Genomic DNA, 57,671 nt, shown 5'->3' with positions numbered 1-57,671 from the left:
TCTCGGTGAACCACTCGATCCCCGACGCGCTCGCCGTGGCGATCCGCACCCCTGCGGGTCTCGTCCTGCACACCGGCGACTTCAAGATGGACCAGCTTCCGCTGGACGGGCGGCTGACCGACCTCGGCGCGTTCGCCCGGCTCGGGGCCGAGGGCGTCGACCTGCTGATGTCCGACTCCACCAACTCGGAGGTGCCGGGCTTCGTCACCAGTGAGCGGGAGATCGCGCCGGTCATCGACGACGTCTTCCGCAGCGCGTCCAAGCGGATCATCGTCGCGAGCTTCGCCTCGCACATCCACCGCGTCCAGCAGATCATGGACGCGGCCGAGAAGCACGGCCGCAAGGTCGCGCTCATCGGCAGGTCGATGGTCCGCAACATGGGCGTGGCACGCGAACTCGGCTACCTGAAGGTGCCCGGTGGCCTGCTCGTGGACTCCCGGGAGATCGAGGAGTGGCCGCCGGAGGACGTGGTGCTGATCTGCACCGGCTCCCAGGGCGAGCCGATGGCGGCGCTGTCGCGCATGGCCAACCGCGACCACCCGATCAGGATCGCCGAGGGCGACACCGTCCTGCTCGCCTCGTCGCTGGTGCCGGGCAACGAGACGGCCGTCAGCAAGGTCATCAACGGCCTCAACCGCTGGGGCGCGCGGGTGGTCCACAAGGGCAACGCGCGGGTGCACGTCTCGGGCCACGCCGCCGCGGGCGAGCTGCTGTACGTGCTCAACCTCACCAAGCCGTCCAACTTCATGCCCGTGCACGGGGAGTGGCGGCACCTGCGGGCGCACGCCGCGCTGGCCGAGCTGACCGGCGTCCCCCGGGAGAACATCGTGATCGCCGAGGACGGCGTGGTCGTCGACCTCGTCGACGGCCAGGCGAGGATCACCGGCGCGGTCCCGTGCGGGTACGTCTTCGTGGACGGCACCTCCGTGGGCGACATCACCGACGTGGCCCTCAAGGACCGGCGCATCCTGGGCGACGAGGGGTTCATCTCCATCGTCGTCGTCGTGGACTCCACCACCGGGAAGCTCACCGGCGGACCGCAGATCACCGCCCGGGGCTCGGGCATCGACCCCGACGCGTTCGACGCGGTCATCCCGCAGCTCGAGACCGCGCTGCAGGAGGTCGCGGCGGCGGGGGTGGCCGACGAGATGCAGATCCGCCGGACCATCCGGCGTACGGTGGGGCGCTGGGTCAGCGACACCTACCGCCGCCGCCCGATGATCATTCCGGTGGTCGTCGAGGTCTGACGGACAATCCCGTTGTACTCGGAGACGGGCGTGGCGTAGCGTCCCGCCCGTGTCCGAGGCGAGGATCATCTACCGCAAGTACGGCGGGTCGCTGCACTGGCACCAGCACGCGCGGGTGCTGGGCGAGGACGAGCACGGCGTCTGGACCGGCTGTCCCGCGGGCACCGTCGGCCGGCGGGGGAGCGAGCCGCCGGTGGTCTGGCCGGACCCTTTCGTGATGCTGTTCCCCCGCAACGCGTGGTGGACGGCCACGTTCAACGCCCGGCCGAACAGGTGCGCGATCTACTGTGACGTCACCACGGTGCCCGTCCGCGGCGACGGCCGGATCACCATGGCCGACCTCGACCTCGACGTGCTCCGGATGCGGGACGGCCGGCTCATCCTGGACGACGAGGACGAGTTCGCCGTCCACCAGGTGCGGTACGGCTACCCGGAGGAGATCGTCCGTCAGGCGGAGCGTTCGGCCGCCTGGCTGATGGAGGCCGTGGGCGCGCGCACCGGCCCCTTCGGCGGCGCCCACGACCGCTGGCTGTCCCAGGTGACCTGAGCAGGGGTCACTTGACCGGGACCGGCTCGTCCACCGATTCCTCCTGTGTGTCCGGGATCACCTTGGGCACGCCGCGCAGCGCGAACGGTACGGCGACCGCCAGGACGAGCAGGATCGCCGCGCCGGTCAGCACGGTGACGTGGATGCCCTCGACGAACGCCTGCCGCGCGGCCTGCGCGACGGCCCCCGCGGCGTCGCCCGGCAGCGCGGCGGCGGCCTTCAGCGCGCCCGCGAGCGTGTCGCGGGCCTCGGCCGCCGCGCCCTCGGGCAGCCCGGGCGGAAGCGCCAGGCCGTTTCGGTAGGCGCTGGTCAGCACGGTGCCGAGCACGGCGATGCCGAGCGCGCCGCCCATCTCGTGGGCGGTCTCGGAGATCGCGCTAGCCGCGCCGGCCCGCTCCTTGGGCACCGAGGCGAGCACCGTGTCACCGGTCACCGCGAACGTGAAGCCCATCCCGACGCCCTGGATGAGCATGGCGGCGAGCATGTAGAGATAGGGCGTCTCCATGCCGATCCGGCTGAACAGGATGAACCCGATCGCGGTCAGCACGAGCCCGAGGCCGACGACCGGCCCGCGTCCCCACCGGTGCACGAGCACCCCGGACAGCGCGCCGCCGACGCCTCCGGCCAGGCCGCCCGGCATGCCGGCGAGCCCGGCGGTCAGCGGCGACCAGCCCAGGACCAGCTGGAAGTACTGCGCGAAGACCACCGACATGGCGAGCATCGCGAAGACCGCGACCAGTTCGGCGCCGACCGTGGCCGCGAACGCGCGCCGCCGGAACAGCGCGATGTCGATCAGCGGCTCGGCCAGCCGGGTCTGCCGCCGGACGAACAGGACCAGCGCGGCGACCGCGATCACCGCGGCGGCGATCACGGAGGGCCGCGCGACGCCTCCGGTCGTGGCCTCCTTCATCGCGTAGATCAGGCCGAGCACGCCCACGGCGGACAGCGGGACGCTGACGAGGTCGAGCCTGCCGGGGCGGGGGTTGCGCGACTCGGGCAGCACGACGAGCCCGGCGGCCAGGACGGCCGCGACGACGGGCACGTTGATCAGGAAGACCGAGCCCCACCAGAAGTGGCCGAGCAGCAGGCCGCCGACGATGGGCCCGAGGGCGAACCCGACCGCCCCGACGCTGCTCCAGATGCCGACCGCGGTGGTCCGCTCCTTCGGATCGGCGAACACGTTGCGGACCAGCGACAGCGTCGACGGCATGATCGTCGCGCCGGCCACGCCGAGCAGCGCGCGGGCCGCGATCAGCAGGGGGGCGTTCGGCGCGTACGCCGTCAGCACCGAGGCCGCGCCGAAGGCGGCCAGTCCGGCGAGCAGCAGCCGCCTGCGCCCGATCCGGTCGCCGAGGTTGCCCATGGTGACGAGCAGCGCGGCCAGGGCGAAGCCGTAGATGTCGGCGATCCACAGCAGCTGGGTGGCCGAGGGGGCGAGGTCCTCGCCGAGCTTGGGCAGGGCGAGGTGCAGCACGGTGAGGTCGACGGACAGCAGGAGCATGGCCAGGCAGGCGATGACCAGCGTGCCCCACTTGCGGGAGGTGTCGTTCATGGCCGCAAGCGTGCGCCCGGATGCTGACCGTTCACCCACCGAGCGCTGACAGGTGCCCTTCGACGATGGTCAGCGCCGCGTCGTCCGTGCTCCCCGTGATGCCCCCCGCGACCGGCACCCGCTCCTGTGCGTAGACCATGCCCTGGGCGTACGCCCGGTCGAAGGCGTCACCGCCGAGGACGGTCCGGCAGCCCGCCTCGATCCGGGCGACGTCCGGGTCGCCGGCGGCGGGTGCGCCGCGCAGGGCGGCGGCCACGCCCAGCAGCCAGGCCGCCCGCCCGCGGTCTCCTTCCAGCAGCGCGACGCCGGCGACCCCCTCCGCGACCGCGGCGGTCATCCCGAGGCTGCGGGTGCCGGGCACGGTGGTGAGGGCGCGCCGGTGCCACGCCAGCGCCTCGGCGGCGGCGCCCGACATCTGCGCGGCCCAGCCCAGCGCCAGGTAGACGCGCGAGCGGGTCTCCTCCACGCTGAACCACGCGCTCGTGCACTCCGCCAGGGCCGCCTCGTAGCGGCGCCGGGCCCCGGTCACGTCGCCCGCCAGCCGGGCGAGCTCGCCGAGCCCGAGGAGCGCCGCCGCGAGGGTCTCCGGGGCGCCGGTCCGCCGCGACAGCTCGGCGCCGCGCTCGAAGTCGGATTTCGCGGCGTCCGCGAGTCCGGAGCGCATCCGCGCCCAGCCGCGCCGGCAGAGGGTCTCCGCGACGTCCGACGCGGCGCCCAGCCGCTCGGCCAGGTCGAGCGCCTCGTTGGTCAGCGCCTCGACCCGTTCGTGGTCCCCCCTCCGGTCGGCGACGTCCGCCATGGCGGACAGCACCAGCACCCGGAGCCAGATGTCCCCCACGGCGCGGGCCTGCCGCAGCGCACCGGTGAGCTCGTGCTCGGCCTCCGTGAGCCGGCCGTCGAACACCTTGAGATAGGAGAGGCTGAAGCGGCTCAGCGTCCGCGTCCACGGGTCGCGGTCGAACACGCGGAACAGGTCCTCCATCGTGTGGAGTTGCTCTCTCGTGGGAGGACCGCTGATCATCGCCTGCAGCACCAGCAGGAACGGCTGGCGGGGCGGCATGGGCAGGACGTAGGTCCGCCGGACGACCTCGGCCACGAGCCCGTCCACGGCGGGCCCGCCCGTCCCGCCCCAGGCCACGAGGCAGGCGCACACGACGTGCTCCTCCTCCAGCCCCTCGGGGGGCGTGCCGCCGATCCCGCCCAGCAGTTCGGCGGCCGGCCGGGCCGCCTCGCCGCGCAGCCCGCGCAGCAGCCAGTAGCCGGTCACCGCCGACAGCAGCCGCAGCGCGGGCGCCACGTCACCGGCGCGTACGGCGCGGCGCAGGGCGGCCTGCAGGTTGTCGCGCTCGCCGTCCAGCCTGCGCAGCCACTCGACCTGGTCCGGCCCGCGCAGGTGCGGGTCCGCCGTGGCGGCCAGGTCCAGGAAGTACGCGAGGTGAGCCCGCCGCGTGGACTCGCTCTCACCGGCCTCGGCCAGCCGTTCGGCGCAGAACGCGCGGATCGTCTCCAGCATCCGGTAGCGGTCGTCCACCACCTCGACGAGGGACTTGTCCACCAGCGAGGCGAGCACGCCGTCGGTGTCGGGCAGGCCGCACACCCGCTCGGCCGCCTCCAGCGTCGCGCCGCCCGCGAAGACCGTCAGCCGCCGCGCGAGCGCGCGTTCCGGCTCGTCGAGCAGCTCCCAGCTCCACTCGACGACCGCGCGCAGCGTCCGGTGGCGCGGCTGCGCCGTACGGCTGCCGCGCGACAGCAGCGCGAAGCGGGGAGCGCCGCCCTCCGGTCCGGGATCGTCGGTCCCGAGGCGGGCGGCGATCTGGGCCAGGGGGAGCGAGCGCAACCGGGCGGCGGCCAGTTCGAGCGCCAGCGGCAGCCCGTCGAGCGCCCGGCAGATCCGCAGCACGTGCCCGACGTCGCCGGGACCGAAGGCGATGCCGGGCCGTACGGCGGCCGCCCGCTCGGCGAACAGCCGTACGGCCGGATAGGCGAGGGCGTCCTCGGCGCCGTCCTCGCCGCCGGGCGGCGGGACCCGCAGTGGGGGGACGGGACACAGGCGCTCGCCGGTGATGCCCAGCGCCTCCCGGCCGGTGGCCAGAACGCGCAGGCCGGGGCACGCCGCGAGCAGCCGGTCGGCGAGCCGGGCCGCCTCGTCCACGACGTGCTCGCAGTTGTCGAGCACGAGCAGCACCGGCCGCAGGGTCAGGGCCGCCACCAGGCGGGCGAGGGGATCGGCCGGGCCCGGCCGGGTGCCGGGACCGGGGATGGGCACGGGGATGGGCACGGGGATGGGCACGGCGCTCTCCCGCAGCCCGAGCGCGCCGAGCACGGCCTGCGGCACGTCGGCGCCGTCGGTCAGCGGGGCGAGTTCCACGAGGCACACCTCGCCCGGCCACCGGGCGGCCGCCTCGATCGCCAGCCGGGTCTTCCCGGTGCCGCCCGGGCCGGTGAGCGTCACGAGCCGGGCCTCGGCGAGCAGCGCGCCGATGCGTTCGAGCTCGGCGTCGCGGCCCACGAGCGAGGTGAGCGGCACCGGCCGTACGGCGGGCGCGGCCGGGGCGAGCGCCGGGTCGGAGCGCAGCACCGCGAGGTGGATCGCCGACAACTCCGCCGACGGGTCGGCGCCCAGCTCGCCGGCGAGCACCCGCCGGGCGTCCTCGAAGACGGCCAGCGCCTCCGCCGGGCGGCCCGCGGCGTACAACGCGCGCATGAGCTGCCCGCGCGAGCGTTCCCGCAACGGCTGCGCGGCGACCCGTTCCTGCAGCTCGGGCAGCAGGTCGCGGTGCCGCCCGAGGGCCAGTCCCGCCTCGGCGAGGTCCTCGGCCGCCGACAGGCGCAGCTCCTCCAGCCGGGCCGCCTGGGCGGGCGCGAACGGCGCGTCGGGCACGTCGGCCAGCGCCGGCCCGCGCCAGAGGGCGAGCGCCTGGCCGAGCAGGCCGGCGGCCCGGGCGGGGTCGCCCGCGTCGAGCGCCCGCCGCCCCTCGGCCGCCAGCCGCTCGAAGCGGGACGCGTCCACGTCGTCCGGGTCCACCGCCAGCCGGTAGCCCGCCGGCTCCCGCACGATCAGGTCGCCGAGGTGCTGGCGGAGCCGCGACACCTGGGCCTGCAGCGCGTTCGTCGCCCCGGACGGCGGCTCCGCGCCGTAGAGGCCGTCGATCAGGCGGTCGGTGGTGACGACCTTCCCGGCGCCCAGCAGCAGCAGGCCGAGCAGCGCGCGCAGCCCGGGCCCGCCGACCGGCACCGGGCGGTCGCCGTCGGGCCGCGCCTCCGTCGGGCCGAGGATGCCGAACCGCATGGTCATGATTGTCCCGCATCGCCGGGCCGGGCGCGGTGGGGAGCGGCGCGGCTCAGCGGCGGACGGCCTCCGCGATCGCCTTCAGCCGGGCCGCGGAGGCGAGACCGCCGTGGTACCAGTGGATCTCGGCGGCGCCGGCCGCCGTGTAGGCCTCGGCCAGGAACGACAGCGCGGCGCCGTCCGCCGGGCGCGGCGGCAGGGCCAGCACGTACGCGCCCACGCGGGGGCCGAGCCCGCCCAGGGCGCGCAACCCGGCCTCGTCCACCTCGGGCGCGTTCCAGCAGTTGCCGACGAGCAGGTCGACGTCCACCCCCGGGGGGACGGTCGCGAACGGGCCGGTCGCCCACGGATCGGCGTTGGCGTGCAGGGCGATCCGCAGGTCCGGCCGGATCGCCCGGGCCTCCGCCAGCAGCAGGTCGCGCAGTTCGCCGGCCAGGCCCGTGCGCAGGTCGCGCACCGGGTCGGCGAGGTCGCCGAGCGCGTCCTCGACGGAGCCCGGCTCGCCGTCGACGCCCGCCCGCACCCGCGCGCGGACCTCGGCGACGTCCAGCCCGGCCGTCTCGTAGCGGCGCAGGCAGGCCGCGCAGAAGCACAGCGACAGCAGCGCGATCTGGGCGGGCGACCAGTCCGCGCCGTCGGTCTTCTCGTGGTGGCCGCCGTGACGGAAACCGAGGGCGCCGCACGCCTCCAGGATCAGCGCGTCGGGGTCGCCGACCTCGACGATCTCGTGGACCAGCGTGCGGCAGTAGTCGCGCACGTCGGCCGCCGCCGGGCACAGCGCGTACGGGTAGGTCTCACCGAAGGCGTTGACGACGACCAGGTCGGGGTTGGCCGAGCCGAGCAGCGTGTTGTGGGTCAGCACGGTCCACGCCTGGACCGGCAGGCCCACGGCGCGCAACGCGTCCCTGGCCTCCCCGAACGGGTCGTCCGAGTCCACCCACGACGGCGTTCCCGGCACCAGCCGGTTGCCCTTCCACGCCTCCTCGCGTACGGGGACGTAGCAGGCCGCGTGCCGGGCGTCGACCAGCCGGTGCGCCGGGTGGGCGGGGGTGGCGGCGCGGGTGGTGTGGTAGGACGCGGCGAGCGCCACCGCGTCGACGCCGAGCGCCTTGAGGCGCGCGGCGGCGCCGGGGTCGCCGACGATGTCCCAGGGGTAGGCGTAGATGACGTTCACCAGCGTGGCCTCCGTGCGGAGAAGGACGGGTCGACGGACCGCATGTACGTCGTGTCGTCGCGGGAGCGGACCCCGCACTTCTCATACTGCTCGTTCATGATTGCGAGGGCGTCGCGGTCGAGCTCCACCCCGAGCCCCGGGCCGTCCGGCACCGGGACCGCGCCGTCCACGAAGCGCAGCGCGCCGGGAGCCACCACGTCCTGGCCGTCCTGCCAGGGGGTGTGGGTGTCGCAGGCGTGGGTGACCGACGGGGTGGCGGCGGCCAGGTGCGTCATGGCGGCGAGGCTGATCCCGAGGTGGGAGTTGCTGTGCATGGACAGCTCGATGCCGAAGGTCTCGCACAGCGTGGCGATGTGCGCCGAGCGCACCAGACCGCCCCAGTAGTGGTGGTCGGTCAGCAGCACCCCGATCGCGCCCTGGCGTACGGCGGGCGGGATGTGCTCGGGGGTGACGACGCACATGTTCGTGGCGAGCGGCATCGGCACCTCGGCGGCGACCCGCGCCATGTTCTCGATGCCCTCGGTGGGGTCCTCCAGGTATTCGAGCACGCCGTCGAGCTCGCGGCCGACCCGGATGGAGGTCTCCACGCTCCAGACGGCGTTGGGGTCGAGGCGCAGCGGGTGCTCCGGGAACGCCGCACGCAGCGCGTGGACCGCCTCGACCTCCTGCTCGGGCGGGAACACGCCGCCCTTGAGCTTGATCGAGCCGAAGCCGTACCTGCCGATCAGCAGGCGGGCCTGCTCGACCACCCCCTCGGGGTCGAGGGCGGCGCCGAACCCGTCGTCCGGCGCGCCCGGATGACCGGCCCACTTGTAGAACAGGTACGCGCTGTACGGCACGGCGTCGCGCACCCGGCCGCCGAGCAGGTCCACGACGGGCCGGCCCGCCGCCTTGCCGCGGATGTCCAGGCAGGCGACCTCGAAGGGGGAGAAGATCCGGTCGACGGTCTTGGCCCGCGAGGAGGTGCCGGTCAGGCCGTGCAGGTCGGTGACGACGTCGGCTCCGACGAGGCCGGCCACGGTGGCGTACATCGCGTTACCGCCGTAGACGTCGTGGCCGATCAGCGCCTCGGCGGCGGCCCGCACGCGAACGAGGTGGTCGAGGTCGCCGTAGGTCTCCCCGAGACCGGTCAGCCCTTCGTCGGTGACGACCTCGACGATCGTGCGCAGCGCCCACGGCTCGTGGACGCCGGCGGCGTTCAGCAGCGGCGGGTCGCGGAAGGCGACCGGCGTGACGTGGATCTCGCGGATCCTCATCCCACCAGCTCCAGTCCGGTCGCGATGAGCTTGTCCAGCCGGGCGACGTGCTCGGGGGCCGCGTCGACGAGCGGTGGCCGGACCCGGCCCACGTCGAGGCCGCGCAGGGCGACGCCCGCCTTGACGAGCGAGACGGCGTAGCCGGGCACGAGGTCGCGCAGCTCGACCAGGGGCCGGTAGAAGCCGCCGAGCAGGCGTCGCACCATGTCGTCGTCCCCGGCGGTCACGGCCTTGTGAAAGGCCAGGGCCACCTCGGGCAGGAAGCAGAACACGGCGGAGGAGTACAGGCTGACGCCGATGCCCCGATAGGCGGCCACGGTCATCTCGGCGGTCGGCAGCCCGTTGAAGAACGTGAAGTCGCGGTCGGTCGCCTCCCGGACGGCGAGGACGATCCGCTGCATGGCGTCGATGTCGCCGAGACCGTCCTTGAACCCCGCGACGGTGGGGATCTCGGTCAGCGCCGCCGCGGCGGCGGCCGTGAAACGGGCGTTGGCCCGCTGGTAGACGATGATCGGCAGGTCGGTGGCGGCCGCGACCTCGCGGACGTAGCGCACCAGCCCTTCCGCGGGCGCGCTCACCAGGTACGGCGGCAGCAGCAGCAGGCCGTCCGCGCCCGCCTCCGCGGCCCTGCGCGCGCACTCGCGGGCGAACGGGAGCGAGCCGCCGGCGCCGGACAGGACGGGAACCCGTCCGGCCGCCGACTCGACGGCGATGCGCACCACCCGCGCGTACTCGTCGATGCCCAGCGCGTTGAACTCGCCGGTGCCGCAGGCGGCGAACACTCCGCCCGCACCCTCGGTGACACCGCGCGTCACGTGCGTGGCCAGCACGTCCTCGGCCAGCTCACCGTCCGGGCCGAACGGTGTGACCGGAAAGAAGAGAACGCCGTCGAGCTGCATCCGCCCACTCCCTTGATGTCCATATACATGGACAAAGTTCCTCAATATGTCCACGACGCTAGCTGTGCGATCTCGCGAAAGTCAACCGAGGTCACCCCTCGGCGGCTCGGTCGCCAGGTGGGGGCTCACCTGTTCACATGCTCGTACGGGCTCCGCAATTGCGGGTGCTGATGAGCAAGACGATAAAAATTGGCAACAGTTGCGTCAAGAATCGATCTCGGGTCAGATATGTGAATCATGCCCGTACTTGTGAACAGTCGGGAATTGCTGCGAGACTGGCGCCGTTCGCCATTGACACGGTCCGTACGCCGCGCGGACGATCACGGGGCGCCGCCGACGGCGCGGGCCCCCGGGCCGCGCACGCCGCAGGGCCGATCCGACAGGAGGCACATGCGAATTCTCATGACCGGCGCGGCGGGCGGCGTCGGCACCCTGCTGCGACCCCGGTTGGCCGGGGAAGGGCGCGTGCTGCGCCTGCTCGACGTCGTCCCGCTGGAGGCGGGGCCGGGTGAGGAGGCGGTGACCGCCGACATCACCGACCCGGAGGCGATGGACGCGGCGATGGACGGCGTGGACGCGGTGCTGCACCTGGGCGGCCACAGCCTCGAACAGCCGTGGGCGGACATCCTGCAGGTCAACATCAACGGCACCTACGTGGTGCTGGAGGCCGCGCGGCGGGCCGCGGTGCGCCACGTCGTGCTGGCCAGCAGCAACCACGCGGTCGGGTTCTTCCCGCGCGACGCGGGCGAGGCCCCCGACTACCTGTTCCCGCGCCCGGACACCTTCTACGGCGTGAGCAAGGTGACCAAGGAGGCGCTCGGCTCGCTCTACCACGACCGGTACGGCATGCACGTGACCTGCCTGCGGATCGGCTCGTGCTTCGAGCGGCCCAGGGACGTGCGCATGCTGTCGACCTGGCTGTCGCCGGACGACTGCGCGCGGCTGGCCGAGGCGTCGCTCGCGGCGGAGGGCTTCCACGTGGTGTGGGGGGTCTCGGCCAACACGCGCCGCTGGTGGTCACTCGAAGAGGGCCGGGCCATCGGCTACGAGCCCAAGGACGACGCGGAAATCTACGCCGATAAGCTCATCGCCGAGCACGGCGAGCCCGATCTCGGGGAGCTGCCGCACTCGCTGGTCGGGGGAGCCTTCTGCGGCCCCCGCTACGACGTCGAGAATCTCGCATCGGGGGGCTGAGGTGACTGACCAGGTGAACGACGCCGTCGAGTCGGCGGTGGAGCGGGCCGCCGCGGCGGGCGAGGCGTGGCGGGCGACGCCCCCGGCCGAGCGCGCCGCCGTGCTCGAGGGCGTCGCCGACGCCCTGCTGAAGCACGCCGAGGAGCTGTGGCCGGCCGCGGCGGAGGAGACCCGGCTGCCGGAGGCGCGGCTGCGCGGCGAGATCGCCCGTACGGCCGCGCAGTTCCGCCTGTTCGCCGAGGTCCTGCGGGACGGCGGGTGGGTGGAGGCGGTGATCGACCACCCCGACCCCGGCGCCACCCCGCCGCGTCCCGACGTGCGCCGGATGAACCACCCGCTCGGTGTCGTGGCCGTCTTCGCGGCCAGCAACTTCCCCTTCGCGTTCTCGGTGGCGGGCGGCGACACGGTGTCGGCGCTCGCGGCCGGCTGCCCGGTCGTGGTGAAGGCCCACGAGGGGCACCCCCGCACCTCCGACCTGACCGCCTCCGTCGTACGGCAGGCCCTGCCCGACCCCGGGCTGCTCGGGCTCGTGCACGGGTTCGAAACCGGGGCTCCGCTGGTGAAGCACCCGCTCGTCACGGCGGTCGGCTTCACCGGCTCGGTCGCGGGCGGGACGGCCATCCAGAAGCTGATCGACGAGCGCCCCGACCCCATCCCGTTCTACGGCGAGCTGGGCAGCGTCAACCCGGTCGTCGTGCTGCCCTCGGCCGACCCCGCCGAGGTGGCCTCGGGGTTCGCGGCGTCGCTGACGCTGGGGGTGGGGCAGTTCTGCACCAATCCCGGCCTGGTGTTCGTCCCCGCGGAGGGCGGCTTCGAGCAGGCCGTCGCCGAGGCGGTCGGCGCGACCGGCGGCGGGCCCATGCTCACCGACAAGATCCGCGAGGGCTACCTGCGGGCGTCCGGCCGGCTGGCCGAGCGGCTCACCGTGCTGGCCGGCGGAGGCACGGTGGACGGCATCACCCCGCAGGTCTTCGCCGCCGACCTGGAGGCGTTCGCGGACGGGCTGCCCGAGCTGGCGGAGGAGTGCTTCGGCCCGGCGGCGATCGTCGTCCGCTACCGCGCCCCCGGCGACCTGCCCGCCGTGCTGCGCCGGCTGCCCGGGTCGCTGACCGCGACCGTCCACGCGGCCGCGCCCGAGGAGGCCCGTGACCTCGTCCCGGCCCTCAACCGGCTGGCGGGGCGGCTCATCTGGAACGGCTGGCCCACGGGCGTCGCCGTCTGCTGGGCGATGCACCACGGCGGCCCCTGGCCCGCCTCCACCACCCCGGCGCACACCTCCGTCGGCGCGGCCTCGATCAGGCGCTGGACGACCCCCGTGGCGTACCAGGACTGGCCGGGGGATCTGCTGCCGCCGGAGCTGCGCGACGACAACCCCCTCGGTGTGCCGCAGCGCGTGGACGGCCGGCTGCGCGTCTGACGCCGTCGCACGCGTCTCCGCGCCGCTCCCGCACGTGTTCCCGCCGCTCACGCACGTGTTTCCCCGCTCACGCACGTGTTCCCGCCGCTCACGCACGTGTTTCCCCGCTCACGCTCGGGGGCGGCGCGGACGCCTATCCGGGATCGAGTCCGAGGAGCCGGCCGAGGAGGGCGACCTGGTCGGCGTAGTGCCGGACGAACTCGGGGGAGCGGGGATCGGCCCCGCAGACGCCTTCGACGACGTGCGGCAGCGTCGTGGTCGCCATCGCGGCGGCCATCAGCATGACGGTGAGACAGGCCGGGTCCACCTCGTCCGGCAGCAGGCCGGCCGCCTGCCGTGCGCGGACCTCGTCCACGTAGCCCCGCAGCCGCTCCGCGCGCGGCGCCTGGTCGGGGTCGGTCCGCGGCCCTTCGTACTCCAGGCCGCTCCACGCCAGCAGCCGGACACCGTCCGGGTCGTGCAGCACCTCCAGCGCGTACCGGCGGAGCTGCTCGGGCAGCGGCGTGCCGGGCGTCGCCAGCTCGCTCTGGCGCTCCCGCCAGCGTTCCCCGAGGGCCCGGTAGAGGCCTTCCTTGCCTTCGAAGTAGTACGAGATCAGCTGCTGGTTGACCCCTGCCCTTGCGGCGATCGCGCTCAGCCGGGCCCCCGCGTACCCGTGCGCGGCGAACTCCACCGTCGCGGCGTCCAGGATGAGCCGGCGGGTGCGGTCCGGGTCGCGCTGCCGTTCCTGGGGCTTGGGAGAGCGGCGTGGCTTCGTGGGCACGCCCCGATCGTATAGCCGGCGGCCACAATCAATCGGATGATTGACACAATTATAGATTCGATTGATTATCGGGGAGGCGGGGCTCGGCATCCCCGGACGACCCCCCGGGCACAGACGGGCATGGACGGGCACAGACGGGAGCCGCAGATGACCGGACCGTACGACCGCAGGACCGCCGTCCTCATCGTGGGAGGGGGCATCACCGGCCTGTCCGCCGCGCTCTTCCTCACCCGTCTGGGGGTCCGCCCGATGCTGGTCGAACGGCATCCGTCCACGGCGATCACGCCCCAGGCGCGCGCGTTCAACCCGCGCTCGATGGAGATCTACCGTGCCGCGGGCCTGGAGGAGGAGATCCGCGGGCGTCAGTCGATCCTGGCCGGCCTTCCGGAGATGATCGGCGCGGAGACGCTCGCCGGCCGGGAGCGTTTCCGCGTCGACCTGCTCGCGCACGTCCGGCCGCCCGCCGCGGTCGGCCCCGCCGACTGGGCGATGATCGACCAGGACGAGCTGGAGCGCATCGTGCGCGCCCATGCCGAAGCCGGCGGCGCGGAGATGTGCTTCGGCACCGAGCTGGTCTCCTTCGACGCCGGCGACGACGGCGTGACGGCCGTCGTCCGCGATCTCGGCACCGGGGCCGCACTCCGGGTCCGCGCCGACTACCTGGTCGCCGCCGACGGCCACCGCGCGGGCATCCGCGACCGGCTCGGCATCGGCGCGGACCGGTCCGGCCCCACGACCGACGTGTCGTATTTCGTCTTCGACGCCGATCTGTCCGCCGTGCTGCGGGGGCGGCGCTTCCTGCTGGCCTACCTCGACCGCCCGGTGCCGGGCACGGTCCTGGTGCCGCTGCGGACGTACGGACGGTGGATGCTCGGCGTGCCCTCGCAGCCGGAGCGGGGAGAGCCTCCCGGCGACCTCCCGGAGGAGCGTTGCGCCGAGCTGGCCCGCCTCGCGACCGGGGTGGCGGACCTCGGCGTCACCCTCGTGCCCCCGGTGCCCGGGCGGCCGGGGATGGTGTCCCGCAGCACGATCGGCGGCTGGGTCGCGCACCGGTTCCGGGCCGGGCGGGTGTTCTTCGCGGGCGACGCCGCCCATGTCGTGCCGCCCGCGGGTTCGTACGGCGCGAACACCGGCATCGCCGACGCCCACAACCTGGCGTGGAAGCTCGCCGCCGTGCTCGCGGGCCGGGCGGGACAGGCGCTGCTGGACACCTACGAGCGGGAACGCCGCCCGGTCGCGCGGCTGACGCTGGAGACCGCGACGCGGCATCTCACCGGCCGCCGCACGGGAGGGGACGTCACCGGGATCGACGACGTGACGATGATCTTCGGCTACCGGTACGACTCCGCGGCGATCGTGCCGGAGACGCCGGGCTTCGGGACACCGGACTTCGGGACACCGGACTTCGGGACGCCGGGTTTCGGGACGCCGGGTTTCGGGACGCCGGGTTTCGGGACGCCGGGCTTCGTGGCGCCGGCCGAGGACCCCCGCGCCCCCAGCGGGCGCCCGGGCCTGCGCGCACCGCACGTGTGGCTGGAGCGGGCGGGGACCAGGTTGTCCACGCTCGACCTGTTCACCGGCGCCTTCACGCTGCTGACCGGCCCGGACGGCGGGGAGTGGGCCGCCGCGGCCGCGCGGGAGGCCGGGCTGGCCGTCCATCGGATCGGCGCCGGCCTGCGCGACCCCGAGGACCGGTTCCTCGCCGCCTACGGCATCACGGCGACCGGCGCGACCCTCGTCCGGCCCGACGGCTTCGTCGCCTGGCGCGCACGCGAGCTGCCCGCGGGCCCGGGGCGCCGGTTGCGGGACGCGCTGACGCGCCTGCTCGGCCTGGACGGCGCGGCGCCCGATCGGCCGGTCCTCCCGGCCTGGCCCGGTCCGCCGCCGCCCCGATAACCTGGACTACCAGGTGCGAGGATCGGGGGTCTCGCCGTGGCCGACGTGGTGGACCGGTATTTCAGCGCGTACAACGCCCACGACCTGGACGCGGTGATGCGGTGCTACTGCGCCAAGCCCGTCGCGGTCGGCCCGGGCGGGCCGGCGGAAGGACGCTCGGAGGTGGCGTCCTACCACACCGGCATCTGGCAGGCATTCCCCGACGTCCACGCCACGGTCCTGCAGAAGGTCGCGGACGGCGGGATCACGGCGGTCGCCGCGGTGGGGACCGGCAGGCACACCGGGCCGTTCGCGATCACCACGGGCGAGGTGCTCGGGGCCACCGGGCGGTACGTCAGCGTACGGTGCTGCTGGTTCTTCGGCACCGAGGGCGGCCTTATCGTCGACCAGCAGGTCTTCTACGACCAGCTGGAGCTGTATCTCCAGCTGGGGCTGCCGCCGGGCCGCCCCGGCGCGTGACGCCGGGGGACGCCCGGCCCCTCCGGGCGGAGGGGCCGGACGCCGGCCGTCAGTGGATCTCGCCGGCCCCGGCGTGCCGGGAGACCTCCCTGCGCACGGTCGCGGCGGGGTCGACGGTCGTGTGGAGGGCCGGGGTCCAGCCCGCGTCGGAGCCGAGGTCGGGGTCGTTCTCGGCGTTGTAGACGGCGACCAGGTCGATCGGGGTCTCCTCGCCGCCGACCCGCAGCAGGTTGCCCTTGGCCGTCAGCGTCGTGCCGCCCCAGTTGTAGAGCAGGTCGGCGGGGTCGACGCTCCGGCTCAGCCGGAAATAGTTGTTCTCCGCGTAGATCTGGGACTCCACCCCGACGCCCAGGGCGTACTCGAAGGGCCCGGCGTCGGGCACCTGGTAGTAGTTGTTGTAGACGTGCACCTTGCCGAAGCGGACACGCGGCAGCCGCTGGAGGTTGCCGGAGAACTCGTTGTGGTGCACGGTGACGCTGAGCTTGCCCCGGTCGGTCGCGGGGTTGTTGGTCGAGCCGATCAGCATGGTCTTGTCGTGGTCGGTGAACCTGTTCCACGACACGGTCACGAAGTCGGACCCGGCCGTGATGTCGGCCTGGCCGTCGTGCACCTGGTACGGCCGGCCGAAGTAGACCGGCTGCGCCGAGTCGGGGTTGTCTCCGTCGCTGAACGTGTTGTGGTCGATCCAGACGTGGGTCGAGCCGGTGACCGAGATGTTGTCGTAGAGGGAGTTCCAGTTGCCCTCGGCGCCGTCCGTGGGGTCCCACTGGGGGAAGCAGTCGGCGGCGTCCTCGAACCGGATGTTGCGGATGATGACGTTGTCGGCCTTGTCCACGTGCAGGTTGACGCCCCGGATGGTCGCTCCCGGCAGGCCCACGATGGTCGTGTCCGACGGCACCTTGAGCTTGATGTACTTCGTCTGCGCCGCGGCGGAGGCGGCCCGCGCGTCCTCCATCGGCCCGGACGGCTCGGTGTCGCGGCCCCACACCGCGGGGTCGTACGCCGCGAGGTAGCCGGCCAGCGTGTAGCCGCCGGTGGCGAAGTCCGCGCAGGTCTTGTCGACCTCGACGACGCCCTTGACGTAGACGATGCGGGGGCCGGGGGAGGCGAGGGCCGCGGCCAGGCCCGCGCGGTCGGTGACCACGCGGACGCCTCCGGCGGGAGCCGCCGCGCCGCCGGTGGTGCCGGTGCCGGCCGAGGCCCAGCCGTCGCCCGCGGGCAGCGTCTGCCTGCCGAGGTCGGGCCGCGGGGCGGCCGCGGCGGGGCCCGGCCCGAGCAGGGGGACGGCGGCCGTGACCACGAGGGCGGCCGGCAGGAGTAGGGATCTTCCGGGCATGACTGTCTCCGTTCTGCGATCGCTCCCCCGAAACTCGTCGCCCGGCGCTCAGGCCGGATCGGGCGACCGCTCCAGTTCGTCGAGAAGGGCGAGACCGCGGTCGATCAGCGCGGCGAGCCTGTCGAGGTGCTCGGGGCTGGGATCGGACAGCGGCCGGCGGACGGGTCCCACGTCCAGACCACGCAGGCGTACGCCCGCCTTGATGAGCGAGACGGCGTATCCCGGGCCCTCGCCGCGCAGGTCGACCAGGGGCCGGTAGAAGCCCTCGATCAGGCGGTTCGCGACGTCGTCGCGACCGTCCCGCAGCGCCTCGTAGCAGGCGAGCGCGAGATCGGGGAGGAAGCAGAAGACGGCGGAGGAGTAGCGGACCACGCCGAGGTCCCGGTAGCCGGCCTGGGACAGCTCCGCCGTCGGCAGGCCGTTGAAATACAGCATGGAGGGCGGGGCGGCCTCGATGATCCGGCGCATGAGGCCGAGGTCGCCGTAGCCGTCCTTGAGCCCGATGACGCCCGGGTGCTCCCCGAGCGCCGCGACCGTCTCCGGCTCGAAGACGGCGTTGTCGCGCTGGTAGAGGATGACCGGCAGCCGGGTGCCGTCCGCGATCGCCTCGTAGTGGCGGCGCAGGCCGTGCTGGCCCGCCTGGACGAGGTACGGCGGCAGCGCGAGCAGGGCCGAGGCTCCGCCGTCCTCGGCCGCTCTGGCGAACTCCAGGGCCATCGCGGTGCCGTAGCCGGTCCCGGCGACCACGGGGACGCGCCCGGCGGCCTCCTCGACGGCCGCGGCCACGCAGGCGGTGTAGTCCCGCAGGCTGAGCGAGGGGAACTCACCGGTGCCGCAGCAGGCGAACACCGCGCCGCACCCCGCCTCGACGCCCTGCCGCACGTGCCGGCGGAACACCTCGAGGTCGAGCCGCTCCTCCTCGTCGCACGGCGTGACCGGGAAGAACAGCAGGCCGTCGAACGTCACCGGCATCCTCCGTCATCCTTCTGCGTCATCCATCTGAACTCGATTCATATTCATGAACACCGGGACCGTACGGCGCGCGGCGGCGCGTGGTCAAGACGCGCGCTCCAAGAGGGTGAATGTTTCGAAAAGGACACGGGTCCTTGACAGGACCGAGGCCCGAACATCACCGTTGATCCGTCCACGCTTGTGAACGAAGTTCAGGAATATGTCCTGACCGAGTTCGGAAAAGTCACAGAGGAGATGCGCCGGTGACGACGATGCGCCGCAGGGCCGTGCCGTACCTGCTGATCTCGCCGACGGTCGCGCTCATCGCCGCGTTCCTCGTCTATCCCATCGGCAGCGTCGCGTACTACAGCCTGCAACACCAGAACCTCACCAGGCCATGGGCCAACGGATTCGCCGGGCTGGACAACTTCCGGCGGATGCTGTTCGAGGACGAGCTGTTCTGGCAGAGCCTCGGTTTCACCGCCAAGTGGGTGATCGTCGAGGTCGGCCTGCAGTTGCTCCTCGGACTCGCGCTCGCCCTCATCGTCAATGAAAGTTTCATCGGCCGGGGGCTCGCCCGGTCGCTGGTCTTCTCCCCGTGGGCCGTCTCCGGGGTGCTGACGACGGGCATCTGGATCCTGCTCTACACCCCCAGCACCGGGGTGCTGCGGTTTCTCGGGCAGCCGGAGGCGGCGGTCCTCGGCAACCCCGACACGGTCTTCCCCGCCGTCGTGGTGACCGAGCTGTGGCGCGGCGTGCCGTTCTTCGCGATCCTGCTGCTCGCCGGCCTGCAGGGCATCCCGGGCGAGCTGTACGAGGCCGCGGCGGTGGACGGGGCGGGCCGGACGAGGCGCTTCTTCCACGTCACGCTGCCGCACCTGCGGGACGCGATCGTCCTGGCCACGCTGCTGCGCGGGGTCTGGGAGTTCAACAACGTCGACCTGCTCTACACGCTCACCGGCGGCGGTCCCGCGCAGGCGACGACCACGCTGCCGCTGTACGTGGCCCAGCGCGCCGTCGACTCCAAGGACTTCGGCTACGGCTCGGCGCTGACGATGGCGGGCTTCGTGATCCTGCTGTTCTGCTCCATCCTCTACCTCCGGCTGAACCGGTTCGGGGAGGACCGAGACCGATGAAGAGGCGAGGGTTTTCGCAATGAGCGCCGACGTCATGACCCGCCCCCGCAGCCGGGCGGCGGTGCCCGCGGGGGCACGCCGCCGTCGTTCGAAGAGGAAGGACCCCGGCCGCGTGCTGCGGCTCTACATCCCCCTCGGGCTGTACCTGGTCTTCACCCTCGTGCCGTTCTACTGGATGCTCGTGTTCGCCCTGCGGCCGGCGGGATCGACCGACCCCGTCCCCTGGCCGATCACGTTCGAGCACTTCGAGACCGTCTGGAACGACATCGGCTACGCGGTGTTCTTCAAGAACAGCGTGATCGTCGGGGTCTGGTCGCTGCTGTTCACCACGGTCATCGCGGTGATGGGCGGGTACGCGCTGGCGCGCTACCGGTTCCGCGGCCGGGGCCTGTTCATGGTCGTGCTGCTGTGCACCCAGTTCATCCCCGGCGCGATGATGCTGATCCCGCTGTTTTCGATCTTCAAGTCGCTCGGACTGATCAACAGCCTGGGGAGCCTCGTGCTCGCCGACACCGTGTTCAACCTGCCTCTGTCGATCATCCTCATGAGCGGTTTCATCTCGGCCGTGCCGTTCACGGTCGAGGAGGCCGCGATGGTCGACGGCTGCACGCGCTTGCGCGGCTTCCTCGCGATCGTGCTGCCGCAGCTGCGGCCCGGCCTGATCGCCGTGGGGTCGTTCGCGTTCATCCACACGTGGAACAACTTCCTGTTCGCGCTGATGTTCGTCAGCAAGCAGGACAGCTTCACGATCCCCGTCGGTCTCAGCTACACGATCGGGGAGTACAGCGCCGACTTCGGGGCTCTGGCGGCCGGGGGCGTCGTCGCCGCCCTGCCGGTGGTCTGCGTGTTCGCTGTGGTCCAGCGCTATCTCGTGCACGGCATCAGCGCCGGCGCGGTCAAGGGATAGCACCCCCCACCCATTCGGAAGACCAGCCTGTCGAGAGCAGGAGGACACAGATGAAAGTGAAAGTGGCCTGGGCGGCGCTCGCCGTTCTCGCCGTCACCGCCACCGGATGCGGGTCGGACTCGGGCTCGGGTTCCGGCGACGGGTCCGGCAAGACGACCATCACGTTCTGGGACAACAACGGGGGCACCCGCACCCCGATCTACCAGGAGCTGATCAAGCGGTTCGAGGCGGCCAACCCCTCGATCCACGTCGAGTACGTCGGCGTCCCGATCGCGTCCGTCCAGCAGAAGTACGACACCGCCATCGCGGGCGGGGACACCCCCGACGTCGGCGGCGTGACCACGTCGTACCTGGCCAACCTGACCGGCCAGCAGGCGCTGGAGCCGGCCGACGACTGGCTCGCCAAGAGCTCGGTGAACGGCAAGCTGGCCACGCCGATGCTCGACTCGGTCCGCAAGACCGTGCCCGACGGCAAGCTCTACCTCGTGCCCAACACCTCCAACATGGACGTGGTGTGGTACCTGAAGGACAAGCTCCAGCAGGCGCCGAACACCTGGGACGAGTTCTTCACGAGCGCCGACGAGCTGACCAAGAAGCCCGACGAGTACGGCTACACCATCCGCGGCGGCGCCGGCTCGATCTTCCAGATCCTCGCCGAGATGTACTCCTACTCGGGCGTGGGCGAGTTCTTCGACGCCTCGGGCAAGAGCACGGTCAACGACCCGAAGAACGTCGAGTTCCTCACCAAGATGGCCGGGCTGTACAAGAAGGACACCCCCGAGGCCGACGTCACCAACGACTTCCCGAAGATGGTCGCCGCGTTCGGCACCGGGAAGATCGCGATGATGCACCACAACCTGGGCTCCTACAACGACCACGTCAAGGCGCACGGCAAGGACAAGATCGCCGCCTTCGCGCTGCCGACCGGCCCGGGCGGCAAGCGCACCATCGTGGCCAACCCCGTGGACGGGTTCGCGGTGTTCAAGAACAGCGAGCACAAGGACGCCGCCTGGAAGTTCGTGGAGTTCCTGGTCTCCCACGACGGCAACAGCTACTGGAACCAGCAGACCGGCCAGATCCCGGCCAACACCGAGGCGCAGGGCGACTCCTGGCTGCAGGACCTCCAGCACGTGAAGACGGCCGTCGACACGCTGAACGACCCGGGCACCCAGGTCGTGTCCCCGCCCTACTACCTGCCGCAGTTCTCCTCCATCACCAAGGCCGACACCGAGCCCCTCTTCCAGAAGGTCCTGCTCGGCCAGATGAAGCCCCAGGAGTTCCTCGACACCCTGGCGCAGAAGCTGACCGACGCCCAGGCCGAATGGAAGAAGGCGACCGGCGGCTGATCGAGCCCGCCGGCATCCGGGACCGGGCCGGTGCGTCCCTGACCGCGCACCGGCCCTCCCCGAACTCACCTACGGAAAGGGAAGAGCCCATGGCGGTCGTCGAACGCGTCATCGTCACGGTCTTCACCACGGTCACCAAATCCGTGGTGGACGGGCACGGCCACCGGCATCCCGGGCCGCCCAGGGAGGTGCGGGAGGCGCTGCTGGCCGTCACCGACAGCGACGGCGCGACCGGGTACTGCCTGGCCGCGCCGGACACCCTCAGGGAGTCGGTGATCACCGGCCACATCGGCCCGGCGCTGATCGGCCAGGACAGCCTCGACCGGGAACGGCTGTGGCACCGCGTCGCCCGCAGGCAACGGGGCGCCCAGGGCAACCTGTCCGACCGCGCCCTCAGCGCCGCCGACCAGGCCCTGTGGGACCTCGCGGGGCGCAAGCTCGGCCTGCCGGTCTGGAAGCTCCTCGGCGGCGCCCGCTCCGAGGTGCCCGCCTACGCGAGCACCATGTGCGGCGACGACATCCCCGGCGGCCTGGCCACTCCCGAGGACTACGCCGCCTTCGCCAAGGAACTGGTGTCCCGCGGCTACCGCGGGATCAAGCTGCACACCTGGATGCCCCCCATGCCGTACGGCGTGGACCGCGACATCGAGGCGTGCGCCGCGGTCCGCGAGGCGGTCGGCCCGGACGTCGCGCTCATGCTCGACAGCAACCACTGGTACTCCCGCTCCGAGGCCCTGACCCTCGGCCGGGCCCTCGACGAGCTGAACTTCACCTGGTACGAGGAGCCCATGGAGGAGGCGTCGGTGCAGTCGTACCGATGGCTCGCCGACCAGCTGAAGACGCCGATCCTCGGGCCGGAGACCTCCTGGGGCAAGCACATGGCCCGGGCCGAGTGGGTCGCGGCGGGCGCCTGTGACATCCTCAGGGTGGGGGTGGTCGGTTCCGGCGGGATCATCCCCGCGATCAAGGCCGTCCACCTGGCCGAGTCGTTCGGCATGGACTGCGAGATCCACGGCAACGGCTCCGGCGCGCTGGCCGTGATCGGCGCCACGCTGTGCGGGCAGTGGTACGAGCGGGGGCTGCTGCACCCGCATTCGGACTACGACACACCCGCCCCGCACCTGCGGTCGATCGTCGACCCGCTCGTCGACGGCAGGGTGCGGATGCCGGACGCTCCCGGACTGGGGGATGATCTGGATATGGACTACATCGCCTCCCGGACGGTCGCCAGCTGGGGAACCGGCTCACAATAGGAGGCGGACAGGCGGGTCAGGGAGGTACACATGGCGGAACCCGTGCCGCACGTGAAATCGGCACTCCGGACGGTCGAGCTGCTCGACTTCTTCGCGCAGTATCCCGGACTGCACAGCCTCACCGACCTTCAGGGCAAGCTGGGCTATCCCAAGAGCAGCCTGCACGCCCTGCTGCGCACGCTGGTCGACCTCGGCTGGATCGAGACCGACGTCACCGGCACGCTCTATCGGATCGGCATGCGGGCTCTGCTGGTCGGGGCGACGTACATCGACGGAGACCCGGTGGTCCAGCTCGCGCACGACGCCCTGGACTGGCTGGCCGAGGTGACGGGGGAGACGGTGCACCTCGCCCGGCTCGACCACTTCGACATCGTGTATCTCGCCACGCGCGCCTCGCGGCACTACCTGCGGCCGTTCTCGCGGGTGGGCCGCCGGCTGCCGGCGAGCACCACGTCGCTCGGCAAGGCGATCCTGGCGAGCAGGGACGAGGACGAGGTACGCGCGATGCTGCCCGCCGAGCTGCCCTCGCTGACGGCCCACACGATCGTCGACGCCGAGGAGCTGCTGGTCGACCTGCGCCGGGTGCGCAAGCAGGGCTACGCGGTGGACCGCGAGGAGAACACCGAGGGGCTGCGGTGCTTCGGCGTCGCGCTGCACATCAGCGACCCGCCGCGCGACGCCATCAGCTGCTCGGTGCCGATCCCCCGGCTGACTCCCGAGCGGGAGAAGGAGATCGCCTCCTGCCTGCTCGAGGCGCGCGAGCGCATCGAGCGGTCCGCGATGCGCCAGCGCCGCGCCTACTGACCCCGTGGCGGGCCCCGCGGCGCCCGGGCCCGGCTCCGCAGGCGGATGACCGGAAACCACTCCGGCGCGCTCAAGATCGTGCTTACTCTGGTCCTGACGATCGGTCGTGGAGGAACGCGATTCCATGGGCAGGGCGCGCCGGAAGAAGCGCACATCTGGCGGCCGCGACGGCGCGGCCGAGCGGCGGGAGGAAGCCGAGGCCTCTGATCCCGCCCGGTCGAGAGGGCCGGCGGCGTGGCTGGCGGGCATCGCCAGCGCGGTGATCCTGGCCGCGTTCGGCGTCGTGTTCACCGACTGGTACAACGCCCACGGCTCCGACACGGTCGAGCGGGTACGCGGCGCCGCCCCGCTCACCGTGGGCCATGTGGCCGTCGACCACTCCGAGCGCGACACCGTCCTGCGTGACCCGGTGACCGCCCCCGGGGACCGGGCGGTCCTGCTGGCCGCCCACGCGGACGAGCAGCGTCAGGCGATGCTGGCGCGCCATCGGATGGCCCTCATCAACAGCATGGACGTCACCGTCGTGCTGACGGGGAACCGCAGCAGCCTGCGCATCGTGGACATCGAGCCGCGGGTCCTCTCCCGAATGCCGGTGTCGGACGGCGCCCGCCTGATCGCCATCACCGGCAGCGGAGAGGCGGGCACCGTCGTGATGGCCGCGAACCTCGACCGGCCCGCGCCCCGGTTCACGACCGACAAGGGCGCCGCGTACTTCCGGAAGAAGCAGATCGACCTGAAACGGGACGAGCCGGTCACGCTCAGCCTGAGCTTCACCGGCAAGAAGGCGTACTACGAGTTCGACCTGCTGGTCACGGTGCTCTCCGAAGGCCATGCGGAAAAGGTCGTGGTCAAAGGGCCGGACGGGGGGCCGTTCCGGTTGAGCGGCGAGGCCGCCCGCTACCGGTCCTACTACCGCGAGGCGTCGCAGGGAGGCTGGCGGCAGGTCTCGTGCCGGGGACGCCGGACGTGCTGATCACCCGGTGCCTCCGGGTCCTGGTGGCGCTCTCGATGGCCGCCGTGGTCGCGGCCGCCGACGACGGGCGGCCTCCGCCGGAACTCGTGGGGTGGCAGGAGGCGTGGTCGGTCCCCTCCGGGGAGGCCAGGCTCTCCCTCCTGTCCGGCGAGAACCTGGTCACGGCGACGCCGGAGGGGACCGTGACCGTACGCGATGCCGGCACCGGCGCGGTGCGCCGCACCATCCGCACGCCCGCCCCCTCCCTCGACGACATATGGGCCACGACCGGCACTCTCGTCCTCGCCGGGAGTCCGAGACAATCGCTGGACGAGACCCTGTACGGCTACGACCTGGTTTCCGGTGGCCCGCTGTGGCGGCACGCGCTGCCCCCGTCGGGGAAATGGGTGGACAATGCCCCGCAGACCGTGGTGTCCGAGCACGGCGTCGTCGTCTTCCAGCGGGAGTCCGGCCTGCTCTCGCTCGACCTGCGAACCGGCGGCGTCCGGGCGCGGGCCGCCGAGGCGGTGGGCTGCGCGGGACGGTCCGGCTCCACATCCCGGGCCGTGCTGCTCCTGACCCACTGCGGCCAGGGCCGCGTGCGGCTCGATTCCTTCGATCCGCGCACGCTACGAAGGAACTGGACGCGTCCGGTCACCACCGTGCACACCGCGGACGACGACATACCGCTCTGGTTCAGGAGAGCGTCGGCGGGCCTCGTCATCGCGGTGGTGGACCACGACGAGTTCCTCTTCACAGAGGACGGGACGCCCCTGCCCGGCTCCCGCCTGGACGGGGCCGCTTGGTGGCCGGCCGGCGGCGACGGCCGCTGGAGCCCGCCGCTGGAGGTCGGCGATCACCCCGACGCCGAGTCCCCCTCCGAATTCGACCAGAACGCCGCCTGGCCGCTGCCGGGCTTCCTCGTCTCGCGAAACCGGGACACCGGCCGTTTCGACGGGTTTCCCCTCGACCGGCCGCTTCCCCACAACGCCAGTCTCGTGGGCGCGACCTCGCACCTGGCGTTCGTCCACAGCGACGACCGGATCATCGCCTTCCGCCCGGTCTACGGACGTCCCAAGGGCCCCGTCGCGCTCGGCGGCGTCCCGCCGGGGGACTGGCCGGACGCGTGCTCCCTGCTCGCCACGCGCGACCTCGGCCGGGACGTCCGCCGTATCCCCGGAGACAAGTCCCTGGGCCGCCTCACGCTGCCCAAGCCCGTGACCTGCGACTGGGTGCCGCCCGAGGACCACGGCGACGTCGTCTCGCTCTCCGTGAGCTGGGTGTCCCCGGACGCCGGCGCGCTCTTCGCCGCCGCGGCCCGGCAGATCAAGGGGCAGGAGAGCTTCGACTACGACCCTGCCGATGAGAGAGACGGCGTCTTCTCCTACACGGTCCACGATGCCGGCGGGACCCACGGCGCGACGCTCGTCAACGTCGGGCCGGTCATCGTCCATCTCACGTCGCCGTCCCGCCTGCTCCAGCGCCTGGCCGCGGTCCGGGTGCGCGACAACCTGATGGCCCGCTACCGGCCGGGGGAGCGGGTTCCTCCGCCCCAACGGACAGGCGGCTGGACCTACCTCGCCGACGCGGGCGTCCGGGCCGGCCCCGTGGTGGACGGTGATGTCGTGTACGCCGGCGCCGACGACGGGCTGTACGCACTGGACGCCGTCACCGGGCGGGCTCTGTGGAGATCCTTGCCCGCCGCGCCCAGGCTGGTGGACGGCGTGCTCTACGGCACGGGCGGCGGAGTGGCGGCCATCGACGCCGCCACCGGACGGACCCGGTGGATCCGCCAGTTCGATGCCCGCGACGTCGTCATCCAGAAGGGCGGCGTGTACGCGGGCGTCAACGTGTACACCGGCGCCTGCTCCGCCCACGTCCTCGCGCTGGACGCCGCCACCGGCAAGCGGCGGTGGAGCTCCCGTGTCCCCGGCTCCCTGGACGACGTGGCCGTGGCCGCCGGCACCGTCCACGCGAGCAGCCGGGAAGGCCGGCCGGACAGGGAACAGGGCCTGCTGTCCGCCCTCGACGCCAAGACGGGCGCCCTTCGCTGGCGCTCCCGTCTGGGCGCCGCCGACTCCGTCCCGACCGGTTACCTCACCGTGACCGAGGAGGCCGTCTTCGCGGTCAGCGACGCGACGGTGACCGCGTTCGACCCCGCCACCGGGAAGGTGCGGTGGCGCGCGCGTTTCGGCTACCTGGTCGGGGAGCCCGTCCTGATCGGCGGCACCCTCTACCTCGGTGACCACGCCGGGCACACCTACGCGTTGGACGCCGCCTCCGGCCGGGAACGATGGCGGCTCACCACCGCGGGCGGCAGCGGCTGGTGGAGCGTGGCCGAGTCACGGGGGATCGTCTTTGTGGGGAGCCGGAAGCTGTACGCCCTCGACGCCGAAACCGGGCGAGAACGCTGGAGCAGGCCGATCACCGCCGTGGTGTCGGTCCACGGAGACACCGTCTTCGCCCAGGACCAGGGCGGCACGCTTCACGCTCTGGACGCGGCCACCGGCGCGCCCCGCTGGCGCTTCCAGACCGGCAGCGACCTCCAGACCCGGCCGGTCGTGGCGCACGGCCTCGTCTACGTCGGCGGCTCGAACGGCAACCTGTACGCGCTGCGCGCCACGGACGGGCTCCCGGGGCCGAACCCGTACGAGCTCGACGGGCACACCGGGTGAGGACGGGACCGCCGCCGGCTCACCCGACGCCGGCGGGCGCGGGGCAGCCCAGGGTCGCCAGCTCCGCGCGGCCCTCGGCGGCGCGGGCGGGCAGGAGCAGGAGCGTGCAGGCACGCTCGAACCTGGCGCCGACCCGCTCCCACCTCTCGACCGAGTCCTGCAGGGCGTCCGCGTCCCCGTGCAGCCGGCCGGCGGCGCGGGCGAGGCACGCGGCGGCCCAGTCGTTCTCGTTGCCCTCGGCGGCCACCGAGACGCGGCGGCCGGCGTCGGGGAGCCCGGAGGCCACGGCGAGCTCCGCTCCCGCCGCCCGTGCGTACGACTGGTACCGCCCCTGCGGGAAGTCGGTGAAGGCGAGCTCCACCAGGTGTTCCGCGTCGCCGTGCCACCCGAGGTGGACGGCGGCGCGGGCGTCGGCGAACGTCGCGAACGACGCGTGGTTGCGGGCCTGGCCCGCGACCTGGACGGCGCGGGCCCGCCAGAAGCGGAAACCGTGCTCGTCGCCGACCAGCGCGTGCGTGAGCGCGATGGCGGCGACGGCGGGGGACAGCCAGCCCGAGGTGGGGCTGCCGGCCCGCTGCCACCCGTCCCACACGGCGGCGGCGTGCCGCAGGGCCTCCGCGAACTCCCCGGCGAGCACCAGCGGGAGGATCAGGGTGGCCGCCGACAGATAGGAGTGGTGGCCGAGGAGATCGTCGTCCATGGCCGCCCGCGCGGTGCGCAGGGCGATGTCCAGGTTGCCGGTCGCGACCGCGTACGTCGAGGCCATGGTGAAGGTGTCGACGAGCTCCGGGGCCGCCCGGGGGTCGTGTCTGGGCATGGCGGCGAGCAGGGCGAAGCGCTCCTGGGTGACCCGGTGCGCCTCCCGCAGCCGCCCCGCCGTCGTCTCCGCGGCGCTCACGGCGTCGAGTGCCGCGCTGAGGAGCACGGGATCGCCCGTCGCGCGGGCCGCCCGCACCGCGTCGCGGGCGAGGACGGGATCCGGGTTCATCTTCTCCGCCCGTGCGTTCCAGGCCGCCGCGGCGGTGAGCACGGCCCGCACCGCGGGGTCGTCGTCGCCGCCCGCGTGGACCGCCTCGTCGAGCAGGTCGCACAGGTCCTCGTGCGGGATCTCGGCCGAGAAGCCCGCCGAGAACCTGTTCGCCGTGATCACGGCGGACGCCAGGGCGATGGCCCGGGCCGCGCCGTCGCCGCCCGCGCGGGCCCGCTCGGCCGAGGCGAGAAGCAGCTCGAAGGACTCGTGGCCCGAGGAGGCGACGGCGTGCGCCCCGTCGGCGGCGTTGCGCAGGTCGAGGGCGGCCTCGCGCGGTGCCGGAGCCCGGTCCGCGGCCTCCAGGTTGTGCCGCAGGGACTCGGTGAGGAACCGCCGCGCGTAGGTGAGATGCCCCAGCGCCCGGGCCAGCCGGTGCGCGGCCGCCCGGCCGGGAGGGGCGGCCGAGAGCGCCGCGCGCAGGTCGTCGGCGACGGCGTCGAAGTCGTCGCGCCATCCGCCGCCCTGCCACTCGCCGGCCAGCCGGCTCTCCAGGGCCGTGGCGGCCGCGGCGGCCCAGTCCAGATGCCGTCCGCGGATCTCCGCCTCCTCGCCGCTGTCGACGAGCCGGTCGGCGGCGAAGGCCCGTACGGTCTGCAGCAGCCGCCATCGGCTCGGCCGGCCCCTGCGGTGGACGACGAGGCTCTTGTCGACCAGCCGGCCCAGCACGTCGGCGACCGAACTCCGGTCGCCTCCGGGGGTCACGGCGACGGCGGCGTCCAGGTCGAAGCCGCCCGCGAACACGGCGAGCCGCCGGAAGAGCGCCCGCTCGTCGTCGCCGAGCAGGTCGTGGCTCCAGCCGATGACCGTGCGCAGCGAGCGGTGCCTCTCGTCGGAACCGCGCCCGCCGACGAGCAGCCGCAGCACGTCGTCCAGCGCCGCCAGCAGGCCGTCCGCGCCCAGTGACGCGCTGCGCGCGGCGGCGAGTTCGATGGCCAGGGGCATGCCGTCGAGCCGGGCGCACAACTCGGCGACCAGGGCGGGGTCGGCGCTGAAATCGGGATCGGCCGCGACGGCGCGCTCGAGGAAGAGCCGCTCGGCCTCGGGCGCCGCCGGCAGCGGGGTGACCGGGATCGTGCGCTCGCCGGGCACCCCGAGCCGGGCCCGGCTCGTCACGAGGATCCGGGTTCCCGGGCACAGGTCGAGCACCCGCTCGACGAAGCCGGCGACTTCGTCGAGAAGGTGCTCACAGTTGTCGAGCACCAGCAGTGACCGGCCCCGGCCGATGCGCTCGGCCAGGGCGTCGTCCAGCGGCTGCCGGGGACGCTCGGTGACGTCCAGTGCGGTGGCCACGGCCTGGGCGACGAAGCCTCCGCTCACCGGCACCAGGTCCACGAACGCGCCGCCCGAGGGGAACGACGCGGCCGCGGCCTCGGCCGTCACCGCCGCCAGCCGGGTCTTGCCGACCCCGCCGGGACCGAGCAGGGTCACCAGGCGCGAGGTCTCGAACGCCGCGAGCACCGACTCGCGCTCCCGCTCGCGTCCGACGAACGACGTCCGGGCCGCGGGCAGGCCGGTCAGCCGTCCGTCCGGCGGCCGCTCGGCGGAACCGGCCCGCTCCGCGAGCGCCGCGAGCGCACGCCGGTCGGCGACGCCGTACTTGCGGAGCAACGACGACACGTGGCTTTCCACCGTGCGCACCGAGATGTGCAGCCGGTGCGCGATCTGAGCGTTCGACATCCGTGCGGCGAGCGCCTCGAGCACCTCGGCCTCACGTGCGGACACCTCGCCCCGACCCGTCCACGTCACCGCAACATCTTCGCCCATACGCGGCGGCTCCGTGGACCTTGCGTGGTGAATCCGTGGTGACCACGGATGCCCCTGAGGCTCGCCCGCGCGAGCCTGAATCGGAGCCAGGAGCAGGGCGGCGGCCGACGGCCCGATCGCCGTGGACACGGGAACGAGGGAAGGTTGTTCAGATGAGCCAGCAGGTCCGGCGGCAGCCGTACGAGGCACGGGACGCCGCGCCCGGCGGCGAGGCGGCGGCGCGCCGCCTGCGCCGAGAGTTCGGCGGCGCGGTGCTCCTGCCGGACGAAGCCGGGTACGACGCGCTGCGGGAGGCGCCGTACTCGGACATCGATCCGAGGCCGGCGCTGATCGCCGAGGCGACGGGACCGGAGGACGTGCGGGCCGCGATCGTCACCGCCCGCGAGCACGACCTGCCCTTCGCGGTCCAGGCGACCGGCCACGGCACGCAGGTCGCGTGCGACGGCGGTCTCCTGCTCAGGACCGGCGGCATGGCGTCGGTGGCGGTGGACCCGGCCACGCGGACCGCCCGGGTCGCCCCCGGAGCCCAGTGGGGGCAGGTGCTCGCCGAGGCCGCGCGGTTCGGCCTGGCGCCGCTGGCCGGCCCGGTGCCGTCGGTCGGGGTGACCGGCTACACCCTGGGCGGCGGGCTCGGCTGGCTCGCCCGCAAGTACGGCTTCGCCGCCGACAGCGTGCTCCGTGCCGAGGTGGTGACGGCGGAGGGCAGGATCGCCACGGCGAGCGCCGACCGGCACGCGGACCTGTTCTGGGCGCTACGCGGCGGCGGCGGGAACTTCGGCGTCGTGACCTCGCTGGAGTTCCAGCTTTACCCCGTCTCCCGTGTGCAGGCGGGAACCGTCTTCTTCGCCGCCGACCGGGCCGCCGAGACGCTCGCGCTGTACCGGGACTGGATAACGGACTACGCGCCCGCCGAGCTGAGCACGGCGATCCTGCTCACCCGGATGCCGGACGAGCCCGGCCTGCCCGTGGACCTGCGCGGCAGACAGGTGATCGGCATCCAGGCGATGTACGCGGGCGAGGCGGAGGAGGCCCGCACGCTGCTGCGGCCCCTGTGGGAGGCCGCGGGCCCGGTGCTGCTGGACGGCATGCGGTCGACGCCGTTCGCGCAGGCCGACATGGGCGGCACCGCCCCCGTGCACGTCGAGTTGTTCGACACGCTGCCCGATCCGGTGATCGAGGCGCTGGTGCGGGCGGCCGGCCCCGGATCGCCGGTCACCACCGTGGAGATCCGCCACTGGGGCGGCGCCATCGCCGCGCCGGGACCGGACGCCGGGCCGGTGGGCCATCGCAGCGCGTCGCTGTCGGTGATCCTCGACGCGTACACCGAGGAGGCCGGCCAGGCGCTGCGCCCGTACGCCACCGGGCGGTCGTTCCTGAACTTCCTGCGCGACCCCGCCAGGACCGAGACCGCCTACACGCCGCAGGACCACCGGCGCCTGCGGGAGGTGAAGCGGGTCTACGACCCCGACAATTTCTTCCGCCTCAACCTCAACATCCCCCCGGCCGGCCCCGCCGGACGCTGACCCGCGCCGGGGCCTCCGATGAGCATCGTCACCTCCGCCGACGGAACCCCCATCGCCTTCGAGCGCACGGGCGGGGGGCCGCCGGTCGTCATCGTCGGCGGCGCGCTCCGCCACCGGTCGTGCGACCCACTGGCGGAGCGCCTGTCCGCGCTCCTGGCGCCGAGCCTGACGGTGGTCCGCTATGACCGGCGCGGGCGCGGCGCCAGCGGGGACACGGCCCCCTACGCGGTGGCCCGCGAGGTGGAGGACATCGAGGCCCTCGTCGCGGAGGCGGGCGGGGTGGCGTCGCTGTGCGGTCTGTCCTCCGGTGCCGTCCTCGCCCTCGAAGCCGCCCGCCATCTGCCCGGCGTCACGGGGCTGACGCTGGTCGAACCGCCGTTCGTCGTCGACGGCAGCCGTCCCCCGCTGCCGGGGGACTACCTTCCCCGGCTCGCCGAACTGCTGGCGGCGGGCAGACGGGGGGACGCGGTCGAGTTCTACCTGCGGCGCGCGGCGGGCGCCTCGGCGGAGTGCGTCGCGCTGAGTCGGCGCCTCCCGCAGTGGAGCGCGTTCGAGGCCGCCGCGCACACCCTCGTCTACGACGGCGCCGTCATGGGCGCGACCATGTCCGGCCTGCCGCTGCCGGCCCGCCGGTGGGCCGGTGTCACGGCGCCCGCGCTCGTCGCCTGCCGGGCGTACGGCCCGGCGTTCCTGCGCGGGGCGGCCCGGGCGCTGGTGGAGATCCTGCCGTCCGCGCGGCTGTGCCTGCTGGACGGTCCGGACCCCGGCGCCGCGGACGGCCGGCACGACGGCGCCGACGTCCGCGCGGCGGCACTCGCGCCCGTGCTCGCGCGCTTCTTGACCGCAGCCGCGGGGGGGAGCCGCGCCCGCGCCCGCGTCTGACGTCCGCGGTCGGAACCGCCGCGCGTCAGCAGGCGGTCAGCGGCCGAGTCCGTCGACCACGCGCAGGCCGCCCCGCAGGCCCGGCCGGGCGTTCTGGGTCCGGAACAGCTGCTCGCGTACGTGCTGCCCGGCGCGCGCGTCGATCCGGTCGGCGAGATCGAGCGTGCGGGCCATCGCGTCGTCGGCCTCGCCGTAGTACCCCGTCGCGTACAGCGCCTCGCTCAGCATGATCAGGGTCTGCGCCTCGTACAACGGCATCTGCATGCCGCGGAACAGAGAGGCGGCCCTGCGCAGGTGCGCCGCGGCCTGGTCCGGTTCGCCGAGGGCGTTGTGCAGCTCGCCCAGTCCGGCCAGCACCCGGGCCTCCGCCAGCCGATGACGGGAGTCCGTCGCGAGCTGCAGCGCGGTGCGCAGCGTCTCCTCGGCCTCGACGACCTTGCCCTGGCGCAGCCGGGCGATGCCGAGACCGTGCAGGGCCAGCGCCTCCCCGATGGAGTCACCGATGGCCCGCACGACCGTCAGCGCCTCCTCGAAGGCGCCGGCCGACAGGCCGAACTCGCCCGCCTGCAGGTGCGCCTGGCCCATCCGGTGCAGGACCTGCGCGGTCACCCGGCGGTCGCCCCCGGACTTGCTGCGCGTCAGCGCCTCGGCGAGCAGCGTCTTCGCGCCGTCGGGGTCGTCGCAGTCGAGCCGGAGCTGGGCGAGGCTGTGCAGGGTGTGGGCCGCCGAGACGTGGTCCCCGGCGCTGTGGAACACCTCGAGGGCCTTCTCGTAGTTGGCCACCGCCTCGGCGAACCTGCCGTTGATACGCTCCAGCACGGCGATGCTCCGGATCGCCAGGGCGATCCGGTGGTCGTCGCCGACCTCCTGGAACAGCCTGACCGCTGCCTCCAGCTCGTGCCGCGCCTCGTCGAACCGCTGCTCGCTGAAGGACAGCGAGCCGATGGTGTAGAGCATCTCGGCCTGACCGCGCCGGTCCCCGGCCTGCCGGGCCGCCTCCAGCGCGACCTCGTGGGTCTCGCGCCAGTCGTCCAGGTAGACCCGCGACTCGAAGAACATCGCGGCGTTGGCCGCCAGCCGCCAGCACAGCTCCGCGAAGCCGGCCTGAGCGGCCTGCCTGATGCCGCAGACGAGCAGGTAGCGCTCGCGCTCGAACCACGTCATCGGCTCCGCGACGAGCTGGTCGATCAGCTTCTCCGGCAGCGGCCGGGGGATCGTGATCTCGTCCCGGGCGAGCACGTCGGCGCCGAACTCGCGGATCCTCGCCGCGCCGATGAGGGCGAGCAGCGACCCGAGCACCCGGGACAGCGCGGCCTTGCGCTCCGCGACCGGCTCTTCGGCGGCCAGCCGCTCGCGCGCGAACACCCTGATCAGGTCGTGGATCCGGTACTGGGTGTGCGGGCCGCGGCCGCTGGTCACCTCGACGAGGTGGGCGTCGGCGAGGTCGTCGAGCAGGTCCTGGGCTTCGACGAGCGGCCGGTCCAGCAGGGCGGCGCCGGTCCAGACGGAGAAGATGTGGGAGTCGAGGATCGCCAGCCGCCGCAGCAGCCGCCGCGCCTCCTCGCTGATGCCCTCGTAGGTGAGCGAGATGCTGGCGCGAATGCCCATCTCACCGTGCATCAGCTCGTCGAGCCTGCGCGTCTCGTCCCGCAGCCGCTCCACCAGCTGGTCGACGCTCCAGTGCGGGCGGGCCGCGAGGCGGGCGCCGGCGATGCGCAGCGCCAGGGGCAGGTGGCCGCACAGCTCGGCGAGCACCTCCGCGGAGCTCTTCTCCGATTCCACCCGCTCCTGCCCCGCGACCTGGGAGAGCAGGTCCACCGACTGGGTGGTGTCGAACAGGTCGACGTCGACGTGCATCGCCCCGGCGAGTCCCACGAGGCGGCTGCGGCTGGTGACGATGACCCCGGAGGCGGGGTTGCCGGGCAGCAGCGGCAGGACCTGGCTCTCGTTGCTCACGTCGTCGAGCACGATCAGCATCTTCCGGTCCGCCAGGAGCGTGCGGTACGTCTCCGCCCGCTCCTCCAGGCCGTCGGGCAGCGAGTTGCCGGGCACGCCGAGCGCGCGCAGGAAGCGTTCGAGTACCTGCATCGGGCTGACCGGACGGGAGATGCCGCCGTGCATGTCGGCGAACAGCTGCCCGTCGGGGAAGGCGTCGGCGACGCTGTGCGCCGCGTGGACCGCGATGGTGGTCTTGCCGATGCCCGCCCTTCCGGCGATGGCGACGATCGGCACGGCGAAGCGGGCGGCGCCGTCGGAGACCCTCGTCAGCCGCTGCCGGATCTCCTCCACCTGCCCGTGGCGGCCGATGAAATCGGCGATCCCGGCGGGAAGCATGCCGGGAACGGCGACCGGAGCGGGCGGCGGGGGAGGCTCGGCGGCGACGCGTACCGTCTCGCGTGAAGGCGGGTCCAGGCTCTCGTCGGCGGTGAGTATCGCGTGTTCGAGCTGCTGCAGCCGTTCGTTCGGCTCGATCCCCAGCTCGTCGATCATCATGCGCCGGGCGTCGCGGTACACCTGCAGGGCCTCCGCCTGCCGGCCCGAGCGGTACAGCGCCGTCATGAGCTGACCGAGGAGCCGCTCGCGGAGCGGGTGCTCCTCCACGAGCCTGCGCAGCTCGCTCACCACTTCGTGGTGCCTGCCGAGATCCAGTTCGAGCTGCACGCAGTCCTCGTTCGCCGCCAGCCGCTCCTCGTCGAGCCAGCTCGCGGCGGACTGCACGATCCTGCTCTCGATGCCCTCGAGGGCGGGTCCCCGCCAGAGCGCGAGCGCGTCGCGGTAATGCCGGACGGCCTCCTCCAGCCCCCGGTTGTCACGGGCCTGCCGGGCCTTCAGCACCAGGCTCTCGAAGTGGTGGGTGTCGATCCGCTCGCTGTCGATCCGGAAGGCGTACCCCTGCGACCGGGTCACGATCATCTGCTCGCCGCCGTAGGCGCCGAACAGGCGCCGTAGTGCCGAGATGCAGATCTGCACCTGGGCGCGCGAGGTGGCCGGGGGGTCGTCCCCGTAGATGGCCTCCATGAGACGGTGCACCGGCACCGGCCGGTTGGCCTCCAACAGCAGGACGGCCAGAACCGTGTGTTGCCGCACGCCTCCGAGGTCAAGACGTTGCCCGTCCGCGGTGACTTCGAGCGCTCCCAGTAGGCGAAATTCCACCTACGTCTCCTTTGAAAACTGCTCACGCCGTGTACAGCGAGGATGTAACTGCTCACGCTGTGCAAAGTGATGAATGGAGGACCTCGATGGGTCGCTCGCGTGCTTCAGCAGTTTACGGAAAGCCTGTCAATGGGGGGGTGCCAACGCCCGGTCCGACCGGGAGTCAGGCGACGCCGCACCTATTCCGACGCATAGTCGACCGCCCGTCCTGTATCGGTATTGGTGTCAGGGATCGTACAGCGCATGGCGGTCCGTGGCTAGGCGAATGTTCGTCCGGTGGGTTAATTCCGGGGGGCGACAGACGGCATTAACAAGGCCGGAGCGGCCGGAGATCCGTGGATCTCCGGCCGCTCCGGGCCCTCCATCGCCGGTCCCGCCGGCGGCTTGAATCAGTCCCAGGGGTTCACGTGGGTGGTGGTCGGGGTGGGGGTGGGAGTCGAGGCCGGCGTCACGCCGCCGCTCGCGTGGGCCGGGGCCGCCGACACCGCCGAGGCGACCACGCCTACGGACGCCGCGGCCGTGAGCGAGATGAAGACGGAGACGGCGAGTCGCTTGACGATGCTGGTCCTGGCGGCCACTGGTTACCTCCACCTGTCGCGGCGCTCGTTGCGCCGATCGGCTGACGGGATCGACGTTCATCGACCACGCCATCCGGGCCTTATCGCCGTGCTGTCAGGCAGCCATCAGCGCAGGTGGAAGCGGTGGAAGCCGGGTTTCGCGGCGGCCGTGGGGGACGGCGGGCGGGCCGCTCGCCGTACGCCGCCGCCCGTCCGGCGCGAGACGGCCGCCGCGCCGGATGCCGAGGCGATAACCGGGCGATGCCGGGCCGATAGCGGGGCGCGGCAATCTGTGGAACAGCCCGGGCGGCGCCTGCGTGAGGCCGGCGGTGTCCGGGCCGACCAGGACCGACAAGACGACGGCGTGACGCCGGGCCGGCAAGGGCCCGGGATTGTGTGGCGAAGAGATGAACGTTGCTCTGCACGTGCTGGACGGCACATACGGCCGGCCGGCCGCGGGTGTTCGGGTGCGGCTCGAACGCATCGAGAACGGCCTCTGGCTGACGGAGGTCAAAGCGGAGACCGACCACGAGGGGCGAATCGCCGAATGGCGCGCTCACCGATTCGAGCGCGGATTGCACCGAATCGTGTTCGAGACCGACCCCTACTTCGTCGGACTGGGTCTCACCGCCGCGTACCCCGAGATCTCGGCCATGTTCCGGATGCACGACGATGCCGACACCTACCAGGTGCGGGTTCTGCTCTCGCCGTTTTCGTACTCCGTCTATTTCGGCTCGCACAGCTGAGGCGTATTCGCCCGCAGAAAAGGAATCGACTGTGAAGATCAGACGCTACAGCGGATCCGCGCGGGTTCCTCTCGACGGGCGCGCGTGGCCGGACGCGGTCGTCGAGGCGGCGCCGCGCTGGCTGTCCACCGACCTCCGCGACGGCAACCAGTCGCTGGCCGAGCCGATGACGCCCGCCCGGAAGCTCATGATGTTCGACCTCCTGGTGGACATGGGCTACAAGGAGATCGAGGTCGGCTTCCCCGCGGCCAGCAAGGACGACTACGACTTCGTCCGGATGCTCGTCGAGCGCGACCTGATTCCCGGCGACGTACGGATCTCCGTTCTCACGCAGGCCAGGGACGAGCTGATCGAGCGCACGGTCGCGAGCCTGGAGGGCGCGCCGCGCGCCACCGTCCACCTCTACGCCGCGACCTCGCCGCTGTTCCGCGGCCTGGTGTTCGGGATGAGCCGCGACGAGTGCAAGGACCTCGCGGTCCGGGGAACGCGGCTCGTGATGAAGTACGCCGAGCGGACGCTGGACGGTTGCGACCTCGGCTACCAGTTCTCGCCCGAGCACTTCAACGACACCGAGCCGGAATTCGCGCTGGAGGTCTGCGAGGCGGTCATGGACGTCTGGCAGCCGGAGGCCGGCCGCGAGATCATCCTGAACTTCCCCACGACCGTCGAGCGCGCGACGCCGAACGTCTTCGCCGACCAGATCGAGTGGATGCACCGCAACCTCTCCCGGCGCGAGCACGTGTGCCTCTCGGTGCACCCGCACAACGACCGGGGAACCGGCGTCGCCACGGCGGAGCTGGCCGTCATGGCGGGCGCCGACCGGGTCGAGGGCTGCCTGTTCGGCAACGGGGAGCGGGCGGGCAACGTGTGCCTGGTCACGCTGGGACTCAACCTCGCCACGCAGGGAGTGGACCCCGGCGTCGACTTCTCCGACCTCGACCGCGTGCGCCGCACGGTCGAGCACTGCACGGGAGTGCCGGTCCATCCACGGCACCCCTACGGCGGGTCCCTCGTCTACACCGCGTTCTCCGGGTCCCACCAGGACGCCATCAAGAAGGGCTTCGACGCCCTGGAGCGGGAGGCCGCCCACGCCGGGACCGGCACGGACGACCTGAAGTGGCAGGTGCCCTACCTGCCGCTGGACCCGCAGGAGGTGGGCCGGACGTACGAGGCCGTGGTGCGGATCAACAGCCAGTCGGGCAAGGGCGGCCTGGCCTACGTCATGAGCGCGCGGCACGGGCTCGATCTTCCGCGCGGCCTGCGGGCCGACTTCGCCCGCCGGGTGCAGGCGCTGGCGGACGCGGACGGCGGGGAGCTGACGCCCGAGCGGCTCCTGGAGGTCTTCGAGCGCGAGTACATGCGGCCCGGAGGGCCGATGCCGCCGGCCGTGGAGGCACGCGGGACGGTCACCCTGCACATCGCCGCCGGGTGGTCGCGTACCGGTCCGGCGGGGACGGACGCGGTCCCGGCGGTGCGCGCGGCGCTCGCCCGCCACGGCCTGCGGGTGAGTGCCGTCCACCACGTCCGCCCGGCGGGCGGCGCGGGCGCGGCGGGCCGGGGCGACGCCGCCGTGTACGCCGAGTACCGGACGGACGGCGCCTGCCACTGGGGGGCCGGGATCGATGGGGACGTCGTGAAGGCCGCACTCGCCGCGGTGCGCTCCGCCGCCGGCCGGGCTTCGCGGCACCGGCCGCCCGCATGGGGCGACGGCGAGGTAACGGGACGGCGCCACTGGCGCCACGACGCCGGGCGGACCCGGCGGGTGACGATCGGACGGTGACCGATGGAAGGCGGGGAGACGGCGATGACCATGGTCGAACGCGAAGCGGAACTGGCGCTGCTCGAGGCCCTCCTCGCCGGCGCGGTCATGGGCAGGGGCAGGGTCGCCCTGGTCGACGGCGCCGTGGCGACCGGCAAGAGCATGCTGCTGCACACGTTCGCGGAGCAGGCCATCGAGCTGGGCGCGCTGGCCGTCAGCGCGACGGGCTCGCCGCTGGAGCGGGACATGCCGCTGGGTGTGCTGCGCCAGCTGGTCGAGGACGCGCCCTTGATGCCGCAGGAGCGGGAGCGGGCACTGTCCCTGCTGGACGAGGGCGTGCGCGCGGTCAAGGCCGGCGACGTGGACGGCCGCCCGCGGCTGGACGCCCAGCTCGTCTCCGCCCTCTGCGGCGTCCTGCTCGAGCTGTCCGAGCGATGCCCTCTGGTGCTCGTCGTCGACGACGTCCACCACGCCGACGCCGCCTCCCTGCTCTGCCTCGCCTATCTGGCGCGCCGGCTGCGGCTCGCCCGGATCGTGGCCGTGTTCGGCCATTCGGACCAGGCGCGGCACACCGACACGTACTTCCAGACCGAACTGCTGCGTCAGCCGCACTGCCGCCGTGTCAAGCTCACCCGGCTGTCCCGGTCCGGGGTGGTCGCGATGGTGGCCCGCCAGGTGGGCCGGGAGCCCGCGGAGCGGCTCGCCGACGAGTGGTACGCGCACAGCGGCGGCAACCCCCTCCTGGTCACCGCGCTGGCCGAGGACTACGCGGAGCTCGCCCGTTCGGCGCAGCAGCAGCCGCCGGCCGCGGTGGTGGCCGGCGAGCAGTACGGCAGGGCCGTGCTGGCCTGCCTGGACCGTGGGGATCCCCGCACCGCCCGGGTGGCCCGCGGGCTGGCGGTGCTCGGCGATCCCGGCTCCCTGGACCGGCTGCTCGGCATCCCGGCGACGGACGTGAGCAGGGACCTGCACGCCCTGACCGCCACCGGGCTGACCTCGCTCGGCACGTTCCGGCACGAGGCCGCGCGGCAGGCGGTGGTGGCCGCGATGGACGCCGAGGAGCGGGCGGAGCTGCACCGGCGCGCGGCGGAGCTGTCCTACGGCGCCGGCGCCTCCCCGGGCGTGGTCGCGCGGCACCTGCTTGAGGCGGGGCGGGTCGACGCGCCGTGGGGCGTCGACGTGCTGCAGGAGGCGGCCAGGAGCGCCCTGCGGGCGGGGCAGGTGGACACCGCGGTCGGTTACCTGCGGCTCGCGTCGCAGGTGTGCGCCGACGAGACGCGGCGCGCCAAGATCATGACGTTGCTCGTGCGCGCGGAGTGGCGGATCAACCCGGCCGCGCCCGCCGGGCGCCTCGCGCAGCTCGCCGAGGCGATGCACCGGGGCAGCCTGCGGGGGAGCGACGCCGTCGTGCTGGCCCGGGCCCTGCTGTGGCACGGCCGCGTGGACGACGCGCGCGACGTGCTCGATCAGGTGCACGAGCTGGGCGGGTCCGCCGACCCGGAGACGCTCGCCGAGCTCCTGGTGGCGCGGCTGTGGCTGCGCGCGGCCTATCCCCCCTTCCTGGCCGGGCTGCGGGAGGCCCCGGGGGAGGCGGGGCTGGCGGGCATCGTCTCGGTCTCGGCGAGCCGGCGGCTGGAGTCGGCGCTCGCCCTCGCGGAGGTGCTCGCGCAGGGACCGCGCGAGGAGCACGCCGACGCCGTGGAGCGCATCCTCGAGGGCTCCGGCCTCGAGGAGATGTCGCTGGACACGATCGAGAACTCGCTGCTGACGCTGGTCTACGCCGGACGCTCCGACCGGGCGGTCCCGTGGTGCGACCTGTTCGCCGCCGAGGCGACGGCGCGGCAGGCGCCCAGCAGGAGGGCCAGGCTCGCGGCCATCCGGGCCGAGATAGCCGTACGCCGCGGGGACATGCCGGCCGCCGAGCGGCACGCGCGCTCCGCGCTGAAGATCATTCCGGTGAGCGGCTGGGGCGTCGCGGTCGGCGGGCCGCTGGGCGTCCTCATCCTGGCCCTGACCGCGATGGGCAGGTACGAAGCGGTGCGCGAGGCTCTGGACGTGCCCGTCCCCGATGCGATGTTCCAGACCCGGTACGGCCTGCACTACCTGCACGCGCGGGGCCGCCACAGCCTGGCGACCGGCTACCCGGCGCTCGCGCTGCGCGACTTCCAGCGCTGCGGCGACCTGATGCGGGAGTGGAACCTGGACACCCCGGGGCTGATTCCCTGGCGGGCCGAGGCCGCCGAGGCGTGCCTGCGCATGGGCCAGGTGGAGGAGGCGGGCGAGCTCGCCCGGGCCCAGCTGGACGGCGGCGTGCCGGACGACCCGCGGGGCAGGGGAGTCGCCCTCCGGGTGCTGGCCGCCACGCTCGCCCCGGCGGCCCGCCCGCCACTGCTGCGCCAGGCGACGGGATGCCTGCAGGCCGCGGGCGACGCGTACGAGCTGGGCCGCGCGCTGGCCGACCTGGTGGAGACCTACGAGGCGCTCGGTGAGTACCGCCGGGCCAGGACCGTCTCCGCGCGGGTGCGGGCCGTGGCGGCGGAGTGCGGCGCCCCGGCGCCGGACGCGGCGCCGTCCCCGGCGGGCGACGCGGAGGTCGCGCCCCGCCCGCCGGCCGCCGAGCCGGTCGGCGCGCTGAGCGACGCCGAGCGGAGGGTCGCGTCCCTGGCCGCGGCCGGTTACACCAACCGCGAGATCGCGACCAGGCTCTACATCACGGTCAGCACCGTCGAGCAGCACCTCACCCGGACCTATCGCAAGCTCGGCATCACGCGCCGGGCCGATCTGCCGCTCGTGCTGGAGTTCGACGACCAGGCCGCGATCTGAGCCGCGATCTAACCCCCGGCGGGCATCCAGGAAGTTGCCCGCCGCCGCCGCCGGATGTGACCGTCGAGACGGGAGGCGGACGTGGAGGACAGCGTGGCCGAGAGCGTGCCGGACGAGACAGGCCTGATCGTCGTACGCGGTGACCCGACACCCGAGGAACTGGCGGCGGTCGTCGCGGTGATCGCCGCCGTCGCCGCCAGGGCCGGGGACGAGGAACCGGAGCCCGGGCCGGAACCCGCCTCACCGTGGTCCGCGCCGTGGTCCGCGCCGTGGTCCGCTCCCCGGCCGTCGCCGTGGACGGCCCTCTCCTGGCCCGTGCCGCGCCCCCGGCCGGCCGCCCGTGGCGCGGGGTCTTCTCCGAATGTGCGCTGGCAGCGGAATGCCTGAGGAAGCGCCGGATGTCCGATCGATCGCGCACTTTGCGAAAAGCCGGAATTGTTCCGCGGACGCATGCTGATAAAAGTCCGGTCCGCCGGGAGGCGCCACTAGTGAGAGGTGTGGCATGTCGACGTTGTCCGGTTCGCTCCGCAGGCTTTTTCTGGCCCCGTCCCTGTTCGATGTGACCTTCGCCGCGCGGGGATTTCCGGGTTCCCCCTCCGCGGTCACGCAGCGGCTGGAGCGGATCCCGCAGTCCGTCGTCTGCGGGTTCGAATGGGGGATCGACACCCGTGACCAGTGGGAGCTCGAGCGCAGGCTGAGCATGGTCGAGCCGGAGCTGCGCGGCTTCGCCTACGAGGGCGCGACGATGGCGTGCACGGTGCTCGACGCCATGGGCGGCGGGCGCGGCCACCGCACCCGCGACCTGCTGCTCGGGCCCGGGCAGCCGCACATCTTCCTCACCTACATCGGCATCGGCTTCGCCATGGCCCGGCTGCCCCGCGTCCTGTGGCGCAAGGTCATGCCGGACCTCGGCGGCTCGCCGTACTACCCGACGATGAGCTGGCTGGCGGTGGACGGCTACGGCTTCGACCGCGCCTACTTCGACACCCGCCGCTGGGTGGACGAGCAGCGGGTGCCCGCGCCCTACTCCTGGGAGGGCTCGCCCGGCTACTTCCTGCGGGCCGTCGACCAGGGCATCGGGCGGGCGCTGTGGTTCATCCACGGCGCCCGGGTGCGCGACGTCGCCACCGCCGTGAGCCGTTTCGCGAGCCACCGGCAGGCGGACCTGTGGAGCGGGGTGGGGCTGGCCGCCACGTTCGCCGGCGGCTGCGACGCGGACGCGCTGGCCGTGCTGCTCGGGGAGGCGGGCGGGCACGGTCCCGAGGTGGCCCAGGGATCGGTGTTCGCGGCCAAGGCGCGCGGCTACGCCGGATTCGTGCCGGAGCACACCGAGGTCGCCACCGCCGCCCTCGCGGGACTGTCCGTACGGGACGCGGTCGCGCTCGCCGACGACAGCGAGGTCGCCCCGGACGCGTCCGGCGCGGTGCCGGCCTACGAGCTGTGGCGGGGCCGGGTGCGCGCGCACTTCGCCGGCCGCCTCGTGGGCTGAGCCCGCTGAGCTGAGCCCGGTGGCCTGAGCCCGGTGGCCTGAGCCTGCTGAGCCGCGGCCGGCGGGGCGGAGTCGCGGCCCGCGGTTCCGCGCGCGACCGGCCGCGCGAATACCTGCCCGATTCTCGCGTGTGCGAGAACGAAATCACTCGTGAGCGATTCTTTCGGCGTGCCCGGAAATGCCGGAGAAACGGGCACTTTTGAAGTGGCCCGGCTCGAAGCGATATGCGTGAATAACTTCATGATTGTCCGTACTTAAGGGATAGTCCGGAGGGCGGTAGAGGCAATTGACGAGTTTTCTGCGGTCACTGAGGCGCCGGATCATGACTCCGAACGTCTCGGAGACGAAGCTCGCCACGCGGGGTTTCCACGTGAAGAGCGCGGAGTCCCGGGACCTGCTCGAGACAGTCGGTGAGACCTTCCTCAAGGGTTACGCGTACGCGATGGAGGCGTGCACGGTCGAGGAGGCGGAGGCCCGCCTGGAGCAGGTGCCCACCCGCTTCCGTGGCTTCGCCTACGAGGGCGCCGGCATGGCCTTCGCCATCCTCGACGCGACGCCGTTCGGCGGCGGGCGGATCGAGGAGTTCCTCGCCGGGCGCGGCGGCCGGCACATCTACATGGTCTACGTCGGCATCGGCTGGGCGATGGCCCGCCTGCCGCGGTTCCTGTGGCCGAAGGCCGAGTCGCTCGACCCGGTGCTGCGCTGGCTGGCGCTGGACGGCTACGGCTTCCACCAGGCCTACTTCCGCACCGATCAGTACGTCCACGGCCAGTACCGCGACCCGGCCTTCCCCTGGCCGGCGGACGCGACGCGGCCGTACGCCAACCGTGCGATCGACCAGGGCATCGGCCGCGCGATCTGGTTCGTCGCCGGGACCGACGCGGAGCGGTGCGCGGACCTGATCGACCGGTTCGACCCGTCGCGGCACGCCGACATGTACGCGGGCGCCGGCCTGGCCGCCACCTACGCCGGCGGCGCGGCCGAGGAGGAGCTGCTGACGCTGCGCGACCGGGCGGGCGAGCACCGCCCGCTCCTCGCCCAGGGCGCCGCCTTCGCCGCCGAGGCGCGGGTGCGGGCCGGTCTGGTCGTGCCGCACACCCGCCTGGCCACCGAGATCCTCTGCGGCCTGCCCGAGGACCGGGCCGCCGAGGTCACCCAGACGGTCCGCCCGCCGCAGCCGCTGCGCGACGGCGACCCGCCCGCCTACGAGCTGTGGCGTCAGTGCATCGCCAACGAATTCGTCTCCCTTGGAGGTGTTATCCAGTGACCGCGACACTTGGCTGGCTGCGCAGGCAGCTGGCGGGGATCGTGGCGCTCGTGCTGGTCGCGACCGCCTTCCTGATCGCCCGTCTGCCCTCGTACTCGGCCGCGCAGACGGCGGAGACGGCGAGCAAGTACGCCTTCGAACCGCTGTCGGTGTCCCTGCCGAGCGGCTACACCCAGCAGTCGATCCGCAAGGTCAACAAGGACTACACGCACATCGACGCCTGGATCTCCTCGGTCGGGGCGGCGATCGCGATGAACGACCTCGACGGCGACGGGCTGTCCAACGACCTGTGCCTCGTCGACACCCGCATCGACCAGGTCGTGGTCACGCCGACGCCGGGCGCCAAGTCGGAGCGGTACGCCCCGTTCGCGCTGAACCCGGCCCCGCTGCCGGTCAACGACCACATGGCGCCGATGGGCTGCGTCCCCGGCGACTACAACGAGGACGGCCGGCTCGACCTGCTCGTCTACATGTGGGGCCGCACGCCCATCCTCTACCTCGCCAAGACGGGCGCGAAGGGGCTGTCGGCCGAGACGTACAAGCCGGTCGAGCTGGTGCAGGGCGTGAACGTCACCAACGGCGAGTACACCGGCCCGCAGTGGAACAGCAACGCCGCGACCGTGGCCGACTTCGACGGCGACGGGCACGACGACATCTTCATCGGCAACTACTTCGCCGATGGACCGGTGCTCGACCCCACCGTCTCCGGCGGCGTGCACATGAACCACTCCATGTCGAACGGCCACAACGGCGGCGAGAACTACTTCTTCCGCTGGACCGGGGCCAAGAGCGGCGACAAGCCGGCGGCGACCTACCAGAAGTTCGACGACGTGCTGCCCGAGGAGGTGTCGAGGGGCTGGGAGCTCGGCGCGGCCGCCAACGACCTCGACGGCGACCTGCTGCCCGAGCTGTACCTGGCCAACGACTTCGGCCCCGACCGGATGCTGTACAACCGCTCCACCCCGGGACAGTTCAAGTTCTCCCTGGTCGAGGGCGTCCGCTCGGCCTTCGTCCCCAAGTCGAAGAGCGTGGGCCACGACTCCTTCAAGGGCATGGGCGTCGACTTCGGCGACCTCAACCACGACGGCATCTACGACATGTTCGTCAGCAACATCACCACCTCCTGGGGCATCGAGGAGAGCAACTTCCAGTTCGTCGCCGACGTGAAGAACCAGAGCGAGCTGCGCGAGAAGTTCCGCGAGGGCGTGGCGCCGTACCGCGACGAGAGCGCGCCCGCGCAGACCGCGTGGTCCGGCTGGGGCTGGGACGTCAAGATCGAGGACTTCAACAACAGCGGTGAGCCGGCCATCGCCCAGGCGACCGGCTTCGTCAAGGGTCAGATCGACCGCTGGCCGCAGCTCCAGGAGCTGGCCACGGCCAACGACCAGATGCTGCAGAACCCCACCTGGTGGCCGAACGCCACCGCCGGGGACGACATCGCGGGCAACCAGACGCTGCACTTCTTCGCCAAGGGCCCCGAGGGCCGCTACATCGACCTCGCCCCGAAGCTCGGTCTCGCCGTGCCGGTGCCGACCCGCGGCATCGCGACCGGCGACGCCGACGGCGACGGCCGCCTGGACTTCGCCGTCGCCCGCCAGTGGGACGCGCCGATCTTCTACCACAACCAGAGCCCGTCGCAGGGCGCGTACCTCGGGCTGCGCCTGACCCGCGACGAGAAGCCCGCCGACGGCGCGCTGCCCGCGGCCGGCTCGCCGGTGACCGGTGCGCAGGTCTGCGTCATGACCCCCGACGGCCGGACGTTCATCAGCCGGGTCGACGGCAGCAGCGGTCACTCCGGCCGCCGCACCACCGACGTGCACATCGGCCTCGGCCAGAACATCACGGGACCCGTGAAGGTGCGCCTGCAGTGGCGCGACCGCACCGGACAGGTGCGCGAACAGGATCTCCAGCTCACCCCGGGCTGGCACTCGCTCAAGCTCGGCCGGCAGGCCAAGGAGAAGTGATCGGACATGGCTGAGAAAACGCCCGTCGCGGGGCCGCGCCACGACCCCAAGGTGGTCACCGCGCTGCGCAACTTCGCGATCTCGATTTCGGTCTTCAACATCGTCGGCTACACGATCCTCGGCTTCGAGCAGCCCTGGCTGTGGCCCTTCATCGCCCTGGCCACCGGGTACGCCACGGAGATCGGCCTGGAGTGGATCGGCTCGCGGGCCGAGGGACGGCCCCCGCGGTACAAGGGCAACGGCCTGCGCGGCCTGGTGGAGTTCCTCTACCCGGCGCACATCACGAGCCTGGCCATGAACATGCTCACCTACGTCAACGACCAGGTCCTCGTGCTGCTGTTCGGCGTCGTGGTGGCGGTCGGCGCCAAGTGGGTGCTGCGGGCCCCGGTCAAGGGCCGCCTACGCCACTTCATGAACCCGTCGAACTTCGGCATCGCCGTCATCCTGCTGGTCTTCCCCTGGGCCAGCATCGCCCCGCCGTACCACTTCACCGAGAACGTCGACACCTGGATCGACTGGCTGGTGCCCGGGATCATCATCCTCGGCGGCACGATGCTCAACGGCAAGCTCACCGGCCGGATGCCGCTGATCTTCGGCTGGGTCGGCGCCTTCGCCCTCCAGGCGATCCTGCGCGGCGTCTTCTTCGGCACCTCGATCCCCGCCGCCCTCGCCATGATGACCGGCGTCGCGTTCATCCTGTTCACCAACTACATGATCACCGACCCCGGCACGACGCCGTCGAAGCCCGGCTCCCAGGTCGCCTTCGGCGCCGGGGTCGCCCTCCTGTACGGCCTGCTCACCGCCGTCCACATCTCGTACGCGCTGTTCTTCGCCACCGCCGGCGTGTGCGCGATCCGCGGCGGCTTCTTCTGGGCGCTGCACTTCGTGAACAAGGCGCGCCAGCAGGCCCAGGCCCCGGCTCCGGCCCCCGGGCCGGCCATCTCGGCCCACACGCCCGCGCCGGTCATCGTCACCGGCCCGGTCTCGGTCAACGGCAAAGAGGCGGCGTCGGTATGAGCACGACCAGGATCGCCATCGTCGGCATGGCCTGCCGATATCCCGACGCCGCGTCGCCGCGGGAGCTGTGGGAGAACGCCCTGGCGGGCCGGCGCGCCTTCCGCAGGCTTCCGGACGAGCGGATGCGGCTGGAGGACTACTGGGACCCCGACCCGTCGACGCCCGACCGGTTCTACGCACGCACCGCCGCCGTCATCGAGGGCTACGAGTTCGACCGGCTCGGCTACCGCATCGCCGGCAGCACCTACCGCTCGACCGACCTGACGCACTGGCTCGCCCTCGACATGGCGGGCCGTGCGCTGGCCGACGCGGGCTTCCCCGAAGGGGAGGGGCTGCCGCGCGAGCGCACCGGCGTCGTCGTCGGCAACACGCTGACCGGTGAGTTCACCCGCGCCAACATCATGCGCCTGCGCTGGCCGTACGTCCGCCGCACCGTCGCGGCGACGCTGAAGGAGCAGGGCTGGGACGACGAGCGGCTGGCCGGGTTCCTCGCGGACCTGGAGGCCACCTACAAGAGCCCGTTCCCGGAGGTGGACGAGGACACCCTCGCGGGCGGCCTGTCGAACACCATCGCGGGGCGCATCTGCAACCACTTCGACCTCAACGGCGGCGGTTACACCGTCGACGGCGCCTGCTCCTCCTCGCTGCTGTCGGTGACGACGGCGTGCAAGGCGCTGCTCGACGGCGACCTCGACGTCGCGGTCGCCGGCGGGGTCGACCTGTCCATCGACCCCTTCGAGATCATCGGCTTCGCGAAGACCGGCGCGCTGGCCAAGGGCGAGATGCGACTGTACGACCGGCACTCCAACGGCTTCTGGCCCGGCGAGGGCTGCGGCATGGTCGTGCTGATGCGCGAGTCCGACGCCGTCGAGGCCGGTCGCCGGATCTACGCCGTCATCGCCGGCTGGGGCATCTCCTCCGACGGCAGGGGCGGCATGACCAGGCCCGAGGTGAGCGGCTACCGGCTGGCCCTGCGCCGCGCGTACGAGCGCGCCGGGTTCGGCATCGAGACGGTCGGGCTGTTCGAGGGCCACGGCACGGGAACCGCCGTGGGCGACGCGACCGAGCTCACCGCGCTGTCGGAGGCCAGGACGGACGCGGGCGCCGCGGCGGCGCCCGCCGCCGTCACCTCGATCAAGGGGATGATCGGGCACGCCAAGGCCGCGGCGGGGGTGGCCGGACTGATCAAGACCGTGATGGCGGTCCACGAGCAGGTCCTGCCGCCCGCGATCGGCTGCGTCGAGCCGCACGAGATCCTGGCCCGGGAGGGGGCCCCGCTGCGCGCGCTGCGCAAGGCGGAGCCCTGGCCGCAGGACGTCCCGGTCAGGGCCGGCGTCACGGCCATGGGCTTCGGCGGCATCAACACCCACGTGGTGCTGGAGAAGTCCGGCCCGCGGCGGCGGGTGCTGCCCGCCCGCACCAGGACCCTGGCCGCCTCGCTGCAGGACGCGGAGCTGCTGCTGGCCGACGCCGCCTCGCCGCAGGCGCTGCGCGACCGGGTCGCCGAGCTGGCCGAGTTCGCGTCCCGGCTGTCCTACGCCCAGCTCGCCGACCTCGCGGTCACCCTGCAGCGGGAACTGCGGGACCTGCCGTACCGGGCTGCGGTCGTGGTCTCGTCTCCGGAGGACGCCGAGCGGCAGCTGCGGCGGGTGCTGACCGCGCTGGACGGCGGGGAGACCCGCCTGTTCGCCTCCGACGGCAAGGCCTTCCTCGGCCACGCCGAGGGCCCCGGCCGGATCGGGTACCTGTTCCCCGGCCAGGGCTCCGGCCGGGGCACCAGCGGCGGTGCGCTGCGCCGCCGGTTCGCCGAGGTCGAGGAGATCTACACGCGGGCGGCGCTGCCGGCGTCGGGGGACATGGTGGCCACCGCGGTCGCCCAGCCCCGCATCGTCACCGGGTCGATGGCCGGGCTGCGCGCGCTGTCCCTGCTCGGCCTGGAGGCGGACGTCGCCGTCGGCCACAGCCTGGGCGAGCTGTCGGCGCTGCAGTGGGCCGGCGCCGTGGACGAGGACGCGCTCCTCGACCTGGCCGCCGCCCGGGGCCGGGCCATGACCGAGCACAGCTCGTCGGGCACCATGGCGGGCATCCGCGCGAACCCGCAGGTCGTGGGGGACCTGATCGCCGGACTGCCGGTCGTGATCTCCGGATACAACGGCCCCGGCCAGACCGTCGTCGCCGGTCCGGTCGACGCGGTGGAGGAGGTCGGGCGCCGGGCCTCCGACGCGGGCCTGAACTGGACCCGGCTGGCGGTGTCGCACGCCTTCCACTCGCCGCTGGTCGCGCCCGCGGCCGAGGCGTTCGACGTGCGGCTGGCCGAGGAGGAGTTCGCCCCGCTGGAGCGGCGGATCGTCTCCACGGTCACCGGCGAGGACCTGCCCCGCGGCGCGGACCTGCGGGCGCTGCTGCGCCGGCAGATCACCGAACCGGTGCGGTTCACCCAGGCGGTCGAGCGGGCGGCCAAGGACATCGACCTGTTCGTCGAGGTCGGCCCCGGCCGGGTGCTCGCCGGTCTCGCGGCGGCCGCCACGGACGTGCCCGCGGTGGCGCTCGACACCGACGCCGAGTCGCTGGCCGGGCTGCTGCGGGTGGCGGGCGCGGCGTGGGTCGTCGGCGCCCCCGTCCTCCTGGAGGACCTCTTCCACGGCCGGCTGGTCCGGCCCCTGGAGGTCGGCGCGAGTTTCAGCTTCTTCGCCAGTCCGGCCGAGCAGGCGCCGACGGTCAAGATCGCCAAGCGCGCGGGCGGGGCGGACCGGGCCCCGGCCGCCACCCCGCCCGCCGCGGCGAGCCCGGCCGCGGCCGGGGGCGCGACGTCGAGCATCGACCTGCTGCGGCAGCTCGCCGCCGAGCGCGCCGAGCTCCCGCTGGAGATGGTGCGCGAGGACAGCAGGCCGCTGGACGAGCTGCACCTCAGCTCGGTCACCGTGATGCACATCATCGACCAGGCCGTGCAGCGCCTGGGCGTGCCCGCGGCGCAGGCGCCCACCAACCTCGCCACGGCGAGCCTGCGCGAGCTGGCCGAGGCGCTCGACCGGCTCACCGAGGACCCGCAGGCGCAGCCCGGGGGAGGGCCGGCCGCCGTGGCCGGCGCCGCCCCCTGGACCAGGGCCTTCGCGGTCGACCTCGACGAGGTGCCGCTCGCGCCCAGGGCGGGCGCCGAGGAGAACGGCGCGTGGCAGGTGTACGCGGCCGGGTCCGTCCCGATCGCCGAGCCGCTGCGCCGGGCGCTTGAGGAGGGCGGCGTCGGGTCCGGCGTGCTGGTCTGCCTGCCCGGCGACTGCGCCGAGGAGCACGTCGAGCAGGCGCTGCTGGGGGCCAAGGCGGCCCTCGCCGGCCCGCCCGGCACCCGGTTCGTCCTGGTGCAGGGGGACCGGGGCGCGGCCGGGCTCGCCAAGACGCTGCATTTGGAGGCGCCGCACCTGCGCACCACCGTCGTCCACACCCCCGCCGTGCCCGAGGCGGCCGGCCGGGTGGTGGCGGAGGTGGCGGCGACCACCGGCTTCGCGGAGGCGTACTACGACGCCGACGGCGTGCGCCGCGTGCCCACGCTGCGCTCCCTGCCGGTCCGGCCGGCCACGACGCGGCAGCCGCTCGGCTCCGGCGACGTGCTGCTGGTGACCGGCGGCGGCAAGGGCATCACCGCGGAGTGCGCGCTGGCGGTGGCCGGGGACAGCGGCGCGAAGCTGGCCGTGCTCGGCCGCTCCGACCCGGCCGCGGACGGTGAGCTCGCCGCCAACCTCCGGCGGATGGAGGAGGCCGGCGTGACCGTGCGGTACGCCAGGGCCGACGTCACCGACGCCGGGCAGGTACGCCGCGGGATCGCCGAGCTGGAGGCGGAGCTGGGGCCGGTGACGGCCGTCCTGCACGGCGCCGGCCGCAACGAGCCGGCCGGCCTGGCGAGCCTCGACCAGGCCGCCTTCGCGCGCACCTTCGCGCCGAAGGTCGGCGGGCTGCGCAACGTGCTCGACGCGGTGGACCCCGGCCGCCTGCGGCTGCTGGTCACCTTCGGCAGCATCATCGGCCGGGCCGGCCTGCACGGCGAGGCGCACTACGCCACGGCCAACGAGTGGCTGGCCGAGCTCACCCGGGAGGTCGCCGTCACGCATCCGGGCTGCCACGCCGTCTGCATGGAGTGGTCGGTCTGGTCGGACGTCGGCATGGGCGAGCGGCTTTCGGTGGTCGAGGGGCTGACCCGCAAGGGCATCGACCCGATCATCCCCGAGCAGGGCGTGGAGATCATGCGCAGGCTGGTCGCCGACCCCGAGGCGCCCGCCGTCGTGGTGATCAGCGGACGTACCGAGGGGATCGGCACCGTCCGCAGGGACGAGCCGCCGCTGCCGCTGCTGCGCTTCGTCGACAGGCCGCTGGTCCGCTACCACGGGGTGGAGCTCGTCACCGAGGTCGAGGTCAACTCGGGCAGCGACCTCTACCTCGCCGACCACCTCCTCGACGGCAACCTGCTGTTCCCCGCGGTCTTCGGCATGGAGGCCATGGCCCAGGTGACGTTCGCGGCCACCGGGCGGCCGGAGGTGCCGGTCATCGAGGAGGCGCGGTTCCTGCGGCCGATCGTGGTGCCGCCGTCCGGGAGCACCACGCTCCGCATCGCCGTCACCGTCACCGGCGACGACACGGCCGAGGCGGCGATCCGCAGCTCCGACACCGGCTTCGAGGTCGACCACTTCCGGGCCCGCCTGCGCCTCACCGGCGAGGCGGCGGCGGACGGGCCGCCCGACCAGGTCGGCGCCGGACTGCCCGTGGTCACGCTGGACCCGGCGAGCGAGATGTACGGGAACGTGCTGTTCCAGGGCGAGCGGTTCCACCGCCTGCGCCGCTACCATCGGGCCGCCGCCCGCCACGTCGACGCGGACGTCGCGGCGCTGGCCGACGGGGACTGGTTCGCCCGGTACCTGCCGGACACCCTGCTCCTCGGCGACCCGGGCATGCGGGACGCCCTCATGCACGGCAACCAGGTCTGCGTGCCGGACGCGACGCTGCTCCCCGTGGGCATCGAGCGGGTCCGGCCCGGCGGCCCGGCGCTCGCGGAGGCGGGGGAACTGCGCTACTGCGCCACCGAGCGCTCGCGCGAGGGCGACACCTACGTCTACGACATCGCCGTACGCGACGCGAGCGGCACGGTCGTGGAGCGGTGGGACGGGCTGACCCTGCAGGCCGTGCGGAAGAAGGACGGCGGCGCGGGCCCGTGGGTGGCTCCGCTGCTGGGCTCCTACCTCGAACGCACCCTGGAGGACCTGGCCGGCACGCGGGTGGCCGTGGTGGTCGAGCCCGCGGGCGCGGCGGACGGCGCGGTGGAGCGCCGGGACCGCGCGGTCGTGGGGCTGGGCCGGGCGCTGGGTCACCCGGTCGAGGTCCGGTTCGGCGACGGAGGCGAGCCGGAGATCGACGGCGGCCCGGCGGTGTCGGTGGCCCACACGACCGGTGTGACTCTGTGCGTCGCCGCGGAAGGCCCGCTGAGCTGCGAGGTCGCCGAGGTGACCGAGCGCGGGGAACCGGAGTGGCGGGAGGCCCTCGGGCCGGTCGCGGAGGTCGCCGAACGGATCGCCGCCCGCACGGGTGAGCGGTTCGGCGTCGCCGCCGCGCGGATCGAGGCGGGCCGGGCGTGCCTGCGGCGGGCCGGCCTCGCGCAGGACACGGCCCTCGCCCCGGCCGACGGCGCACCGGGCGGGTGGGCGGTCCTCACCGGCGACGGCGTGCGGATCGCGACGCTCGTCACGACGCTGCGCGGCCTGCCCCTGCCGATAGTGATCGCAGTGCTCACCGAAGGGCGGCCGCAGGCATGAGCGACTACTACGAATACCGCCACACGGTCGGGTTCGAGGAGACCAACCTCGTCGGGAACGTCTACTACGTCAACTACCTGCGCTGGCAGGGACGCTGCCGGGAGATGTTCCTCAAGCAGCGGGCGCCCGAGGTGCTCGCCGACATGCAGGACGACCTGAAGCTGTTCACGCTGAAGGTGGACTGCGAGTTCTTCGCCGAGATCACCGCGTTCGACGAGCTGTCCGTCCGGATGCGGCTGGTCGACCTCGCCCAGACCCAAGTCGAGTTCAGCTTCGACTACGTGCGGCTGAACCCGGAGGGCGGGGAGACGCTGGTGGCCCGCGGCAGGCAGCGCGTGGCCTGCATGCGCGGGCCGAACACCCGCACCTCGCCCGCCCGAGTCCCCGAGGCACTGGTCCGGGCGCTCGAACCCTACGCGCCCAACCTCAGGAGGTCAGCGTGACAATCGACCAGTCCGTGACACCCCTTCAGTTGCACGACACCAAGGCGCTGCGGCGCGCGTTCGGCGAGTTCGCCACCGGCGTCACCGTCGTCACGACGGGGGGTTCCGCGCCGCACGCCATGACCGCCAACTCCTTCGCCTCGGTCTCCCTCGACCCGCCGCTCGTGCTGGTCTGCATCGACCGGGCCGCGGTGATGCACCAGTGCCTCAGCATGACGGCCTTCTTCGGCGTCTCGGTGCTGGCGGCGGATCAGGAGAGCGAGGCGAGGCACTTCGCCAACCGCTACCGGGCGCTCGGCGCGGCGCAGTTCGAGGGTGTGGACTGGCTGCCCGGAGAGGTCACCGGCGTGCCGCTGATCGCGGGCACGGTCGCCCGGTTCGAGTGCGAACTGTGGCGCACCTACGACGGCGGGGACCACACCATCTTCATCGGGAAGGTGCTGTCCATGGAGCAGCAGACCGACCGTCAGGGCCTGCTGGTCTACCGGGGCCAGTTCCAGGAGCTCGCCGCCGATCCGCGGGGAGTCCCGGCATGAGCACGACGGGCCGGCGCGTGGCGTTCGCGCCGGCCCCGCCGTCCCGGGCCGCCCGCTGGTCGCCGCTCTCCCGGCCGTCCCGGTCCACCCGGCCGGCCGGGGGCGGCGCGACGCCGCCCGGTCCCCCGCCCACCGCCGCGCCGCGGCTGTTCCTCCGGCTGGTACGCGACCGGCTGGGGCTGCTCAGCTCGGCCGCGGCCGAGTACGGCGACGCGGTGCGGCTGTCCATCGGCCCCAAGAGCATCTACCTGTTCAACCACCCGGATCACGCCAAGCACGTGCTGGCCGACAACAGCGCCGCCTACCACAAGGGCATCGGGCTCAGGGAGGCCAGGCGGGTCATCGGGGACGGGCTGCTGACCAGCGAGGGCGAGCTGTGGCGCGCCCAGCGCAGGACGATCCAGCCGATGTTCCAGAACAGGCGGATCGCCCGCCAGGACACCGTGATCGCCGAGGAGGCGGCGCGCCTGGTGGAGCGGCTGCGGGCCCGGGTGGGCGGGCCCCCGGTCGACATGGCGGAGGAGATGACGCGGCTCGCCCTCGGCGTGCTCGGCCGCACCCTGCTCGACGCCGACCTCGACGCCTTCCACTCGATCGGGCACTCGTTCGAGGGCGTCCAGGACCAGGCGATGTTCGAGATGGTGACGCTGAGCATGGTGCCCCTGTGGCTGCCGCTGCCCCATCACCTGCGATTCCGCCGCGCCAGGCGGGCCCTGTACCGGGTGGCCGACCGCCTGGTGACCTCCCGCCGGGGCGACGGGGACGACGTCGTGACACGGCTGCTCGCGGCGCCACGGCCCGCCGGGCCCCGCGCCGCGCGGCAGCGGATGCGCGAGGAACTGGTCACGTTGCTGCTCGCCGGCCACGAGACGACGGCCAGCACGATGTCGTGGGCCTTCCATCTGCTGGACCGGCATCCGGCGGTGCGGGAGCGGCTGCACGCCGAGGCCGTGGAGGTCCTGGGCGACCGGCTTCCGGTCTACGAGGACCTGCACCGGCTCAAGTACACCGCGATGGTGCTCGAGGAGGTCATGCGCCTGTACCCGCCGGTGTGGGCGCTGACCCGGGTGGCCGTACAGGACGACGAGGTCGGCGGCTACCACGTGCCCGCGGGGGCGGATGTGATGATCAGCCCCTACACGCTGCACCGGCACCCCGAGTACTGGACCGACCCGGACCGGTTCGACCCGGACCGGTTCGACCCCGCGGGCGCGTCCGGCCGGCCCAGGTACGCCTACATCCCGTTCGGCGCCGGGCCGCGGTTCTGCGTCGGCAACCACCTGGGGATGATGGAGGCCACGTTCGTCCTCGCCATGGTCGCCCGCGACCTCCGCCTGGCCGGGGTGCCCGGCCGTCCCGCCGTCCCCGAGGCGATGCTGTCCCTGCGGGTCCGCGGCGGGCTGCCGATGACCGTCCACCGGGCCTGACCGGGGACAGGCGACCCGGAAAAGCAATCGGGCGGTGACCTCCGGTCACCGCCCGATTCGTCGTCCGCGTCGTTCGTCGTCCACGTCACCTCTTCCCACGCCGGTCGCGTCTCCTCCGGCGGCCTCTTCGGCAGGCCTCTTCTGCGGATCCGGCCGGCAGGCCCGGTCAGCAGGCCCGGTCAGCAGGCCCGGTCAGCAGGCCTGGTCCTGGACGCTCATGGGCGACAGAAGGTCGCGCAGGGCCAGCAGGACCGGAGGGTCGAGCGGGCGCATCGGACGGAGCCGGACGTCGGCGCGGACGTCGGACGGGTACGACCCGTCGCCGGCCCGCACCGTGATCGGCCCGTGGCACGCGATGCACTGGGATTCGTCGTCGCCCCGGGCGGGCCCGAACGCGTCCTCGTGACCGGGAGCGACGGACTGCGCGATCAGGTGCCAGCGGCCCGCGGGCACGTCCCGCAGCTCGAACGGCCCCGGCCGATCGAGCACGGTGTAGCTCACCGGGCGGCCGCCGAGTATCCGTTCGGGGAACAGCCCGGCGAAGACCGGCCGTGCGGGGAGCGGAGAGGAGATCTCACCCCGGATCGTGGCCGTCGAGGCGCCGGTCGCGCGCTCGCTCGCGAGCAGTTGCGGCGTGACGCTCCCGAGCACGCGGTACCTGCTCGGGGACAGGCCGACACTGCTGGTGAACCGCGAGCTGAAGGTGCCGACGCTCGAGTAGCCCACCTGGTGGCTGATGTTCGTCACGCTCATGGCCGTGGAGGCGAGCAGCCTCTTGGCCTCCCTGAGCCGTACGGCCGACAGGAAACGCCCGGGGGACAGCCCGGTCACCCGCTGGAAGACGCGGGAGAAGTGAAACTTGCTGAACATCGCGACTCGAGCCATGTCGTCGATCGTGATGGGCTCGCCCAGGTTCTCGTGCATATTCTCGATCACCCTGAGCGCGGCCCGCTCGATGACGTCGTCCATTAATCCTCCCGATTTCCGGAGGCATCTGGTGAGCAACCCTGGATCGGATCGGCGGTGCGAAAGGCCGGATGCCGTAGTGCGGTTTTCGTGTCGAAGGCGGCTGACGCGGCGCTCACTGTGACCGCCGCCGGCCGCTGCCGGTGGTGCTCCGATTACTGTTCGTGGTCGCCGCCCGCCGTGGCGGGACGCCGGCCGGGGTTCGGGTCACGCCGCCGGGCGCCAGGGGGCGCTACCGGGGCGCGGGGAGTATCTGACGGAGCGGCGGCCACGCCTGACGGTGGCGCCGCTCGCGCGGATAGCCGAGCGAGACCTCCTCGAACCGCACTCCGTCGTGCCAGGTCGTCCGAGGGATGTGCAGGTGGCCGTACACCACCGCCGCCGCCTGGTAGCGCAGGTGCCAGTCGGCCGTGTGCTCCGTGCCGCACCACTGGGCGAACACCTGATGGCGCAGTATCCGGGTGTGCTCACGAAGCAGCGGGAAGTGGTTGACCAGGATGGTCGGCAGGGTGGGGTCGCGGGCGTCGAGCCGCGCCTCGGTCTCCCGCAGGCGGGCGCGGCACCAGGCCTCACGGCTGGGGTGGGGGTCCGGGCTCAGCAGGATCTCGTCGGTGCAGACGACGCCCAGACGGTACGCCTGGGCGAGCGACTCCTCCTTCGTGGTGTGCGGATCGCGGAAGCTGTAGTCGTAGAGCAGGAAGAGCGGAACCACGGTCGCCGGCCCGCCCGCTCCGGTCCACACCGCGTACGGATCCTCGGGCGTGAGCACCCCGATCCGGCGGCAGACCTGGACGAGCTTGCGGTACCGCTCCTCGCCGCGCGCGCGGTCCGGGTCGCCCGGCGTGGTCCACAGTTCGTGGTTGCCGGGTGCCCAGATCACGGTGGCGAAGCGGTCCTTCAGCAGGCCGAGCGCCCACTCGACGTCGTGGACACGCTCGGCGACGTCACCGGCGACCAGGAGCCAGTCGCCGGCCGCGCCGGGGCGCAGGGATTCCACGAGTGCCCGGTTCTCGGCATGGGAGACGTGGAGGTCGCTTATCGCGAGCAACCTTCCACTACTCCTACGCTGACCGGTCACGCCGAAATCGTAAGCGCGCACCAGTTGGCCGGGAATCGTTTGGGGCGATTATAGGACCCCAGTTTCTGAATAAGGGGCGGCTGTCCGAAATAGGGGTTGTGATTCCAGGTTTGCCGGGGTCGTTTCGGGTGCCGGCGAGCACCGCCGCCGCCCGCGGCGCTTTCCCGCCCACACATGGAACCACCCTCCTCGGCCGTGGCGGAGGAGGGCGGTTCCAGTGATCGGTCGACGGGGATCGGATTGTTCGGAGTCCGGGTCGATGGACGGGGTTACTTGATGGACGGGGTTACTTGATGGACAGGGCTACGTGAATTGATGGACGGGGGTTACTTGAAGGAGATCGGGACGGCGCCGCCGTCGAAGGTGGCGTTGAAGACGCCGATCACGCAGGCGGTGGCC

The 57,671-nt window shown here is 73.1% G+C and carries 40 protein-coding genes (1 of these 40 running past the window's edge); 27 read left to right on the top strand and 13 right to left on the bottom strand.

Annotation, left to right across the window (positions count from 1 at the left end; genetic code table 11):
- Both AAH991_RS21070 and AAH991_RS21065 read left to right on the top strand, forming a co-directional pair.
- Positions 1–1,247 carry the 3' portion of a ribonuclease J gene (locus AAH991_RS21070; protein WP_346227582.1) on the top strand. It extends 439 nt beyond the left edge of the window, so 1,247 of the gene's 1,686 nt are visible here — the last part of the coding sequence; its start codon lies off the left edge, out of view; the stop codon is at positions 1,245–1,247.
- 49 nt (positions 1,248–1,296) lie between these two features.
- Positions 1,297–1,794, top strand: a complete 498-nt coding sequence (locus AAH991_RS21065; protein ID WP_346227581.1) for a DUF402 domain-containing protein — start codon at positions 1,297–1,299, stop codon at positions 1,792–1,794.
- A gap of 7 nt (positions 1,795–1,801) precedes the next feature.
- On the opposite strand, the gene AAH991_RS21060 is transcribed toward AAH991_RS21065, so the two are convergent.
- Genes AAH991_RS21060 through AAH991_RS21040 form a run of 5 tightly spaced genes read right to left on the bottom strand, consistent with a single transcriptional unit; the run spans position 1,802 to position 9,964 of the window.
- The gene (locus tag AAH991_RS21060; RefSeq protein WP_346227580.1) at positions 1,802–3,346 is read right to left on the bottom strand and encodes a DHA2 family efflux MFS transporter permease subunit; all 1,545 of its coding nucleotides are present in this window, start codon (positions 3,344–3,346) and stop codon (positions 1,802–1,804) included.
- Positions 3,347–3,377: 31 nt separating this feature from the next.
- A complete protein-coding gene (locus AAH991_RS21055; protein ID WP_346227579.1) occupies positions 3,378–6,635 on the bottom strand; it encodes an AfsR/SARP family transcriptional regulator in 3,258 nt (1,085 codons plus the stop codon).
- Between the two features lie 52 nt (positions 6,636–6,687).
- The gene (locus AAH991_RS21050; protein ID WP_346227578.1) at positions 6,688–7,809 is read right to left on the bottom strand and encodes a hypothetical protein; all 1,122 of its coding nucleotides are present in this window, start codon (positions 7,807–7,809) and stop codon (positions 6,688–6,690) included.
- Positions 7,806–9,065, bottom strand: coding sequence for a glucarate dehydratase family protein (locus AAH991_RS21045; protein WP_346227577.1), 1,260 nt, complete (start codon positions 9,063–9,065; stop codon positions 7,806–7,808). Before AAH991_RS21045 ends, AAH991_RS21050 begins: the two co-directional genes overlap by 4 nt.
- Positions 9,062–9,964: a 5-dehydro-4-deoxyglucarate dehydratase gene (locus AAH991_RS21040; protein ID WP_346227576.1), complete on the bottom strand. Its 903-nt coding sequence runs from the start codon at positions 9,962–9,964 to the stop codon at positions 9,062–9,064. The genes AAH991_RS21045 and AAH991_RS21040 overlap by 4 nt, the downstream gene beginning before the upstream one ends.
- Positions 9,965–10,354: 390 nt before the next feature.
- Here AAH991_RS21040 and AAH991_RS21035 point away from each other — a divergent pair, with 390 nt between their 5' ends.
- Positions 10,355–11,158, top strand: a complete 804-nt coding sequence (locus AAH991_RS21035) for an NAD-dependent epimerase/dehydratase family protein (RefSeq protein ID WP_346227575.1) — start codon at positions 10,355–10,357, stop codon at positions 11,156–11,158.
- Position 11,159: 1 nt separating this feature from the next.
- Positions 11,160–12,575 (top strand): aldehyde dehydrogenase (NADP(+)), encoded by a 1,416-nt coding sequence (locus AAH991_RS21030; RefSeq protein WP_346227574.1) that lies wholly within the window; start codon positions 11,160–11,162, stop codon positions 12,573–12,575.
- A gap of 133 nt (positions 12,576–12,708) precedes the next feature.
- Here the strand turns inward: AAH991_RS21030 and AAH991_RS21025 are convergent, their stop codons facing one another.
- Positions 12,709–13,338 carry a TetR/AcrR family transcriptional regulator gene (locus AAH991_RS21025; RefSeq protein ID WP_346227573.1) on the bottom strand — a complete coding sequence of 210 codons (630 nt, stop codon included), beginning with the start codon at positions 13,336–13,338 and terminating at the stop codon, positions 12,709–12,711.
- A 147-nt stretch (positions 13,339–13,485) separates the two neighbouring features.
- On the opposite strand from AAH991_RS21025, the gene AAH991_RS21020 reads away from it, so the two are divergent.
- Positions 13,486–15,234 (top strand): FAD-dependent monooxygenase, encoded by a 1,749-nt coding sequence (locus AAH991_RS21020; protein ID WP_346227572.1) that lies wholly within the window; start codon positions 13,486–13,488, stop codon positions 15,232–15,234.
- 36 nt (positions 15,235–15,270) lie between these two features.
- Entirely contained in the window at positions 15,271–15,693 is a 423-nt protein-coding gene (locus tag AAH991_RS21015) for an ester cyclase (RefSeq protein WP_346227571.1), read from the top strand.
- Positions 15,694–15,742: 49 nt separating this feature from the next.
- Here the strand turns inward: AAH991_RS21015 and AAH991_RS21010 are convergent, their stop codons facing one another.
- Positions 15,743–17,029 (bottom strand): pectate lyase family protein, encoded by a 1,287-nt coding sequence (locus tag AAH991_RS21010; RefSeq protein WP_346227570.1) that lies wholly within the window; start codon positions 17,027–17,029, stop codon positions 15,743–15,745.
- 48 nt (positions 17,030–17,077) lie between these two features.
- Positions 17,078–18,001, bottom strand: a complete 924-nt coding sequence (locus AAH991_RS21005; protein WP_346227569.1) for a 5-dehydro-4-deoxyglucarate dehydratase — start codon at positions 17,999–18,001, stop codon at positions 17,078–17,080.
- Positions 18,002–18,252: 251 nt separating this feature from the next.
- Between AAH991_RS21005 and AAH991_RS21000 the strand changes: the two genes are divergently transcribed.
- The 7 genes from AAH991_RS21000 (at position 18,253) to AAH991_RS20970 (ending at position 27,053) form a co-directional block, all read left to right on the top strand.
- Complete coding sequence (locus tag AAH991_RS21000) at positions 18,253–19,116, top strand: carbohydrate ABC transporter permease (RefSeq protein WP_169979830.1); 864 nt, start codon at positions 18,253–18,255, stop codon at positions 19,114–19,116.
- A gap of 19 nt (positions 19,117–19,135) precedes the next feature.
- The gene (locus tag AAH991_RS20995) at positions 19,136–20,023 is read left to right on the top strand and encodes a carbohydrate ABC transporter permease (RefSeq protein ID WP_346227568.1); all 888 of its coding nucleotides are present in this window, start codon (positions 19,136–19,138) and stop codon (positions 20,021–20,023) included.
- A 50-nt stretch (positions 20,024–20,073) separates the two neighbouring features.
- On the top strand, positions 20,074–21,369 hold the full coding sequence (locus AAH991_RS20990) for an ABC transporter substrate-binding protein (RefSeq protein WP_346227567.1): 1,296 nt from the start codon (positions 20,074–20,076) through the stop codon (positions 21,367–21,369).
- A gap of 89 nt (positions 21,370–21,458) precedes the next feature.
- Positions 21,459–22,622 (top strand): enolase C-terminal domain-like protein, encoded by a 1,164-nt coding sequence (locus tag AAH991_RS20985; protein ID WP_346227566.1) that lies wholly within the window; start codon positions 21,459–21,461, stop codon positions 22,620–22,622.
- 30 nt (positions 22,623–22,652) lie between these two features.
- Positions 22,653–23,426, top strand: a complete 774-nt coding sequence (locus AAH991_RS20980; protein ID WP_346227565.1) for an IclR family transcriptional regulator — start codon at positions 22,653–22,655, stop codon at positions 23,424–23,426.
- Between the two features lie 106 nt (positions 23,427–23,532).
- A complete protein-coding gene (locus tag AAH991_RS20975; RefSeq protein ID WP_346227564.1) occupies positions 23,533–24,399 on the top strand; it encodes a hypothetical protein in 867 nt (288 codons plus the stop codon).
- Entirely contained in the window at positions 24,393–27,053 is a 2,661-nt protein-coding gene (locus AAH991_RS20970) for an outer membrane protein assembly factor BamB family protein (RefSeq protein ID WP_346227563.1), read from the top strand. Before AAH991_RS20975 ends, AAH991_RS20970 begins: the two co-directional genes overlap by 7 nt.
- Positions 27,054–27,072: 19 nt before the next feature.
- Here AAH991_RS20970 and AAH991_RS20965 read toward each other — a convergent pair whose 3' ends face one another.
- Positions 27,073–29,829: an ATP-binding protein gene (locus AAH991_RS20965; RefSeq protein ID WP_346227562.1), complete on the bottom strand. Its 2,757-nt coding sequence runs from the start codon at positions 29,827–29,829 to the stop codon at positions 27,073–27,075.
- Positions 29,830–29,999: 170 nt separating this feature from the next.
- Here AAH991_RS20965 and AAH991_RS20960 point away from each other — a divergent pair, with 170 nt between their 5' ends.
- Positions 30,000–31,370: an FAD-binding oxidoreductase gene (locus AAH991_RS20960; protein ID WP_346227561.1), complete on the top strand. Its 1,371-nt coding sequence runs from the start codon at positions 30,000–30,002 to the stop codon at positions 31,368–31,370.
- 18 nt (positions 31,371–31,388) lie between these two features.
- Complete coding sequence (locus tag AAH991_RS20955) at positions 31,389–32,252, top strand: alpha/beta fold hydrolase (protein ID WP_346227560.1); 864 nt, start codon at positions 31,389–31,391, stop codon at positions 32,250–32,252.
- 36 nt (positions 32,253–32,288) lie between these two features.
- Here AAH991_RS20955 and AAH991_RS20950 read toward each other — a convergent pair whose 3' ends face one another.
- Positions 32,289–35,405: an AfsR/SARP family transcriptional regulator gene (locus tag AAH991_RS20950; RefSeq protein WP_346227559.1), complete on the bottom strand. Its 3,117-nt coding sequence runs from the start codon at positions 35,403–35,405 to the stop codon at positions 32,289–32,291.
- Between the two features lie 389 nt (positions 35,406–35,794).
- Positions 35,795–35,983, bottom strand: a complete 189-nt coding sequence (locus AAH991_RS20945; RefSeq protein WP_346227558.1) for a hypothetical protein — start codon at positions 35,981–35,983, stop codon at positions 35,795–35,797.
- A gap of 386 nt (positions 35,984–36,369) precedes the next feature.
- Between AAH991_RS20945 and uraH the strand changes: the two genes are divergently transcribed.
- From uraH to AAH991_RS20885, 12 genes are all read left to right on the top strand, one after another.
- Positions 36,370–36,708 (top strand): hydroxyisourate hydrolase, encoded by a 339-nt coding sequence (gene uraH, locus AAH991_RS20940; protein ID WP_346227557.1) that lies wholly within the window; start codon positions 36,370–36,372, stop codon positions 36,706–36,708.
- 31 nt (positions 36,709–36,739) lie between these two features.
- Entirely contained in the window at positions 36,740–38,488 is a 1,749-nt protein-coding gene (locus AAH991_RS20935) for a 2-isopropylmalate synthase (protein ID WP_346227556.1), read from the top strand.
- 24 nt (positions 38,489–38,512) lie between these two features.
- Positions 38,513–41,290 (top strand): helix-turn-helix transcriptional regulator, encoded by a 2,778-nt coding sequence (locus AAH991_RS20930; RefSeq protein WP_346227555.1) that lies wholly within the window; start codon positions 38,513–38,515, stop codon positions 41,288–41,290.
- 81 nt (positions 41,291–41,371) lie between these two features.
- On the top strand, positions 41,372–41,677 hold the full coding sequence (locus AAH991_RS20925) for an acyl-CoA carboxylase epsilon subunit (RefSeq protein WP_346227554.1): 306 nt from the start codon (positions 41,372–41,374) through the stop codon (positions 41,675–41,677).
- Positions 41,678–41,792: 115 nt separating this feature from the next.
- Positions 41,793–42,779, top strand: coding sequence for a DUF1702 family protein (locus AAH991_RS20920; RefSeq protein ID WP_346227553.1), 987 nt, complete (start codon positions 41,793–41,795; stop codon positions 42,777–42,779).
- Between the two features lie 286 nt (positions 42,780–43,065).
- The gene (locus AAH991_RS20915) at positions 43,066–44,046 is read left to right on the top strand and encodes a DUF1702 family protein (protein WP_346227552.1); all 981 of its coding nucleotides are present in this window, start codon (positions 43,066–43,068) and stop codon (positions 44,044–44,046) included.
- Complete coding sequence (locus tag AAH991_RS20910; protein WP_346227551.1) at positions 44,043–46,010, top strand: CRTAC1 family protein; 1,968 nt, start codon at positions 44,043–44,045, stop codon at positions 46,008–46,010. The genes AAH991_RS20915 and AAH991_RS20910 overlap by 4 nt, the downstream gene beginning before the upstream one ends.
- Before the next feature lie 6 nt (positions 46,011–46,016).
- Positions 46,017–47,027, top strand: coding sequence for an enediyne biosynthesis protein (locus AAH991_RS20905; protein WP_346227550.1), 1,011 nt, complete (start codon positions 46,017–46,019; stop codon positions 47,025–47,027).
- Positions 47,024–52,822: a type I polyketide synthase gene (locus AAH991_RS20900; RefSeq protein WP_346227549.1), complete on the top strand. Its 5,799-nt coding sequence runs from the start codon at positions 47,024–47,026 to the stop codon at positions 52,820–52,822. Before AAH991_RS20905 ends, AAH991_RS20900 begins: the two co-directional genes overlap by 4 nt.
- Positions 52,819–53,265 (top strand): acyl-CoA thioesterase, encoded by a 447-nt coding sequence (locus AAH991_RS20895; RefSeq protein WP_346227548.1) that lies wholly within the window; start codon positions 52,819–52,821, stop codon positions 53,263–53,265. The genes AAH991_RS20900 and AAH991_RS20895 overlap by 4 nt, the downstream gene beginning before the upstream one ends.
- Complete coding sequence (locus AAH991_RS20890) at positions 53,262–53,801, top strand: flavin reductase family protein (RefSeq protein ID WP_346227547.1); 540 nt, start codon at positions 53,262–53,264, stop codon at positions 53,799–53,801. Before AAH991_RS20895 ends, AAH991_RS20890 begins: the two co-directional genes overlap by 4 nt.
- Positions 53,798–55,228, top strand: coding sequence for a cytochrome P450 (locus tag AAH991_RS20885; RefSeq protein WP_346227546.1), 1,431 nt, complete (start codon positions 53,798–53,800; stop codon positions 55,226–55,228). The genes AAH991_RS20890 and AAH991_RS20885 overlap by 4 nt, the downstream gene beginning before the upstream one ends.
- Before the next feature lie 192 nt (positions 55,229–55,420).
- Here the strand turns inward: AAH991_RS20885 and AAH991_RS20880 are convergent, their stop codons facing one another.
- On the bottom strand, positions 55,421–56,197 hold the full coding sequence (locus AAH991_RS20880; RefSeq protein WP_346227545.1) for a helix-turn-helix domain-containing protein: 777 nt from the start codon (positions 56,195–56,197) through the stop codon (positions 55,421–55,423).
- 229 nt (positions 56,198–56,426) lie between these two features.
- Positions 56,427–57,242: a metallophosphoesterase family protein gene (locus AAH991_RS20875; protein WP_346227544.1), complete on the bottom strand. Its 816-nt coding sequence runs from the start codon at positions 57,240–57,242 to the stop codon at positions 56,427–56,429.
- Positions 57,243–57,671 lie beyond the last annotated feature (429 nt).

The organism is Microbispora sp. ZYX-F-249 (assembly GCF_039649665.1).
Taxonomy (GTDB): Bacteria; Actinomycetota; Actinomycetes; order Streptosporangiales; family Streptosporangiaceae; genus Microbispora; species Microbispora maris.
The sequence above is the reverse complement of the archived record's forward strand: the minus strand, read 5'-3'. Positions and strand labels throughout refer to the sequence as shown.

Excerpts from the sequence above, each read along its gene's own strand:
- AAH991_RS21060 (WP_346227580.1), bottom strand. The coding sequence starts at position 3,346 with ATGAACGACACCTCCCGCAAGTGGGGCACGCTGGTCATCGCCTGCCTG.
- AAH991_RS21055 (WP_346227579.1), bottom strand. The coding sequence starts at position 6,635 with ATGCGGTTCGGCATCCTCGGCCCGACGGAGGCGCGGCCCGACGGCGAC.
- AAH991_RS21045 (WP_346227577.1), bottom strand. The coding sequence starts at position 9,065 with ATGAGGATCCGCGAGATCCACGTCACGCCGGTCGCCTTCCGCGACCCG.
- AAH991_RS21040 (WP_346227576.1), bottom strand. The coding sequence starts at position 9,964 with ATGCAGCTCGACGGCGTTCTCTTCTTTCCGGTCACACCGTTCGGCCCG.
- AAH991_RS21035 (WP_346227575.1), top strand. The coding sequence starts at position 10,355 with ATGCGAATTCTCATGACCGGCGCGGCGGGCGGCGTCGGCACCCTGCTG.
- AAH991_RS21020 (WP_346227572.1), top strand. The coding sequence starts at position 13,486 with ATGACCGGACCGTACGACCGCAGGACCGCCGTCCTCATCGTGGGAGGG.
- AAH991_RS21010 (WP_346227570.1), bottom strand. The coding sequence starts at position 17,029 with ATGCCCGGAAGATCCCTACTCCTGCCGGCCGCCCTCGTGGTCACGGCC.
- AAH991_RS21005 (WP_346227569.1), bottom strand. The coding sequence starts at position 18,001 with ATGCCGGTGACGTTCGACGGCCTGCTGTTCTTCCCGGTCACGCCGTGC.
- AAH991_RS21000 (WP_169979830.1), top strand. The coding sequence starts at position 18,253 with ATGCGCCGCAGGGCCGTGCCGTACCTGCTGATCTCGCCGACGGTCGCG.
- AAH991_RS20995 (WP_346227568.1), top strand. The coding sequence starts at position 19,136 with ATGAGCGCCGACGTCATGACCCGCCCCCGCAGCCGGGCGGCGGTGCCC.
- AAH991_RS20990 (WP_346227567.1), top strand. The coding sequence starts at position 20,074 with ATGAAAGTGAAAGTGGCCTGGGCGGCGCTCGCCGTTCTCGCCGTCACC.
- AAH991_RS20985 (WP_346227566.1), top strand. The coding sequence starts at position 21,459 with ATGGCGGTCGTCGAACGCGTCATCGTCACGGTCTTCACCACGGTCACC.
- AAH991_RS20980 (WP_346227565.1), top strand. The coding sequence starts at position 22,653 with ATGGCGGAACCCGTGCCGCACGTGAAATCGGCACTCCGGACGGTCGAG.
- AAH991_RS20960 (WP_346227561.1), top strand. The coding sequence starts at position 30,000 with ATGAGCCAGCAGGTCCGGCGGCAGCCGTACGAGGCACGGGACGCCGCG.
- AAH991_RS20955 (WP_346227560.1), top strand. The coding sequence starts at position 31,389 with ATGAGCATCGTCACCTCCGCCGACGGAACCCCCATCGCCTTCGAGCGC.
- uraH (WP_346227557.1), top strand. The coding sequence starts at position 36,370 with ATGAACGTTGCTCTGCACGTGCTGGACGGCACATACGGCCGGCCGGCC.
- AAH991_RS20930 (WP_346227555.1), top strand. The coding sequence starts at position 38,513 with ATGACCATGGTCGAACGCGAAGCGGAACTGGCGCTGCTCGAGGCCCTC.
- AAH991_RS20920 (WP_346227553.1), top strand. The coding sequence starts at position 41,793 with ATGTCGACGTTGTCCGGTTCGCTCCGCAGGCTTTTTCTGGCCCCGTCC.
- AAH991_RS20905 (WP_346227550.1), top strand. The coding sequence starts at position 46,017 with ATGGCTGAGAAAACGCCCGTCGCGGGGCCGCGCCACGACCCCAAGGTG.
- AAH991_RS20900 (WP_346227549.1), top strand. The coding sequence starts at position 47,024 with ATGAGCACGACCAGGATCGCCATCGTCGGCATGGCCTGCCGATATCCC.
- AAH991_RS20895 (WP_346227548.1), top strand. The coding sequence starts at position 52,819 with ATGAGCGACTACTACGAATACCGCCACACGGTCGGGTTCGAGGAGACC.
- AAH991_RS20885 (WP_346227546.1), top strand. The coding sequence starts at position 53,798 with ATGAGCACGACGGGCCGGCGCGTGGCGTTCGCGCCGGCCCCGCCGTCC.
- AAH991_RS20880 (WP_346227545.1), bottom strand. The coding sequence starts at position 56,197 with ATGGACGACGTCATCGAGCGGGCCGCGCTCAGGGTGATCGAGAATATG.